49 protein-coding genes (1 of these 49 cut by a window edge) are annotated in these 57169 nt (G+C 65.6%); 23 read left to right on the plus strand and 26 right to left on the minus strand.

Going from position 1 to position 57169, the window contains the following annotated elements; translation table 11 throughout:
• Together C4S73_RS20920 and C4S73_RS20925 are read right to left on the minus strand one after the other, a co-directional pair.
• Positions 1-877, minus strand: an 877-nt coding sequence (locus C4S73_RS20920) for an acyl-CoA dehydrogenase family protein (RefSeq protein ID WP_103874478.1), incomplete at its 3' end; no start/stop codon positions are given.
• 30 nt (positions 878-907) lie between these two features.
• On the minus strand, positions 908-2053 hold the full coding sequence (locus tag C4S73_RS20925) for a CaiB/BaiF CoA transferase family protein (protein ID WP_103874648.1): 1146 nt from the start codon (positions 2051-2053) through the stop codon (positions 908-910).
• A 126-nt stretch (positions 2054-2179) separates the two neighbouring features.
• Between C4S73_RS20925 and C4S73_RS20930 the strand changes: the two genes are divergently transcribed.
• The 7 genes from C4S73_RS20930 (at position 2180) to C4S73_RS20960 (ending at position 9266) form a co-directional block, all read left to right on the plus strand.
• On the plus strand, positions 2180-3595 hold the full coding sequence (locus C4S73_RS20930; protein ID WP_244595707.1) for an ABC transporter substrate-binding protein: 1416 nt from the start codon (positions 2180-2182) through the stop codon (positions 3593-3595).
• A gap of 201 nt (positions 3596-3796) precedes the next feature.
• Positions 3797-4702, plus strand: a complete 906-nt coding sequence (locus C4S73_RS20935; protein WP_103874479.1) for a branched-chain amino acid ABC transporter permease — start codon at positions 3797-3799, stop codon at positions 4700-4702.
• On the plus strand, positions 4702-5673 hold the full coding sequence (locus tag C4S73_RS20940) for a branched-chain amino acid ABC transporter permease (RefSeq protein ID WP_103874480.1): 972 nt from the start codon (positions 4702-4704) through the stop codon (positions 5671-5673). The genes C4S73_RS20935 and C4S73_RS20940 overlap by 1 nt, the downstream gene beginning before the upstream one ends.
• Positions 5670-6419, plus strand: a complete 750-nt coding sequence (locus C4S73_RS20945) for an ABC transporter ATP-binding protein (RefSeq protein WP_103874481.1) — start codon at positions 5670-5672, stop codon at positions 6417-6419. The genes C4S73_RS20940 and C4S73_RS20945 overlap by 4 nt, the downstream gene beginning before the upstream one ends.
• 2 nt (positions 6420-6421) lie before the next feature.
• Positions 6422-7123, plus strand: a complete 702-nt coding sequence (locus C4S73_RS20950; protein WP_103874482.1) for an ABC transporter ATP-binding protein — start codon at positions 6422-6424, stop codon at positions 7121-7123.
• Positions 7124-7138: 15 nt separating this feature from the next.
• The gene (locus C4S73_RS20955) at positions 7139-8572 is read left to right on the plus strand and encodes an aldehyde dehydrogenase family protein (protein ID WP_103874483.1); all 1434 of its coding nucleotides are present in this window, start codon (positions 7139-7141) and stop codon (positions 8570-8572) included.
• The gene (locus tag C4S73_RS20960; protein WP_103874484.1) at positions 8565-9266 is read left to right on the plus strand and encodes a class I SAM-dependent methyltransferase; all 702 of its coding nucleotides are present in this window, start codon (positions 8565-8567) and stop codon (positions 9264-9266) included. The genes C4S73_RS20955 and C4S73_RS20960 overlap by 8 nt, the downstream gene beginning before the upstream one ends.
• 160 nt (positions 9267-9426) lie before the next feature.
• Here the strand turns inward: C4S73_RS20960 and C4S73_RS20965 are convergent, their stop codons facing one another.
• A complete protein-coding gene (locus C4S73_RS20965) occupies positions 9427-10551 on the minus strand; it encodes a zinc-dependent alcohol dehydrogenase family protein (protein WP_200828067.1) in 1125 nt (374 codons plus the stop codon).
• 213 nt (positions 10552-10764) lie between these two features.
• Positions 10765-11727 carry a LysR family transcriptional regulator gene (locus C4S73_RS20970; protein WP_103874486.1) on the minus strand — a complete coding sequence of 321 codons (963 nt, stop codon included), beginning with the start codon at positions 11725-11727 and terminating at the stop codon, positions 10765-10767.
• Positions 11728-11982: 255 nt separating this feature from the next.
• On the opposite strand from C4S73_RS20970, the gene C4S73_RS20975 reads away from it, so the two are divergent.
• Positions 11983-12978, plus strand: coding sequence for an MBL fold metallo-hydrolase (locus C4S73_RS20975; protein ID WP_103874487.1), 996 nt, complete (start codon positions 11983-11985; stop codon positions 12976-12978).
• A gap of 99 nt (positions 12979-13077) precedes the next feature.
• On the opposite strand, the gene C4S73_RS20980 is transcribed toward C4S73_RS20975, so the two are convergent.
• From C4S73_RS20980 to C4S73_RS21025, 10 genes are all read right to left on the minus strand, one after another.
• Entirely contained in the window at positions 13078-14949 is a 1872-nt protein-coding gene (locus C4S73_RS20980; RefSeq protein ID WP_103874488.1) for a bifunctional sugar phosphate isomerase/epimerase/4-hydroxyphenylpyruvate dioxygenase family protein, read from the minus strand.
• Positions 14946-16007: a Gfo/Idh/MocA family protein gene (locus C4S73_RS20985; protein ID WP_103874489.1), complete on the minus strand. Its 1062-nt coding sequence runs from the start codon at positions 16005-16007 to the stop codon at positions 14946-14948. The genes C4S73_RS20980 and C4S73_RS20985 overlap by 4 nt, the downstream gene beginning before the upstream one ends.
• Before the next feature lie 211 nt (positions 16008-16218).
• Positions 16219-16956 carry an ABC transporter ATP-binding protein gene (locus C4S73_RS20990; RefSeq protein ID WP_103874490.1) on the minus strand — a complete coding sequence of 246 codons (738 nt, stop codon included), beginning with the start codon at positions 16954-16956 and terminating at the stop codon, positions 16219-16221.
• An 11-nt stretch (positions 16957-16967) separates the two neighbouring features.
• Positions 16968-17714, minus strand: a complete 747-nt coding sequence (locus tag C4S73_RS20995; RefSeq protein ID WP_103874491.1) for an ABC transporter ATP-binding protein — start codon at positions 17712-17714, stop codon at positions 16968-16970.
• The gene (locus C4S73_RS21000) at positions 17714-18754 is read right to left on the minus strand and encodes a branched-chain amino acid ABC transporter permease (protein WP_103874492.1); all 1041 of its coding nucleotides are present in this window, start codon (positions 18752-18754) and stop codon (positions 17714-17716) included. The genes C4S73_RS20995 and C4S73_RS21000 overlap by 1 nt, the downstream gene beginning before the upstream one ends.
• On the minus strand, positions 18751-19629 hold the full coding sequence (locus tag C4S73_RS21005) for a branched-chain amino acid ABC transporter permease (protein WP_103874493.1): 879 nt from the start codon (positions 19627-19629) through the stop codon (positions 18751-18753). Before C4S73_RS21005 ends, C4S73_RS21000 begins: the two co-directional genes overlap by 4 nt.
• 180 nt (positions 19630-19809) lie before the next feature.
• Positions 19810-20946, minus strand: a complete 1137-nt coding sequence (locus tag C4S73_RS21010; RefSeq protein ID WP_103874651.1) for an ABC transporter substrate-binding protein — start codon at positions 20944-20946, stop codon at positions 19810-19812.
• 65 nt (positions 20947-21011) lie between these two features.
• On the minus strand, positions 21012-21389 hold the full coding sequence (locus C4S73_RS21015) for a Rossmann-fold NAD(P)-binding domain-containing protein (protein WP_146071456.1): 378 nt from the start codon (positions 21387-21389) through the stop codon (positions 21012-21014).
• Positions 21390-21448: 59 nt separating this feature from the next.
• On the minus strand, positions 21449-22381 hold the full coding sequence (locus tag C4S73_RS21020) for a LysR family transcriptional regulator (protein ID WP_103874495.1): 933 nt from the start codon (positions 22379-22381) through the stop codon (positions 21449-21451).
• A 138-nt stretch (positions 22382-22519) separates the two neighbouring features.
• On the minus strand, positions 22520-23017 hold the full coding sequence (locus C4S73_RS21025) for a DUF4142 domain-containing protein (RefSeq protein WP_103874496.1): 498 nt from the start codon (positions 23015-23017) through the stop codon (positions 22520-22522).
• 275 nt (positions 23018-23292) lie between these two features.
• On the opposite strand from C4S73_RS21025, the gene C4S73_RS21030 reads away from it, so the two are divergent.
• Entirely contained in the window at positions 23293-24210 is a 918-nt protein-coding gene (locus C4S73_RS21030; protein ID WP_103874497.1) for a dihydrodipicolinate synthase family protein, read from the plus strand.
• 147 nt (positions 24211-24357) lie between these two features.
• On the opposite strand, the gene C4S73_RS21035 is transcribed toward C4S73_RS21030, so the two are convergent.
• Entirely contained in the window at positions 24358-24711 is a 354-nt protein-coding gene (locus C4S73_RS21035; protein WP_103874498.1) for a VOC family protein, read from the minus strand.
• Positions 24712-24933: 222 nt separating this feature from the next.
• Here C4S73_RS21035 and C4S73_RS21040 point away from each other — a divergent pair, with 222 nt between their 5' ends.
• From C4S73_RS21040 to C4S73_RS28765, 6 genes are all read left to right on the plus strand, one after another.
• On the plus strand, positions 24934-25689 hold the full coding sequence (locus C4S73_RS21040) for a hypothetical protein (RefSeq protein ID WP_103874499.1): 756 nt from the start codon (positions 24934-24936) through the stop codon (positions 25687-25689).
• 177 nt (positions 25690-25866) lie between these two features.
• Complete coding sequence (locus C4S73_RS21045; RefSeq protein WP_244595708.1) at positions 25867-27816, plus strand: autotransporter assembly complex protein TamA; 1950 nt, start codon at positions 25867-25869, stop codon at positions 27814-27816.
• Positions 27817-27830: 14 nt separating this feature from the next.
• Positions 27831-32162 carry a translocation/assembly module TamB domain-containing protein gene (locus C4S73_RS21050; protein WP_160115866.1) on the plus strand — a complete coding sequence of 1444 codons (4332 nt, stop codon included), beginning with the start codon at positions 27831-27833 and terminating at the stop codon, positions 32160-32162.
• A gap of 418 nt (positions 32163-32580) precedes the next feature.
• On the plus strand, positions 32581-33966 hold the full coding sequence (locus C4S73_RS21055; RefSeq protein WP_103874501.1) for a porin: 1386 nt from the start codon (positions 32581-32583) through the stop codon (positions 33964-33966).
• Between the two features lie 310 nt (positions 33967-34276).
• Positions 34277-36637 carry an OmpA family protein gene (locus tag C4S73_RS21060; protein ID WP_103874502.1) on the plus strand — a complete coding sequence of 787 codons (2361 nt, stop codon included), beginning with the start codon at positions 34277-34279 and terminating at the stop codon, positions 36635-36637.
• An 11-nt stretch (positions 36638-36648) separates the two neighbouring features.
• The gene (locus C4S73_RS28765; protein ID WP_244595709.1) at positions 36649-37707 is read left to right on the plus strand and encodes a hypothetical protein; all 1059 of its coding nucleotides are present in this window, start codon (positions 36649-36651) and stop codon (positions 37705-37707) included.
• 235 nt (positions 37708-37942) lie between these two features.
• Here the strand turns inward: C4S73_RS28765 and C4S73_RS21070 are convergent, their stop codons facing one another.
• Entirely contained in the window at positions 37943-38836 is an 894-nt protein-coding gene (locus tag C4S73_RS21070) for an alpha/beta fold hydrolase (RefSeq protein WP_103874503.1), read from the minus strand.
• A 164-nt stretch (positions 38837-39000) separates the two neighbouring features.
• Here C4S73_RS21070 and C4S73_RS21075 point away from each other — a divergent pair, with 164 nt between their 5' ends.
• Complete coding sequence (locus C4S73_RS21075) at positions 39001-39717, plus strand: SAM-dependent methyltransferase (protein WP_103874655.1); 717 nt, start codon at positions 39001-39003, stop codon at positions 39715-39717.
• Here the strand turns inward: C4S73_RS21075 and C4S73_RS21080 are convergent.
• Entirely contained in the window at positions 39679-41835 is a 2157-nt protein-coding gene (locus tag C4S73_RS21080; RefSeq protein WP_103874504.1) for a lytic transglycosylase domain-containing protein, read from the minus strand. The genes C4S73_RS21075 and C4S73_RS21080 overlap by 39 nt on opposite strands.
• Before the next feature lie 169 nt (positions 41836-42004).
• Between C4S73_RS21080 and dapA the strand changes: the two genes are divergently transcribed.
• Genes dapA through smpB form a run of 3 tightly spaced genes read left to right on the plus strand, consistent with a single transcriptional unit; the run spans position 42005 to position 44074 of the window.
• On the plus strand, positions 42005-42898 hold the full coding sequence (gene dapA, locus C4S73_RS21085; protein ID WP_103874505.1) for a 4-hydroxy-tetrahydrodipicolinate synthase: 894 nt from the start codon (positions 42005-42007) through the stop codon (positions 42896-42898).
• Positions 42899-42953: 55 nt separating this feature from the next.
• Positions 42954-43601 (plus strand): FMN-binding negative transcriptional regulator, encoded by a 648-nt coding sequence (locus C4S73_RS21090; protein ID WP_103874506.1) that lies wholly within the window; start codon positions 42954-42956, stop codon positions 43599-43601.
• The gene (gene smpB, locus C4S73_RS21095; protein ID WP_103874507.1) at positions 43598-44074 is read left to right on the plus strand and encodes an SsrA-binding protein SmpB; all 477 of its coding nucleotides are present in this window, start codon (positions 43598-43600) and stop codon (positions 44072-44074) included. Before C4S73_RS21090 ends, smpB begins: the two co-directional genes overlap by 4 nt.
• A gap of 4 nt (positions 44075-44078) precedes the next feature.
• Here smpB and C4S73_RS21100 read toward each other — a convergent pair whose 3' ends face one another.
• The 5 genes from C4S73_RS21100 to lepB form a co-directional block, all read right to left on the minus strand.
• The gene (locus C4S73_RS21100) at positions 44079-44711 is read right to left on the minus strand and encodes a LabA-like NYN domain-containing protein (protein WP_103874508.1); all 633 of its coding nucleotides are present in this window, start codon (positions 44709-44711) and stop codon (positions 44079-44081) included.
• Between the two features lie 141 nt (positions 44712-44852).
• Positions 44853-45437 carry an orotate phosphoribosyltransferase gene (pyrE, locus tag C4S73_RS21105; RefSeq protein ID WP_103874509.1) on the minus strand — a complete coding sequence of 195 codons (585 nt, stop codon included), beginning with the start codon at positions 45435-45437 and terminating at the stop codon, positions 44853-44855.
• A 118-nt stretch (positions 45438-45555) separates the two neighbouring features.
• Positions 45556-46485 (minus strand): GTPase Era, encoded by a 930-nt coding sequence (gene era / locus C4S73_RS21110; RefSeq protein WP_103874510.1) that lies wholly within the window; start codon positions 46483-46485, stop codon positions 45556-45558.
• Positions 46478-47209 carry a ribonuclease III gene (gene rnc / locus C4S73_RS21115; protein ID WP_244595710.1) on the minus strand — a complete coding sequence of 244 codons (732 nt, stop codon included), beginning with the start codon at positions 47207-47209 and terminating at the stop codon, positions 46478-46480. The genes era and rnc overlap by 8 nt, the downstream gene beginning before the upstream one ends.
• Positions 47206-47973, minus strand: coding sequence for a signal peptidase I (gene lepB / locus C4S73_RS21120; RefSeq protein WP_200828068.1), 768 nt, complete (start codon positions 47971-47973; stop codon positions 47206-47208). Before lepB ends, rnc begins: the two co-directional genes overlap by 4 nt.
• A 233-nt stretch (positions 47974-48206) precedes the next feature.
• Here lepB and aqpZ point away from each other — a divergent pair, with 233 nt between their 5' ends.
• A complete protein-coding gene (gene aqpZ, locus C4S73_RS21125; RefSeq protein ID WP_103874513.1) occupies positions 48207-48932 on the plus strand; it encodes an aquaporin Z in 726 nt (241 codons plus the stop codon).
• A gap of 36 nt (positions 48933-48968) precedes the next feature.
• Here the strand turns inward: aqpZ and C4S73_RS21130 are convergent, their stop codons facing one another.
• The 4 genes from C4S73_RS21130 to C4S73_RS21145 all read right to left on the minus strand — a co-directional run bounded on the left by C4S73_RS21130 (position 48969) and on the right by C4S73_RS21145 (position 52649).
• On the minus strand, positions 48969-50033 hold the full coding sequence (locus tag C4S73_RS21130) for a DUF2332 domain-containing protein (RefSeq protein WP_244595711.1): 1065 nt from the start codon (positions 50031-50033) through the stop codon (positions 48969-48971).
• Positions 50034-50048: 15 nt separating this feature from the next.
• The gene (gene acpS / locus C4S73_RS21135; protein ID WP_103874514.1) at positions 50049-50450 is read right to left on the minus strand and encodes a holo-ACP synthase; all 402 of its coding nucleotides are present in this window, start codon (positions 50448-50450) and stop codon (positions 50049-50051) included.
• A 48-nt stretch (positions 50451-50498) separates the two neighbouring features.
• Positions 50499-51776 (minus strand): 3-phosphoshikimate 1-carboxyvinyltransferase, encoded by a 1278-nt coding sequence (locus C4S73_RS21140; RefSeq protein WP_103874515.1) that lies wholly within the window; start codon positions 51774-51776, stop codon positions 50499-50501.
• A 123-nt stretch (positions 51777-51899) separates the two neighbouring features.
• Entirely contained in the window at positions 51900-52649 is a 750-nt protein-coding gene (locus C4S73_RS21145; RefSeq protein ID WP_103874516.1) for a pyridoxine 5'-phosphate synthase, read from the minus strand.
• 240 nt (positions 52650-52889) lie between these two features.
• On the opposite strand from C4S73_RS21145, the gene C4S73_RS21150 reads away from it, so the two are divergent.
• From C4S73_RS21150 to C4S73_RS21160, 3 genes are all read left to right on the plus strand, one after another.
• On the plus strand, positions 52890-54599 hold the full coding sequence (locus tag C4S73_RS21150; RefSeq protein ID WP_103874517.1) for an ATP-binding protein: 1710 nt from the start codon (positions 52890-52892) through the stop codon (positions 54597-54599).
• A 102-nt stretch (positions 54600-54701) separates the two neighbouring features.
• The gene (gene rpoZ, locus C4S73_RS21155) at positions 54702-55094 is read left to right on the plus strand and encodes a DNA-directed RNA polymerase subunit omega (protein ID WP_103874518.1); all 393 of its coding nucleotides are present in this window, start codon (positions 54702-54704) and stop codon (positions 55092-55094) included.
• A gap of 149 nt (positions 55095-55243) precedes the next feature.
• Positions 55244-57169 carry the 5' portion of a RelA/SpoT family protein gene (locus C4S73_RS21160; protein ID WP_103874658.1) on the plus strand. Its footprint extends 291 nt past the window's final position, so the window shows 1926 of its 2217 coding nt (coding positions 1-1926); it begins with the start codon at positions 55244-55246; its stop codon lies beyond the right edge, outside the window.

Here is a 57169-nt window from a genome sequence, read left to right on the forward strand (position 1 = left end):
GCATATTGGCGTAGGCCCTGGCGATCGGGAACTGGATGCCCTGGTTCTGGCCGATCGGCCGGCCGAAGACCTGGCGTTCCCTGGCATAGGCCGAGGCCTTCTCGACGAACCATTTGGCATCGCCCACGCATTCCGACGCGATCAGGATGCGCTCGGCATTCATGCCCGAGAGGATGTAGCGAAAGCCCTTGCCCTCCTCGCCGACGAGATTGGCGGCGGGTACGCGGACATTGTCGAAGAACACCTCGGTGGTGGCGTGGTTCATCATCGTGCGGATCGGCCGGATCGTCAGGCCGGCTTTCAGGGCCTCGCGCATGTCGAGGATGAAGACCGACAGCCCCTCCGTGCGCTTGGCGACCTCCTCGCGCGGCGTGGTGCGGGCCAGCAGCAGCATCAGGTCGGACTGCGCCGCCCGGCTGGTCCAGATCTTCTGGCCGTTGACGATGTAATGATCGCCCTCGCGCCGGGCGGTCGTGCGCAGGCTTGTCGTGTCGGTCCCGCTCGTCGGCTCGGTGACGCCGAAGGCCTGCAGCCGCAACTCGCCCGAAGCGATCTTGGGCAGATAGGCCTGCTTCTGCTCGGCCGAGCCATGCCGCAGCAGCGTGCCCATGATGTACATCTGGGCATGGCAGGCCGCACCATTGCAGCCCTGGCGCTGGATTTCCTCCATGATCACGCTCGCAGCCGATAGCGGCAGGCCGGCCCCGCCATACTCCTCCGGGATCAGCGCCGAGAGAAAGCCGCTTTGCGTGAGAGCATCGACGAACGCGCTCGGGTAAGCCATCTCGCGGTCGAGCCTGCGCCAGTATTCGCCCGGAAAGCCGGCGCAGAGCCTGGCGACGGCGTCGCGGATGTCGGCGTGGTCGTTGTCCTGCATCGTGCTCGTCTTCTGCTGACCTCTGGATATTCAGGCCGAGCGTGTGGCTGCCAAGGGCGCGAATTCGGCACGCAGCGCCGCCTCATGCTCGCCCAGCCCCGGCACGCGGCGCATCGTGGCGCGCTTGCCGTCGACGATGGCAGGTGGCGCCAGGACCTCGATTGTGCCGGCCGGCGTTTCGACCGGGAGAGTGGTTGCGGCCGGGTGACTGATCAGGTCGCCGACGCTGGAGACGGCGCCATAGGCGATGGCGGCCTTGTCCAGCGCGGATGTCAAATGGGTGAAGCTGCGCGAGATCAGGATGGCCTGGATCGCTTCGTCCAGGGCCTTGCGATCCCGGACGCGCAGCACATTGGTGGCAAAGCGGGGAGCATTGGCGAGTGCCTCGCTTGAGAGGACGTCGCGCGCCAGGATCTGCCATTCGCGCTCGCTCTGAACGGCGAGCAGGACATTGCCGTCAGCAAGCTGGAAGACGCCGTAGGGGGCAATCGAAGGGTGGGCGAGGCCGAGCCGGGGCGGTTCGATGCCGCCATAGCGCCGCGTCAAATAGGGCACGTTCATCAGTTCCGCGATGGTGTCGAAGAGCGAGAGCGCGATATGCGAGCCCTCGCCGGTGCGGGCGCGCCGCAGCAGCGCCTCGAGGATCGCCGCATAGGCCGCCTGGCCGGTCGAGATATCGGCGATCGACACGCCGATCCGCGTCGGGCCCGAGCTTTCATTGCCGGTGATCGACGACAACCCGGCTTCCGCCTGCACCAGCAGGTCATAGGCCTTGCGGGTGTAGTGCGGCGTGCCCGGCGCATAGCCGGAGACGTCACAGGTGATCAGTCTCGGATGGCGCTTGCGCAGGTCGGCACTGCCGATGCCGAGGCGGCCGGTCGCGCCGGGCGCGAGGTTCTGGATGAAGATATCGGCCTGGCCGAGCATCGCCTCGACCATGGCGAGGTCGCCCGGCTGCTTCAGATCGACCCGGCAGGATTCCTTGCCGCGGTTGATCCAGACGAAATAGGAGGACAGGCCATTGGCATAATCGTCATAGCCCCGCGAGAAATCGCCTTCCGCCCGCTCGAGCTTGATGACGCGCGCACCGGCATCGGCGAGCCGACAGGTCGCGATCGGAACGGCGACGGCCTGTTCCAGTGCAACCACCACTATGCCTTCGAGAGCGTCCGCCATCATTGCGCCGAGTCATTGTTCCCAGAGCGCCGAAAGCGAACGTTTGAGCGGTTCAAGTCAAATAATGTTTTGCGATGGGCTCCATAGCCAAAACCGCGCTGGCGCCGGGCTCTATAGATTATCGCTATGGCGTTCATCGTTTTATCCTACTTGTGGCCCTTCAACGCCCATGCACCCCTTCTGCCCAGGCAGCGCGCCGCCAAGAGCGTGCTCCACGAGGATTTCAGGGAGAGCATCATGGTCAGGATGAAGATTGCCGCCGCAGCCTTCGCGGCAGGCACCTTGCTGGCGCTGCCAGCGGGCGCGCAGGAGAAGCCGAAGGAGCTGGTGGTCGGCGTCGCGACCTTCCTGTCGGGGCCGGCCTCCGTCTTCGGCGTGCCCGGCAAAAACGCGGCCGACCTGTTCTTCGACGAGATCAACGCCAAGGGCGGCATTCTCGGCGTGCCGGTGAAGCCGGTTTATGTCGATGAGGGCGCAGGCACGAACCAGCTGATCTCGGAATACCGCCGCGTCGTGCAGGATCAGGGCGCCCAGGTCATGCTGGGCGCGATCTCGTCTGGTTCCTGCAACGCGCTGGCCCCCGTCGCCGAGGACCTCAAGGTCGTCAATGTGATGTGGGATTGCGGCACGCAGACCATCTTCGAGGAGGGCAAGTGGAAATACTCGGTGCGTACCGGCGGCCATGCCGGTTCGGAGATGATGGCGACGCTGCTCTACCTCATGAAGGTCAAGCCGGACTTCAAGACGGTCGCGGTGGTCAACCAGGACTATGCCTGGGGCCGTGAATCCTGGGCCTTGCTGTCTGCCGGCCTCAAGGCGCTGAAGCCCGACGTCAAGATCGTCGCGGAGCTGTTCCCGAAATTCGGAGCGCCTGATTTCTCGACCGAGATCACCCGGCTTTCGGCGCTGCGCCCCGACGTCGTGATCTCGACCTCATGGGGCGGCGATCTCGACACCTTCGTCCAGCAGGCGGCGGCGCGCGGCCTGCTGAAGCAGTCGACCTTCGTGCTGCCTTTGGCGGAAAGCTCGTTGGAACGTCTCGGCGCGGTTCTGCCGGAGGGCGTCATCGTCGGCTCGCGCGGCGACCACTATTTCCTGCACCCGAAATACAAGAACTCGGCCGAAATGCAGGCCTTCGTGAAAGCCTACAAGGCCAAGACCGGCGTCTATCCGATCTATCCGACCTTCCACATGAATCAGGCCGTGACCGGGCTGGTAAAGGCCTATGAGAAGGCCGGCGCCGCGGCTGGCGGCAAATGGCCGAGCAAGGAGCAGGTCATCGCTGCTTTCGAGGGGCTCGAATTCAAGTCGCTGACCGGCACCATCACGATCCGCTCCGACCATCAGGGGCTGGAAGACCAGATGCTGGGCACGACCAAGCGCGTTCCCGAATATCCCTTCGCGGTCTACGACAAGATGGCGCTCTATCCCGGCAAGCTGGTGACGACGCCGCTCGGCGAGAAGTCGCTCGACTGGTTCGCCAAGGTGAAGCCCGAACTCGGCAGCGACAAGTCGATCGAGACCTTCGACTACACGAAGTGACCAAACCCGCGTCGGCCGAAGGGCCATCGTAAGGCGTCATTCTCGGGCTTGACCCGAGAATCTCATGACCAGCTTGCTGGTTCCCGAGATGGTCGGGGCAAGCCCGACCATGACGCTGCCTTCGATGGATCCCGGATCTCCGCTTCGCTGCGTCCGGGATGACGTCGAGAGGCTGAAACGGCAAAACGAAACGACCCCGCAATGCCTCCTGAAATGATCCTTCTCGCCGCGCTCGACGGCCTCGCCTACGGCTCGCTGATCTTCCTGGTCGCGGTCGGGCTGTCGCTGATCTTCGGCGTCCTCGGCGTGCTCAACATCGCCCATGGCTCGTTCTATGCGATTGGCGCCTATGTCGCGGCCAGTGCCGTGCTGGCTGCGGCGGGGATGGGCCTGCCGACCTGGCTCGCCTTCCCCCTGTTCCTGATCTCGGCGATTCTCGTTGGCGTCGTCGTCGGGGGAACGGTGGAGGCGCTGCTGCTGCGGCGGGTCTATCGCAAGGAGGAGGTGCTGCAGCTCCTCGTGACCTTCGCGGTCTTCATGATCCTGGAGGATGCGCAGAAGGTGATTTTCGGCACGCAGCCGCTTTTCGCCAATGCGCCGATGAACTGGCTCGGCACGATCGAGGTCTTCGGCATCTTCTATACGAACTACCAGCTCGTCCTGATCCCGCTGGTGGCTCTCGCTGTGCTCGTCGGCCTGCGGACCTTCCTGCGCCGCACCAGCTTCGGACGTGCCATCGTCGCGGTGACGCAGGATCGCGAGGCCGCGATGGCGATGGGCATCGACGCGACGCGCGTCTACCTCATCACCTTCATCATCGGCGCGAGCCTCGCCGCGCTCGGTGGCGCGCTCTCCTCTTCAACGACATCGCTGACGCCCGGCATCGGTTCAGGGATGATCGTGCTCTCTTTCGCCGTCGCGGCGACCGCAGGCCTCGGGCGCATCGAGGGCGCGGCGGTTGCGGCCCTGATGATCGGGCTGGGCCGCTCGGCAGCCGTCTATTTCGCGCCGGAGTTCGATGTGCTGATCCCCTATCTCATCATGGTCGTGGTGCTGCTGATCAAGCCCGAGGGCCTCTTCACCACGCTGCAGACGAGGAAGGTCTGATGTCGCGCCAGATTGTCATCGGCGCGGGGCTGCTCATCGCGCTCGTCGTCTTCCCGCTGCTGTCGCCCTGGTCGACCGTCATCCTCACCGTCGCACTTTGCGAGGGGCTGGCGGCGCTCGGCATCCTCGTCCTGCTCAGGGCAGGGCAGGTCTCCTTCGGCCATGGGCTCTACTTCGCCTTCTCGGCTTACGTCGTGGCCTTCATGGCAACCGCGCGCTTCGGCCATGAGGTGCTGCTGCTGGTGCCCATCGCCACCGCCGCCTCGGGGCTGCTTGCGGCGCTGATCGGCCTGTTCATCGTGCGCTACCGGGCGATCTTCTTCGGCATGCTGAACCTCGCCATCTCGATGGTGTTCTTCTCGCTGCTGGAGAAGCTGTTCTCGATCACCGGCGGCGCCGACGGCAAGCGCGTGCCGCGCCCGACGCTCGCCGGCATGACGCTGGAACGCGAAAGCTTCGAGTTCTGGATGTTCTACATCACGCTGGCGCTCTGCGTCGTCGCGGCGCTCTTCGTGGCGCGCTACCTGCTCTCGCCCGGCGGCAAGGCTCTCGAAGCCATCAAGTCGAACGAGACGAGGCTGGAATATCTCGGCGTCTCCAGCCGCAAGGTCCTGTTCGGCGCCTATCTGCTGTCGGGCCTGCTCGCGGGACTTGGCGGCGCGATCATCGCGCTGGTCTCGGGCCATGTCACGCCGGAGTTGGCCTATTGGGTGCGCTCGGGCGAATTCGTCTTCATCGCCATCCTGGGCGGGGCGGGGGGCGTCGCCGGCCCCTTCCTGGGCGCGCTGATGTTCCAGATCATCCGGGGCTATGCAGCGGTCTACGCGCCCGAGACCTGGCATGCGGTGCTTGGCGTCATGCTGCTGATCATCATCTTCTTCGCGCCGACCGGGCTTTACGGGTTGATCGCCGGCAAAAAGCGGGCAGCTAAGCCGCCGGCCGCAGTCGAGCGCGCGGGGGCGGGCCAATGACCGACCTCATCCTGGAAGCCCGGGAGCTCGAACTGCGCTTCGGCGGCGTGCAGGCCGCCAATGGCGCGAGCCTTCAGGTCCGGGCGAACGAGCGCATCGCCATCATCGGGCCCAACGGCGCCGGCAAGACCACCTTCATCAATCTCTGCACCGGCTACATCAAGCCGCAATCGGGCCGGGTGATCTTTGCAGGCCAGGACGTCACGGCGCTCAGCCCGCGCGCGATCACGCGGCTCGGCATCGGCCGGTCCTTCCAGATCCCACAGCTCTTCATCGAGAACACGGTGATCGAGAACCTGCTGCTGGCGCTGAGCGCCCGCGAAGGCACTTGGTCGCCCTTCCTGAAGCTGACGAAACATCCCAAGGTCGACGAGATGTGGGTGCTGCTCGAAATTGTCGGGCTGAAGGACACCGGCCATCGCATCGTCCGGGAATTGCCGGAGGGCATGCGCAAGCTGATCGATATCGCCGTCGCACTCGCGCTCGAACCCAGGCTGATCTTCATGGACGAGCCGACCAGCGGCGTCTCCAGCCATGAGAAGTTCCAGGTCATGGATACGCTGACCCGCGCGCTCGACGCGCGCGCCACCACCGCGATCTTCGTCGAGCACGACATGGATGTGGTCGCCCGCTACGCCAGCCGCGTCGCCGTCTGGTCGGGCGGCAGGATCGCATTGGAAGGTTCGCCCGACGAGATCCTGAACCATCCGGAAGTCCGCGAGACCGTGATCGGGGCGGGGGTCTGATCATGCTGGAGATCAAGGGATTATCCGCGGAGATCGAAGGCGTGCAGGTGCTGCGCAAGGTCGATATGTCGCTCGGCGAAGGCGCGACGGTCGCGCTGATCGGGCGCAATGGGGCAGGGAAGACGAGCCTGTTGCGCGCGATCATGGGCTTCATGAAGGTGACCGGTGGGACCATCGGTTTCGACGGCAGGCCCATCCTCGACGTGAAGCCGCATGAGCGCCCGCGACTGGGCATCGGCTACGCGCCGGAGGACCGCCGTCTGTTCTCGTCCTTCACCATCGAGGAGAACATCCGCCTGCCCGCCGAGGTGATGAAGGTGCCCGGCCCTGAAATCGCGCGGCGGCTGGCGGATATCTACCAGGTGCTGCCGGAACTCGCCGATCTGCGCCATCGCGCCGCCGCCGGCCTGTCGGGTGGGCAGGGCAAGATGGCGGCGCTGGCGCGAGCGCTGATGGTCGGCACGCGCATCATCCTGCTCGACGAGCCGTTCCAGGGTCTTGCGCCGGTGCTGGCCAATCGCTACGCCGCTGCCCTGCGCGCTTTGCGGGACAGTCATCCCGACATCGCCTTGCTTATCACCGAATCCAACCCCAGCCTGCTGAGGAATTTTGCCGAGCGCAGCTATGCAATCGAGCGGGGCGAGGTCACCGAAATATCGGGTGGACTCGCGGCGACCTCGCTCGCAGCGGCCGATCGGCACTGACATCTGGAGAAAGCCATGACTCAACACTTCATCAACGGCCGCCATGTCGCTGGCCGGACAGGCGAAACCATGGCCGTGCTCGCGCCGGCGACGGGCGAGGAATTCACCCGCATCGCCTGCGGCACAGCCGAGGATATCCACGATGCGGTGAAGGCGGCCCGCGCCGCCTATGAGGGCGCCTGGGGCAAGCTCACGGCTGCCGAGCGCGGGCGGCTGATCGCGAAACTCGGCCTCAAGGTCCTCGACAATTTCGACGAGCTGGCGCGCACGGAAGCGCAGGACACCGGCAAGCCGATGGCGCAGGCCCGCGCCGATATCGAGGCGACCGCCCGCTATTTCGAGTTCTATGGCGGCGCGGCCGACAAGGTGCACGGCCACATCATCCCGTTCCTGAACGGTTACAGTGTCAATGTCATCCACGAGCCCCATGGCGTCACCGGGCATATCCTGCCCTGGAACTATCCGGCGCAGATGTTTGGCCGCTCGCTCACGGCCGCGCTCGCGATGGGCAATGCGGTGGTCCTGAAGCCCGCTGAGGAAGCCTGCCAGACGGCGCTGCGGCTCGCGGTCCTGGCCTCCGAGGTCGGCTTCCCCGATGGCGCCATCAACATCGTCACCGGGCGCGGGCATGAGGCAGGGGCTGCGCTCTCCGCCCATACCGGCATCGACTTCATGTCCTTCACCGGCTCGCCGGAGGTCGGCAAGATGGTACAGCACGCCTGCGCCGAGCATCTGATCCCCTGCACGCTCGAACTCGGTGGCAAGTCGCCCCAGATCGTCTTCGACGACGCCGATTTCGACGCCGCCGTGCCGATCGTCTGCAAGGCCATCGTCCAGAATACCGGGCAGACCTGCTCGGCCGGCAGCCGCGTGCTCGTGCAGAAGAATGTCTACGACGAGTTCATCGGCGCCGTCGCCAAGGAGTTCGTCAAGCTGCGGGCCGGCACGCCGGAGATGGATCTCGATTGCGGCCCGGTGATCAACGCCAAGCAGCGCGGCCGCGTGCAGAGCTTCATCGACCAGGCGCGCGAGGCCGGCATTCCCGTGCTCGCCGAGGGCGAGATCGCGCAGGGCGTGCCCAATGGCGGCTTCTACGTCACGCCGACACTGTTCGGCTCCGTGCCGCGCGGCAACCGGCTGGAGCAGGAAGAGGTCTTCGGGCCAGTGCTCGCAGCCTTCCCCTTCGAGGATGAGGCCGACGCGATCAAGCTCGCCAACTCCACGGATTACGGGCTGGTCGCGGCGGTCTGGACCGGCAATGGCGGGCGCCAGCAGCGCGTCGCCAAGAAGGTCCGCGCCGGCCAGGTCTTCATCAACGGCTATGGCGCGGGCGGTGGCATCGAGCTGCCTTTTGGGGGCACCGGCAAGAGCGGCCATGGTCGCGAGAAGGGTTTCGCCGCGCTTGAGGAGTTCGCGGTCACCAAGACCATCGTGCACAAGCATGGCTGACGCCGTGGCCCGGCCGACCGGCGACACGCTGGGCGAGATCGAGGCGATCCTGTCTCCACTTCAGGGTCGCCGCATTCTCGATATCGGCTGCGGCCCCGGTTATCTCGTGAAGGCGCTGGCGGCGCGTGGCGCCGTGGCCGCCGGCATCGATCCCGACGAGGCGGCGCTGGCCAAGGCGCGCCTCGCTTCGCCCTCCGCCGACATCCGTTTGGGACCGGCCGAGGCGCTGCCTTTCGGGGATGGCGCATTCGAGGCGGCCATCTTCCTGAACAGCCTGCATCACGTGCCGGTGGCGAGCATGACGGCGGCTTTGGCGGAGGCCGTCCGCGTCGTAGGTCCAGGCGGAACGGTCATCGTGGTCGAGCCGCTGGCCGAGGGCAATTTCTTCGCCGCGCTCGTGCCCGTCGAGGACGAGACCGAGATCCGCCATGCCGCCCAGGCCGCGATCGGCCAGGCACTGGCGGCTGGAGCGCTCCTGCTCGTGCGCGAGGTCGAGTACGATCGCGCCGAGACCTATCCCGATCTGGAGGCTTTCCTCGCCCGCATCGTTGCGGCCGATCCGGAGCGGCGTCCGCGCCTGGCGCAGGCTCGCCCGGAGGTGGAGCGGCGCCTGAATGCCCTCGCCGAGCACACGGCGCAGGGCTTTCTGCTGCGTCAGCCGCTCCGGCTCCACCACATGAAGGCGCCGGGGTAAAGCATGCTGATTGCGTTCGGAAACACTGGGTCGTCCCGGGCTTGACCCGGGATCCATCGAAAGGCACCGGAGCCCGACGATGGATCCCGGATCTCCGCTTCGCTGCGTCCGGGATGACGTGTGTTTCCCGGCTTGCGTCGCGCCTCTCAGAACGAAGCTTTCACATCACGATCACATGCCGGATCGTCCGCCCCTCGTTCAAGGCATCGAAGCCCTCATTGATGCCGTCGAGGTCGCTCGTGCTGGTCAGGAGCTTGTCGACCGGGAGCTTGCCGCGCTGATAGAGGTCGATGAAGCGGGGAATGTCGCGCATCGGGATACAGGAGCCGACATAGGAGCCCTTCAGCGTCCGTTCCTCGCCGACGAGCCGCACGGGTGAAAGCGCCAGCGTGTGGGTCGGGTTGGCGAGCCCGGCGGTCGTCGTCGTGCCGCCACGCCGCGTGATCTGATAGGCGAGGTCGAGCGCCTTGACCGAGCCCGCCATCTCCAGCCCGTGGTCGACGCCGCCCTTGGTTGCGGCACGGATCGCTTCGACGACGCCGGGATCGCCAGCATTGAAGGTGTCGGTCGCGCCGAGATCACGCGCGATCGCGAGTTTCTCCTCCGAGAGATCAACGGCGATGACGCGCGAGGCGCCACAGGCGGCCGCGCCCATCAGCGCGCTCAGGCCGACGCCGCCCAGGCCTACGACAGCCACGGTCTCACCGGCGCGGACCTTGGCCGTATTCACCGCGGCTCCGACGCCGGTCAGCACCGCGCAGCCGAACAGCGCCGCGATCTCATGGGGCAGATCGGCTTCGATCTTCACCAGCGAGTGCCGCGAGATCACCGCATATTCGGCAAAGGCGGAGACGCCGACATGGTGATGCACCGGCTTGCCATGGGCAGAGAGCCTGCGCCCGCCGCCGATGAGTTCGCCGACGCCATTGGCGGCATTGCCGGGCTCGCACAGCGCCGGCCGTCCCTCGCTGCAGGGCGAACAATGGCCGCAGGACGGCACGAAGACCATGATGACCCGGTCGCCCTCCCTGAGGTCGTGCACGCCGGGGCCGGCTTCCACGACCTCGCCGGCTGCCTCATGTCCCAGCACCATCGGCACGGGCCGGGGCCGGTTGCCGTCGATCACCGACAGGTCCGAATGGCACAAGCCCGCAGCGCGCACCTTGACCAGCACCTCGCCGGGACCGGGCGGTGCGAGGTCGACCTCCTCGATCGAGAGCGGCCGGCTCTTGGCATAGGGCGCGGAGACGGGGCTGGCATTCAGGACGGCGGCGCGGATTTTCACGGGCGTTTCCTCGGGGGGCGGACGTCTTCTTGTCTGTCCACCCTCAGCCCTCATCCTGAGGAGCCGCGGTCGCGGCGTCTCGAAGGAGGTTCCAAAGCGCGCTGGAACCTCCTTCGAGACGCAAGGCCTACGGCTTGCTCCTCAGGATGAGGGCTGAGGATGAATGTCGGAGGTTCAGTCGCGGAGTTGATCCTGTCAAAGACGAAAACGCGATCAGCCGTATAAAGCCGGGTGATCGCCATCTTCACCCAGCGTCGCGGTCCAGGTCTCGTCGGCGACGAGACCGCGAAGGATGTCCCAGGAGAGCTGGCCGATCGCGCGCACGGCGGCGGGCATCGGGCGCTCGGTCGAGTAGGCCAGATAGACCTTGCGGTAGAGCGTCGGCTTCTCGATCGGCCATGTCCGGAACACGCCGGCCTTCTCCTGGGCCCGCACCGCCATGCGCGGCAGGATGCCATAGCCCAGCCCGCGCTCCGCAAGGCGCTTGATCTGGGTGTAGGATTCGATCTCGATTGCCGGCTGGATCGTGGCCCGCACGCTCGCGGCCGCGGCGTCGATCTGGTCGCGCAGGCCGTGCCCGATGCCGGGCAGGATCAGCTCGACGGCGGCGGCTTCCGCCAATGTTACGGCGCTGCCCGGGGGAGTCTTGATCGCGCTCAGGGACGGTGGTCCGAACAGGCAGAGTTCCTCGGTCAGGATGTGATGGACGCCGAGCCCTTTGGGGTCGGCGCTGGAATAGATCACCGCGAGATCGACCTCGCCGCGCCGCAGCCAGTCGAGCACGAAGCCGCTCATCGCCTCGGCGATGCGGATGCGCACGGCCGGGTAGCGCTCGCGGGCCGCCTCGATCAGCGGCACGCTGAACTGCTCGCTCACGGTTCCCGGCAGGCCGATGCGGACCTCCCCGCCGGGCGCAGCGCTCGCCCCGCGCACGCTGTCGCGCAGCTCGGCAAAGTCGGCGAGGATGGCGCGTGCACGTTCCAGCAACCGCTCGCCGGCTTCTGTCGGCAGCACGCCGCGTGTGCCGCGATGCAGGAGAGCGACGCCGAGCTCATCCTCCATATGGCGCAGGTGCTGGCTCAGCGCCGGCTGCGCGACGCGCAGCTTGGTGGCGGCCTTCGAGAATGAGCCCTGTTCGACAATGGCCGTGAAATAGCGAAGCTGACGCAGATCCATCGTTGTTTGTGTCTCTGATCAGCTGCCGAAGTCCATTGGCTGTTGGTAGCGTCCTGTGCGCGCCATAGCCAGTATGCGCCGCCAGCTTTCGCTTATGCGCCTTAGAGCGAAGCGTTATTGGCCGTTCCCCTGAAGGCCGGTGCATCCTCCTCCGCGAGGCGGGAGGCTGGTGCATCGTCAGGCGAGCATCGCTCACTGCGCCCAACCACAGGAAACCGGCGAAACGGCCGGATGGATTCAATCAGGAGGAACGCCATGTCCAATGATCTGATTCTGCCGAATACAAGTCGTCGTGGTTTTCTGGGCGGCGCGGCCGCGCTCGCCGCAGGAAGCGCTCTGCCCCTGGGCGGCCATGCCCTTGCGAAGGCTCCGCTCACAAACACGCAGTCGCCCTATTTCTACCGTTTCGCCCTGGGGACGGCCGAGGTCACGGTCGTCTCGGATGGCCCGTTGCCGCTTGGCGACCCCGGCACGAACTTCGTCGGCGTGCCCAAGGAGACGGTCTACGGCATGCTGGAGACAAATTTCCTGCCCAAGGACAATGTCGTCCTCGAACAGAACATACCCGTCGTGAATTTCGGCGACCGGTTGGTGATGTTCGACACCGGCATGGGTTTTTCGAAAGCGTTCGGGCCGACCACGGGCCGCCTGCAGAAGAGCCTCGAGGAGGCCGGCATCAAGCCTGGCGATGTCGACGCCATCGTCTGCAGCCACGCCCATATCGACCATATCGGCGGCATCTGCACGGCCGAGGGCAAGCCGCTATTTCCCAATGCGCAGATCTATATCAGCCAGATCGACTTCGATTTCTGGACCGACGAAAGCAAGTTGAACTCACCGCTAAAGGCCTTCGTCGAACACGCTCGCGCCAATCTGCTGCCGGTGCGGGAGCGCATCGTCTTCTTCAAGGATCAGCAGGAGTTCCTGCCGGGTGTGCAGGCGCTGGCGGCGCCCGGCCACACCGCCGGCCATCACATCTTCCAGGTCGCTTCGGCTGGAAAATCCTTCGCTTTCCTCGGCGACCTTACCCACCACGCCATCCTGTTGACGGAAAATCCGCGCCTGGAATTCGCTTATGACAGCGATCCCAAGCAGGCCGTGCAATCGCGGCTCAAGCTGCTCGGCATGCTCTCGGAGAGCAAGACGCCAGTGATGTCCTATCATTTCGCCTGGCCGGGCTTCGGCAACCTGGCCAAGGCCGGCGACGGGTTCCGATACTATCCGGCGCCGATGCAGATGCTGCGGGGATAGGGACGGAATCGGGCCGTCAGCTCGGGCTCGACCCGAGCATCTCCACAAAGGAGTTTCTCGGGTCGACGCTTCGCTTCGCCCGAGAATGACGCGTGTGGGTCAGTCCCTGAGCGGGCGCGGCATCGTCACCGGCCGCGCCTCGCGCGCCTGCGCCGCCAGACGGACGGAGGCGTTCACCGCTCCAAAGCCGACATAGCCACCGCGCCGCTCGACGATCTCGAAGAAGAAGCGCTGGGCGAAAACGTGGGTGTAGACCTGCAGGAATTCGGCATCGCCGTCGCGGTCATAGAGGATGTGATGCTCGCGCAGCGCGTCGATATAGTCCGGGTCCAGCCCGTGCCGCGCTTCCAGATCCTCGTAATAGTTCTCGGGAATGTCGAGGAAGGAGAGCCCGGCCGCACGCATGGCCTTGACCGCGGCGAAGATGTCGGGCGCGGCGAAGGCGATATGCTGCACGCCCGAGCCGAAATGCTCTGACACGAAGCGCGAGGACAACGTGCGCGTCGCCTGCGAGCCGTTCAGCACGAAGCGTAGCGCGCCGTCGGGACTGACGATCGGACGGCTCTCGACAAGTCCGGCCGGGTCGGCGATGGCAAGCTGCGGCACGCGCTCGAGCGCGAACAGGGAGGTATAGAACAGCAGCCAGGACAGCATCTCCTCATAGTCCATCGACTGCGAGATATGGTCGACGCTGTCGAGCAGGGCAGGCGCGGAGGAGGTGGGTGCTTCCGGGTTGAAATCGGCCTCCCAGATATGGGCGAGACTGCCTTTGGGTTCCGTGAAGTAGATCAGCGAGCCGCCGACGCCACGAATGGCGGGGATTTCCATTTCACCAGGGCCAACCGGCTGCTCGAACGGCGCGATCTTCAGCGCCCGTGCCCGCGCCATCGTCTGCGCGACGTCGGCGACCCGCAGCGTGATCGCGCAGACGCCGGGGCCGTGCATGATCGCATGCGATTGGGCAAAGCCGTCCTTCTCGGTGTTGAGCACGAGATTGATGCCGCCCTGCGACCAGCGCGTCACTGATTTGCTGCGATGCGTTCCCGTCCGACGGAAGCCCAGCGCCGAGAACAGGGTGGCGAGATCGTGGGCGGTATCCTCGTCCAGTGCGAATTCGATGAATTCGACCCCGAGGATATCGGCACGCGGCGGCAGATGCGGCTTCGTCTGGTCTGCGAGCTGAATCAGCGAGCGCATGCCGTCGGTCGCCAGCCGGCGCGCGGAGCCTGCCCGGAACTGGTCGTTGAAGATCTCATGCGACAGCGGCCCGGAATAGCCTGTCTGCTCCACGGCCTTGACGAAATCGGCGACGGCAAGGTCGCCCTGGCCCGGGAAACAGCGGAAATGCCGGCTCCAGCTCAGCACATCCATATCGAGTTTCGGCGCATCCGCGAGCTGGACCAGAAAGATCCGGTCGCCGGGAATCGAGGCGATCGGCTCCAGCGGCGAGTGACGCGCCAGCGTATGGAAGGAGTCGAGGATCAGGCCGATGCGCTCATGCCCCGCCCGCCGTACGATCTCCCAGGCGTCGCGATAATCGTTGACATGCCGGCCCCAGGCCAGCGCCTCGAAACCGACACGCACATCGTATTTGGCGGCGAGCGCGCCCAGTTCCCGGAAGTCCGCGGCAGCCCGGTCGATACCACCCAGCGATTGCGGCGAAACGTTCGAGCAGATCAGCATCAGCTCGGCGCCGAGTTCGTTCATGATCGCGAATTTGCGCTCGGCCCGCGCGAAGGTGCGCGCGCGCAGCGGCTCCGGCATGCCCTCGAAATCGCGGAAGGGCTGGAAGGCGCAGATCGTCAACCCGAGATCGGTGATCATCTTGCCGACATCGCGCGGGCTGCCGTCGAAGGTCAGGAAATCGTTCTCGAAAACCTCGACGGCGTCGTAGCCGGCGGCTGCGATCGCCTGCAGCTTTTCGGCCAGATCGCCGCTGAGGGAGACGGTTGCAATCGAGGTCGCGTTCATGCCGCCTGAGCCTTTGCCTGATGTTTCACGGTCGCCAACCCGCCATGCCGCGCAGCCTCGCCGACAGCCTCGACCACCGCAAGCGTGCGGGCGGCATCGGCTGCGTCGGTGATCGGCTGCTCCTGCCCGCGAATGACAGCGCAGAAATGGCGCAGTTGCTCCGCCAGCGGCTCGACAGGCGCAACCGCAAGGCTCTCCTGCAGCAGCGGCTCCCACCAGCCCTGCCGGCCCTCATAGCGCCAGAGATCGAGCTTCGGCAGGGATAGCGAGCCCTCGCTGCCGGCGATCAGGTAGCAATGACCATCGCGCTGCGGATAGGCTTTGTTCTCGCCGGAGCTGAGTTCCCAGCTCCAGGGCGCGGGCGTCACATCCGAGACGGTCGCTGTGCCCAGAGCGCCATTGGCGAAGCGGAAGGTCAGGGCGGCCGTATCCTCGACCGAGAAGCCGCGCGTCGCGTTCGAGGTCATGGCCTGCACGGCGTCGATCTCGCCGCAGATGAATCTGAGATTGTCGATGTCGTGGATCAGGTTGATCAGCACGGGGCCGCCGCCAGCCTCGCGCCGCCAGGCGACATCGAAATAATCGTCCGGCTTGCGGATCAGGAAGAGCGAGTTGACGGCGACGAGCCGCCCGATGCCGCCCTCCCGCACGATCCGGCGCGCCGCCTTGACGATCGGGTTGTGGCGGCGGTGATGGCCGGCGAGCACGGCAACGCCGGTGCGCGCCTGCGCCTCGACCAGACGCTGCGCGGCGGCGACAGTCTCGGCCAGCGGCTTCTCGACCAGAACCGGCACGCCGGCTTCGAGACAGTCGATCGAGCCTGGCACATGCAGTGCATTGGGCGTGGCGATGATCGCGCCGTCGGGCTTCATCGCTTCAAGCATTTCGCGCTGCGACGGAAACCAGGGCAGGTCGCGTTCGGCCGCAAGCGCCTTGGCGGCGTCGGTCGGGTCGCAGATCGCAGCGCAATCGCATTCCGACGAAGCGATGAGGCGCTCCAGATGGGCGCGTCCGATGAGGCCGGCGCCGACGAGTGCTATTTTGAGGGGAGCAGTCACAGTCCAGAACTCCGGTTGAAGCCGCGACCGGCCCCCTCTCCCCTCGCGGGAGAGGGTTGGGGTGAGGGGGCGCGCGACATTGACGGGGAGGCATTCGAAATCGCGCTAAACGGAAACGTCGAGCGCCCCCTCATCCGTCTCGGCTTCGCCGATCCACCTTCTCCCGCGAGGGGAGAAGGAAGGCCCGGTCGTCGCGCCAGACCCCCGACCATCACGCCGCCTCCGTCATCGCGCCACCGAGGAAAAGCTGGCCGACGCGCGGGTCGGCCAGGATTTCGGCGGCCGGGCCCTGCATGCGGGTCTGGCCGAGTTCGAGCACGAGGCCTTCATCCGAGATTTCCAGCGCCGAGCGCGCATTCTGCTCGACCATCAGGATGGTGACGCCGCGCGAGCGCAGGTCCATCAGAATGCCGAAGGTCTCCTGCACCATCATCGGCGAAAGCCCGATCGAGGGCTCGTCGATCAGGACGAGCTTGGGGTCGAGCAGCAGCCCGCGCACGATCTCGAGCTGCTTCTGTTCACCGCCGGACAGGGTCGAAGCCTGCTGGTCGGCCTTGCGGCGCAGCGCCGGAAAGCGGTCTAGCGCCGCTTCCAGGCGCTTGGGCATGTCGGTGATCTCGGAGCCGGCAGCGACGGCGCCCAGCTCGATATTGTGGCGCACCGAGAGCTCCGGAAAGATGTTGCGCCCCTGCGGCACATAGCAGATGCCGGCCTCCAGCAGCTTGCGCTGGGTCCAGTTGGTGATGTCGGTGCCGTTGAGGCGGATATGGCCCTCGCGCACTTTCAGAAGGCCGAATATCGCCTTGAAAACAGTCGATTTTCCCGCGCCGTTGGGTCCGATCACGGTGGTGATGGCGGCGCGCCGCACCTTGAACGTCGTGCCGTTCAGGATGGTCATGGCGCCGTAGCCGCCGACCACGCCGTCGAGTTCGAGGATGGGGGTGCTCATGGCGTCGCTCCTCAATGCCCCAGATAGGCTTCGATGACGGCGGGATTGGCCCGGACCTGCGCCGGCGTGCCCTCCGCCAGCACCTTGCCCTCGGCCAGCACGATCACGCGCGAGCACAGCGACATCACGAAATCCATGTTGTGCTCGATCACAACGAAGGTCGCGCCCTGCTCGGCGTTGATCGCGCGAAGCCGCTCCTTCAGATCGCCGAGCATGGTCAGGTTGACGCCGCCGGCCGGCTCGTCGAGCAGCACGAGGCGCGGGCCGGCCATGAAGGCCATGGCGGCGTCGAGCAGCTTCTGCTGGCCATAGGACAACCCGCCCGCCTTGGCGTCGATTAGATGGCCGAGCTTGAAGAAGCCGATCATCCTGTCGGCCTTTTCCGACAGGCCCGCATCGCGAGCCCCGAAAAGCCTCGACAGCATCGAGCCCTCATGCTCCTGGCCGGCCAGGATCAGGTTCTCCCGGACCGAGAGCTCCGGAAACACCTGCAGTAGCTGGAAAGTGCGGCTGACGCCGAGCCGGTTGAGGTCGGAGGGGCGCTTGTTGGTGACGTCTTTCCCGTCGAGCCTGACCGAACCCTCGGTCGGCTCCAATTGGCCGAGGATGCAGTTGAACAGGGTCGACTTGCCGCAGCCATTGGGGCCGATGATGCCGAGTATCTCGCCCTCTTTCACCGAGAAGGAGACACCGTTCACCGCCTTGATGCCGCCGAAGGCCTTGTGGAGGTTGGTGACTTCCAGGACGTTGTTACCCATCAGAACGTCCCTTTCCTGCCGCCAGAGTTCTTGCCGCCGGAGTTCTTGCCGGTCAGCCTGGCCCAGCCGCGCTCGAACAGCCCGCTCACACCTTGCGGACAGGCGATCAACAGCAGCATGACGATCGAGGCGAAGATGATCAGGTAGAGCGAGCCGGCAAAACGCAGCCATTCCGGCAGCACGACACCGAGCAGCGCGCCGATGAAGGGGCCGAGCAGATAGCCCGAGCCGCCCGCCACCACCATCAGCAGCAGGAAGAAGCTCTGCGACAGCGAGAAGGGCGAGGGGTCAATGAACTCCACTAGCGGAGCGTAGAGCGCGCCGGCGAAACCCGCATAGGCCGAGCCGATGGCGAAGGCGAGCAGCGTGTAGGTGCGCGTATCGACACCCAGGCTCGCGGCCCGGATCGGGTTCTCGCGCAACGCCATGAAGGCGCGCCCCCAGGGGCTGCGGATCATCCACCACAGCGCGACCGCCAGAATGAAGGTGATCACGACCACGAAACGGTGGAATTCGAGTGCGCCGAACAGCTTGATCCCGAAGAACTCGGGCCGGTTGATGTTCGAGATGCCGAAGACGCCACCGGTCAGCCATTGCTCGTTGCGCAGGACCAGCCAGATCAGCGTCGAAAAGGCGAGCGTCACGAAGGCTAGGTAGTGCGCCTTGACGCGCAGCGCCGGGAAGCCGAGCACGATGCCGACCGCGAAGGTCAGGACACCCGACAGCGCGAAGGCCGCATACCAGCTCACGCCGAATTTCGCCGTCAGGATCGCGGTCGTATAGGCGCCCAGCCCCATGAAGGCGGCCTGCGCCAGCGATTTCAGCCCGGCATAGCCAAGCGTCAGGTTAAGTCCCATCACGGCGATGCTCATGACGAGCCAGAGCGAGAGGACATAGGTGCCGTAGCGGCCCATGCCGACGGGTGCGAACCAGAGGATCGCGGCGCCCGCCACCAGCGTGAGCAGGATGCCGTCGATGGAAGCGGGGAGGGCGAGGCGGCTGCGCTGCGGCAGGCTTTCCTGGCTTGCGGGCGCGGTCATACGCGGCGCTCCTCTTTGCGGCCCATCAAGCCCTCGGGCTTGAGCAGGATGATGACGACGAGCAGGATCAGCGGCACGGCCAGCCGATATTGCGTCGAGATGTAGGCGGCGGCCATGCTGTCGACGATGCCGACGATCAGCCCGCCGACGAGCGCCCCGCGCACCTGGTTGAAGCCGCCGACGATCGCCGCGATGAAGGCGAACAGGCCGATGACCTCGCCATTGGAAAATTTCGCCAGATAGATCGGCGAAATCAGCACCGAGGCGACGACGGCGAGCGCCGCGTTGATGACGAAGGTCAGCAGCACCATGCGCTCGACGGGAATGCCGAGAATCCGCGCGACTGTCGGGTTCTGAGCGGTTGCCTGCATCTGCCGGCCGAGCTTTGTGCCGCCCACGAACCATTGCAGCAGCCCGATCACCGCGAAGGCGCAGGCGATGATCGCCAGATGCTGCAGCGAGATCGAGGCGCCGAAGACCGAGATCGTCTGCGTCGGCACGAAGGACGGGAAATTCTGGGCTTCGGCCGAGAAGCCGTCCTTGGCGCCTTCCTTCATGATGATGGACAGCGCCATGGTGGCGATCGCCAGCGGCAGCACGCCATGCTTGATCATCGGATCGACGACCGTGAGCTTGAAGCCGACGCCGAAGATCAGGATGAAGGCTGCGATGCCGACGAGCGCCCCCAGCCAGATCGGCGCACCCAGCAGCTTGATCGCAAGCAGGACGAGCACGGCGGGCAGCATGACGAACTCGCCCTGGGCGAAGTTGATCGTCTGCGAGGTCTGCCAGACCAGCGTGAAGCCGATGGCCGCGAGCGCGTAGATCGCGCCCGTGGCGATGCCGGCGATGAGATAGGCGGTGAATTCGGCCATGGCTTTGTGCCTCGCGATGGGGCGTCATGGTCGGGCTTGGCCCGACCATCTCTCGGTAAGGGGCGAAGCGCGCCCTCCGTCATTGCGAGGAGCGAAGCGAGGAAGCAATCCAGTGGACGTGGAGCAACTGGCCCTGGATTGCTTCGCTACGCTCGCAATGACGGGAGCTCGTTCCGGTCCTTACGGCTTGATCTTCGGCAGCGTCGCCGTGATCACCTGCTTGCCGTCGATCACCTCCGCCAGGAAGCTCTCGCGGTCGAGATCGCCGTTCTGTTCGATCGTGGTCTCCATCAGGATTCCCGGCTCGTCGGAGGGCTTGATCGTCGCGCCGCGCAGCGTGTCGGCAAGGCCCTTCTTGTCGAATTTCTTCTGCTTCTCGGTCGCCCATTTCACCATATGGACGGCCATGTAGCCCTTCAGCCCGTTATGGTCCGAGTTGAAGCCGTACTTGGTCTGGTACTTCTTGCCGAAGTCCTGGAAGGCCGGGATCGGCGCATCGATCGACAGGCCGACATGGCCCTTGACGCCGTTGGCTGCGTCGCCGGCAAGTTCGATCACCTTGGCGCCGAGGAGGGTCGTCTCGCCGATCATCGGCTTGGTGATGCCCTGCTGCTTGGCTGCGCGCAGGAAGCGGGCGCTCTCTTCCTCGTTGAGATAGACGAAGACAGCATCGACATTCGCATTCTTGACCTTGATCGCATCGGCGGCGAAATCGGCCTGGCCCTGCTCGGTCGCGAGGTCGACGGCGACCTTGATGCCTGCTTTTTCGAGTTCGGGCAGGATCGCGTCGCGCCCGCCCTTGCCGAAGTCGTTATTGACCCAGACCACGGCGATCGAACCGGCTTTGACCGTCTCCTTCAGGTATTTCGCGATCTTGGGCATCGCCGCCGTCTGGCTGAGCGAGGTGCGGAAGATGTAGGGGTTGCCCTGCTTGGTGAAGCCGGCCGCCTCGCCGGCGACGATCTGGGCGATCTCGGCGCGCTGCGAGATCTGCATCGAGGCCGAGATCGGTCCGGAGAACACCGGGCCCAACACCGCATAGGCGCCTTCGTCGATGGCTCGCTGCACCGCGGCGCGCGTATTGCCGGGGTTCGTCTGCGTGTCGTAATGCACGATTTCGATCTGCTTGCCGAGAATGCCGCCCTTGGCGTTGATGTCGGCGACGGCGAGATCGACGCCGTTCTTGAAATTGGTGCCGGCAGTGGCGCCCGCGCCCGAAAGCTCGATCACGTCGACGAGTTTGACCTTGTCCTGCGACAGGGCGGGGCTGCCAAGGCCGGCGCTGAGCGCCGCTGCCATGATCCAATGCGATTTCATGTTCTTCGTCTCCTCCAATTCAATCGTTTCGTTTCTTGTCGCGCCCGGTTTGCCCGGGTCGTCGTTCAGGCGGCGCGGTTCGCAGGCTCCCCTGCCGCCATGAGCTGGTCGAAGGCTTGCGCCATCGCGGTTTCGGACGCGTCGATGCCGGTGAAGAGGCGGAACGCGTCGAGCGCCTGATGGATGGCGAGCTCGCGCCCGGCCGTCACCGTCGCGCCTGCTTCTTGCGCGGCTTTGAGCAGCGGTGTCCAGAGCCGATGACAGGCCGCGTCCGCCACCGCTTGAGACTTTCGGATAAGACCGGCGGGCACGGGCGTATCGCGGTTCGGCAGCACGCCGCTAGAGGCCCGCACATGGTCCGTCGCGTTGGCTACAGGAAAAGCCGGCATATCCGTCCCCAATTCGGCTCGCCCATCATCGAGGCGGGCGTTGCCGAACGTCACATAAGCCAATCCGCGATGATAACGCGATAACCAATCCGTCTGGATTACCTAACCTGATGTTATCTTTTTCGTTCGGGCACTGTCGTCGTCGCGACGCGCGGCGTCACCACCGCCTGCATCTCTTCGCGCAGTAGTTTGACGAAGGTCTCGGCATAGAGGGAGGGCGCTTTATCGTTCTTGATCGCGACATAGGTCTGGAACTGCGTCGGCTCGGTGATCGGGATCGCCGTAATGCCCTGCATCGATCCATGCGCGACGGTGAACTGGTCGATGATGGCGATGCCGAGCCCGGCGCGCACCAGCGAGCATACGGTGGTACCGAAACGCGCCTTGATGACGATGTCATAGGCCAGCCCCTGCTGGCTGAATATCTCCGCCATCACGCGGCCATAGGGGTCGTTTGGGTCGATGCCGATGAGCTTGTGGCGCACGATCTCGGCGGCCGATATCGTTTCGAGCTGCGCAAGCTCATGCCCGTCAGGCACGATGCAGAGCAACTCTCCCATCACGAGCGGCTCGAAGTCGATGCCCGGGTGGTCGAGCTTGTAGCTCATCGCCGCGATCTCGCCCTTGCCGAGCAGGAGGTAGTCGATCGCCTCCTCGATCTTGAGGATATTGATGTCGAGGCGCAGATCCGGATGCTTGCGCTTCAGCTTCTCGATCGCGCGGGGCACCATGACGTGGCAGATGCTCGGCACCGACCCCAGGCGCAACTCGATGCCGCCGCCGCGCTCGATCCGGGCCAGCGTGTAGTGGAGGTCGTCGACCTTCTTGTAGACGCCGTTGATCTGCTCGAAGATGTCGTTGGCCTCGGGCGTGGGAACGTAACGCCCATGCCGCCGCTCGAACAGTTTCAATCTCAGCGAACGTTCGGTGTGCTTCATCAGGCGGCTGATGCCGGGCGCGGAGACATTGAGGAGCTTTGCCGCGCCGCTGATCGTGCCGGTGATCATGATGGCGCGGATCACCTCGATCTGGCGCAGAGTGAGCATGGCCGGCGTGTCCCCTTGATTGTTTCGGGGCACGGGAGGCGAGGCGGGCCATGCTGTCAAGCGAGCCGCATGCAAGCCAGCAGACGCGGCGAATCCGAACGTCTTACGACCAGTATGTTCAACCCTTCTCGCTCTTGCTCAAGGCGGTGAGCGCAGTTCTTTCGCCTTGTCGTTGAGCCTCTCCAGGGTCGGCAGGCTTTTGGCCGCGAACGCCTTCAGCTCGGCATCGCTACCATTCTGCGCGTAACGCGAAACCAGCACGACCGCTTCTTCGTGAACGGTCCGCTGGGCCTTCACATAAGCCCTGTCAAAATCCTCGCCTTGCCTGTCGGACAGATCGCGCAGCATGTCGAGATATCGGGAGTCAGGCCGTTCCGGCAAGGCGATGTCGGAGCGCCGCGCCGTGATCTGCCGCAGCCCGCTGCCGGCGGTGGTGTGATCGTTGGCGAGCCGGTGCGCGAAACTCTTGATCTCGGGCGATGCCGTCTTGTGGAGCGCCAGCGTCGCTGACTCCACGCCGAACATGTTGGACAGGGCGGCCTGCGTTGCGAACTCCTGCGGCGGCAGCGATTCCTGCGCCGTCGTGGCGGTGGCCGACAGGGCGAAAGCCATGACGATCGGCAATAGAATTCTCATCCGGATTCCCTTCCCGCTGGTCTTCTGACGCCTCGGATGCGGCGCGCCACGCCAGAGTAGGAAACGGAAAAGGCGGCTCGATGTTCCTGCTATGGCAGGATCCACACGCCAGTCCGGAAAAACACCTGCACCACCAGGGTGGGTATACTGTATGCAGCGATCATGTAGAAACGACGCCTGGCGAGGACGGCAGGGATCCGCCCGCCAGTTCGAGCAAAGACCAGCCTGCGGGAAACGCCATGACCGAACCTCACGCCATGACTGAACCTCACGCCATGACTGAACCTTACAAGGGCATCCTGCCGATCGCGCCGACCATCTTCCACGAGAACGGCGATCTCGATCTCGACGGCAACCGCCGCGTGATGGACCTGATGGTCGACCAGGGTGTCGACGGCATCTGCATCCTCGCCAACTTCTCCGAACAGTTCCTGCTGACCGATGATGAGCGTGACCAGGTCATGCGGCTCTCGCTGGAGCAGGTCGCCGGGCGCGTGCCCGTCATCGTGACCTGTTCGCATTTCTCGACCCGCATCGCCGCCCAGCGCGCCAAGGCCGCGGCCGATGCCGGCGCCAAAATGCTGATGATGATGCCGCCCTATCATGGCGCGCTGCTCAAGGCCGACGAGCAAGGCATGATCGAGCATTTCAAACATGTCACGGAGGCCTGCGGCATCCCGGTCATCCTGCAGGACGCACCGCTGTCGGGCGTCACCATGACAGTGCCCTTCATGGTCCGGCTGGCGAAGGACGTTCCGCTCGTCCGCTATTTCAAGATCGAGGTGCCCGGCACCGCCAACAAGCTGCGCGCCCTGATCGAGGCCGGCGGAAGCGCCGTCGCAGGCCCCTTCGACGGTGAGGAGGCGATCACGCTGATGGCCGATCTCGATGCCGGCGCGACCGGCACGATGACCAGCGCGATGATCCCCGACCTGATCAAGCCGATCCTGACCGCGCATGCGGCTGGTGACCGGAAGACCGCGGCCGCGATCTACGCGCAGGTGCTGCCGATCATCAATTACGAGAACCGCCAATGCGGCTTGCGCTCGGCCAAGGCGGTGCTCAGGGAGGGCGGCGTCATCAGGAGCGAGGCCGTGCGCCATCCGCTGACGCCGCTGCATCCGGAAACCCGCAAGGGCCTGATCGAACTCGCGCGCGAACTGAACCCGCTGGCCCTGCGCTGGGGCAAGTGAGGCACTGAACAACCTCCCGTCATTGCGAGCTAGCGAAGCAATCCAGGGGGCGTAGAGCTCTGCCGTTCTGGATTGCTTCGCTTCGCTCGCAATGACGGGGTGGGTAGGGTCGCGGCCAGACGCTGATCCAGCCGAACCGATGGTTCTTCAGCCCTTCGACCACACCGCGAGCTCGTAACCGTCCGGGTCGGCGAAATGGAAACGCCGCCCGCCGGGGAAGTCGAAGACCGGCTTGACGATGCGGCCGCCGGCGGCCTCGATGCGGCCTTGCATCGCGGCCAGATCGTCTGCGTAGAGAATGACCAGCGGCCCGCCCGGATTGGGCGCTCCTTGCGTGGTGAAGCCGCCCTCCAGCCGGCCATCGGCGAAAGCGCAGTATTCGGGCCCGTAATCGGTCATCGTCCAGCCGAACGCCTGTTCGTAGAAGGCGCGTGCCCGGCCGAGATCGGCGACGTTGAACTCGATATAGTCGATGCGCCGGTCGTTTTCTGTTGCGGTCATGGTCGTGCTCCGGGCCTTGGTTCTATGAATGGGCAACATTCTCGCGCCGCTCGCCGCCGGCTGATGGCAGGAGGAGCGAGCGGCAGAGGTCACAGTCGGCCTGCACCTTGTTCGCCTCCTGCCTGCTGATATAGCAGCTTGGCAGGTGGCGAGCCTCCTGCGCACCATGGCGCCGGTCGGGCAGTACCGACCGAACCACGCAGCCAATAAGGGAAGAGACGCATGCCGACCACCAACGAGATCGTCCGCGACGCGCTGATCGCGGCCAGGCGCGACAGGTCGCTTGTCGAGACGGCGAGCCTGCCCGTGCCGACCTCGGTGGGCGAGGGGCTCGCGGTGCAGGCGGCGATTTCCGGACGGCTGGGCCTGTCCGAAGCGGGCTGGAAGGTCGCCATCGCCGAAGACGGCACGCCAGTCGCGGGGTTGATGCCGGGACCGTATCTCCAGCCCGGCGACGTCTATGAGGGCTCGATCGGTGCCGAATTGCGCGTCGAGATCGAGCTCGGCCTCAGGCTGGCGCGCGATGTGCCCTTCCGCCCCGCCCAGCCTTATTCGCGCGCCGAGCTTCTGTCCTATTGCGACAAGGCGTTTCTCGGCATCGAGATCGTCGAGGGTCGCCTCGCCAACTGGGCCGGGCAGGTCGCGTTCCCGCTCTGGCTTGCCGACGCGCTGGGCCATGGCGGATATTTTATCGGCCCCGATCTCGACATCAAGGTGCTCGACGACCTCACCGGGCTGGGCTGCTTCATCTCGCTCAACGGCGTCACGATCTATGACAAGCCGGCCGTGCACGGAAACGGCGACCCGATGGCGCCGTTCCTGGCCTGGGCCAATCGCAAGACCGATTTCATGACCGGCCTGCGTGCCGGCCAGGTCGTCACCACCGGCAGCCTGTGCGGCGGCGTGTTGTCTCCCGGAAAGGGCGAGATCGTCACGAAGCTGAGCCCGCTGGGAACAGTATCGCTGACGCTTCGTTAGCCAATAGTGCGTTGCGCCGCGAGTGGAGATCAGTCCATCATCGCGGCGCGATCATCTTCAGAACACAGTTCGACCTTATTTGTTGAGTGAAGCGTGGCGTTGCCTGGAGGAATGATGCGGTTGTGGCGGAGGGCGACCCGCGCTGTTGTAAGCGGAGGCAGTTACGCCGTCGTCGCGATGCTGAGCGTCCAGCCTTCGCCTGCGGAAGCCTTCGATTTTTCGTCTCTGGATATCTTCGGGCTGTTTGGCACCAAGGATCAGCCCCCGCCCGCCAACGCCACGACGCTGCCCTATAAGTTGGAGTTCGATCTCGGCGACGCCGCCGATGCGAAAGCGCTGACGCGGGCGCTGCAGGACGCTTCGCTGCTCTATCGCCTGCGTCAGGATGCGCCGCCCGATGGCGAGACGCTGGCGCGCCGGATGGCTGCCGATCTCAATCCTCTTGTCGATGCGCTCTGGTCGCAGGGCTATTTCAACGCGGAACTCGCCATCGCCGTCGATGGCGCGTCGCTGAAGGTCGGGGCCGAGCCGAACGCTACGCTGGTGCGTGCGCTCGAAGCTCATCGCAACCGCGATGCAGTCCCGATCACGGTTCGCGTCAAGCCGGGGCCGGTCTTCGGCTTCCGCAACATCGAGGTGGTCCAGCGCGACGAGTCAGGGCCGCCTGCGATCACCGATCCGGCCAAGGTTTCGCGGCTCAAACCCGGCGATGCGGCAACCTCGGCTGCCTTGCGTTCGGCGCAGGCCTCGCTTGTCGATTATCTGCGCAACCAGTCGCGCCCGCTCGCCAAGATCGTAGAGCTGCGTCCCGTCGTGGACCACGCCACCGGCATCATGGATGTCACCTATGTCGTCGATCCCGGCCCCATCGCCGGCTTCGGCGATGTCACGATCGGCCAGACCGTCGACGTGCCGCCTGCCGTGGTGCGCTCCTTCATCTATCTCGAACCGGGCGATCCCTATTCGCCCAAGGCGCTTGCCGACACTCGCAAGTCTGTCGCCACCATTCCCGCCATCGGCTCGGTGCGCATCCGCGAGGCCGACAAGCTCGACACTGCCGGCAATCTGCCGATCTTCGTCGACATCACCGAGCGGCCCAAGCGGCTGATCGGCTTCTCGGCGCGCTATTCGACGATCGACGGCCCGGCGGTGAAGACCTATTGGGAACACCGCAACCTGTTCGGCGGGGCCGAGCGCCTGCGCATCGAGGGAGACCTCTTCCTCGCACCGCGCATCGACGGCACCAAGATCCAGAAATTCGGCGATTTCGAGCAATCCGACATTGGCGGCCGCTTCGCCTTCAGTTTCCTGAAGCCGGCGCTGTATGGCAGCCGCTATGATTTCCTGCTCGACGGCATGGCGACGCGCGAGCGTGTCGGCACCAACCGCTATGGCGGCTACACCGCGCGCTACGCCAATGTCACCACCGCGATCCGCCGCCGCTTCAGCGATACCTTCTCGGTGCAGGCCGGGATCGAGGTCGAGCGCGGGCAAACCAGCGATGTGCTCGGGCAGATCGACTACACGCTGGTCGGCATCCCGCTCTCGGTGAAATACGATTCGACCGACAGCCTGCTCGACGCGACGCGCGGCATCCGCGCCATCGCCTCGGTCGCGCCCTATCCGACTTTCCTCGGCTCGACGGTCGGTGTCGTCCAAACCAAGGCCGCGCTGTCAGGCTATTACGCGCTCGACGACGACGCTCGCTATGTCCTCGCCGGCCGCATCGGATTGGGCTCGATCGCCGGGGCGGAACTGGCCGAGATTCCGGCGACGCGGCGCTTCTATGCCGGCGGTGGCGGCTCGGTGCGCGGCTATGCCTATCGCTCGCTGGCGCCGCTCGGCCCGCTCGGCCAGCTGACGGGCGGGCGCAGCCTGTTCGAGGCTTCGGTCGAGGCGCGCATCAAGATCACCGATACGATCGGCATCGTGCCGTTCGCCGATGCCGGTACGGCCTTTTCGTCGACCCTTCCCGATTTCAAGGAAAAGCTGCAATATTCGGCCGGCCTCGGCCTGCGCTACTACACCCCGATCGGACCGATCCGCGTCGATGTCGCAGCCCCGCTCAATCCGCGCAAGGGCGACAAGCCTTTTGCGCTTTATGTCAGCATCGGGCAGGCTTTCTGATGAAGCCGGACCTCATGAAACCAGAATTCTTCAAGCGCGGCCTGACCCTGCCGCGCTTTGCGCTGCTGGCCCTTTTCCTGGCGGTCGGGCTGGTGGTCTCCGCGCGCTTCGGTGGTTTCGCGCAGGACGCCCAGACCGATCGCGGCATCGTCGCCGACCTGATCTCGAAGGCGCTCTCGAGCGACACCAGCCAGGTCTCGATCGGGCAAGTCAACGGCGCGCTCTCCTCCGATGTCGAGATCCGCGACATCGTCCTCTCCGATCGGGACGGCCCCTGGCTCAGGCTCGACCGCGCTCGCCTGATCTGGACACGCAGCGCACTGCTGTTCCGCAGGCTGGAGGTCAACCGGCTCGAGATCGGCAAGCTCGAGATCATGCGCAAGCCGGCACCTCAACCCGGCGTCGCCGCCGCTAACGACCAGCCGATCCTGCCCGAACTGCCGCTCAAGCTCATCATCAGCGCCTTCCAGCTGAGCGAACTCGCGTTGGGCGAGCCGCTTCTCGGCGTGCCCGCCCGCCTGCGCGCGACCGGCTCCGCGACGCTCGGCGCGCCCTCAGAGGGGCTGGATCTCCGGCTGGAAGCACGCCGCCTCGATGCGCCCGGCGAATTCACGGTTCGCCTTGGCTTCGTGCCCCAGACCACGCGCCTCCAGGTGGCCGCCAAGGTCGACGAACCGCAGGGCGGCCTGATCGCGCATCTCGCCAATCTGCCGGACCAGCCGCCGGTCAAGCTGGATCTGAACGGGGATGGCCCGCTCGACGCCTTCCGGTCGAACCTGACCTTCACGGCCGGTCCGACCATCGGAGCTCAAGGGTCTGCCAATCTCGACCGTTCCGGAAATGCGCGGCAACTCGCACTGGCGCTGGATGCGCGCGTCGAAGGCCTGATGCCGGCCCCGCTTGCGCCCGTCTTCGCCGGCTCCACCAAACTTGATGGCGCGGTCGGCTTTCTCGACGATGGTGCTGTCGATATCCGCAATCTCGCTTTGGTCTCGGCGCTGGCGCGCCTCGGTATCCTCGGACGTTATGGTGCCGACAAGACCGTCGATGTCCGTGTCACCGCAGCCGCCCGGCCCAATGCCGAGGGCCGCACCGTGACCTCCGGCGCTGAGATCGCCCGGCTCGCTTTCGACGCCACGATCAAGGGGCCGGTCGCGGGCCCGACCGTCGTCGCAACGCTCGATCTGGGGGACGCAAAGCTTCCGGCAGGCCAGCTCGGCAAGCTCGCCGCGCGTTTTACCGCGACGCCGAACGGATCGATCGGAACCGCCGGCACCCGCATCGCGCTGGTCGCCGATGGCGAGGCATCCGGCATCGCGCTCACGGATGCGAAGCTTGCCCGCGCCGTCGGCGATCGCGTGACCTTCACCCTGCGTGGCACTGGCAATGACGACTCCACGGCGGATTTCGAGACGCTTCGGCTGGCGATGTCCGGCGTCGAACTCGATTACAAGGGCAAGTTGGGACAGGCCCGCGTTCTCGGGCAGCTGAAAGCCTTGCTGCCCGACCTTTCGCGCCTGAGCGGGCTCGCCGGGCGGCCACTGGCGGGCCGCGCCGATATTTCGGCCGAACTCGACGCGACGCCCCGCACCCACGCCTATGGCGCAACGCTGTCCGGCCAGGCCGATCAACTGGCCACCGGAGAAGCGGCCGTCGACCGGCTGCTTGCCGGCAATCTCACGCTTGCGGGCCAGGTCAGCGCTCTCGCAGGCGACATCACGGTCACCGGCTTGCGCCTTGCCGGCCAGCACGCTGCCTTCACCGCCGATGGCGGGCTCGGTCCCGAGCGTTCCGATCTGCGGCTTGCCCTCGCATTGCCCGATCTGAAGCGCGCCGACCCGCGCCTGTCCGGGCGGGGCGACGTCACGGCCCAGGTGACCGGGCCGCAGAGCAAGCTCGATGCGACCGCCCGCATTGCGGTGGCCAATGCCACTGCTTTGGGGCGCCCGATTCCCCGACTGGCTATCGACGCAGTGGTTCGCGACCTGCAGGGCGCACTCGATTCGCGCCTGACGCTCGCCGGCGAGATCGATGCCAAGCCCGCAACCGGCACGATACAGCTCGCGCGGCTGCCCGATGATGGCTGGAACCTGTCATCGCTCGCTCTTGCGATCGGTTCCGTCCGGCTGAATGGCGCGCTGACGGTCGATCCGGCGAGCCGCGCCGCTGGCCGCCTGACCCTTGCCGCCCGCAATCTCGACGATCTGTCACCGCTGGCATTGACCAAGCTCGGTGGCCAGCTCGACGCCGATATTGCGCTGGCGGTCGTGGATGGCCGGCAGAATGCCAACCTGACGGCGCGCGGAGCCCGTCTTGCCGGTCCTTCCGTCTCGATCGACCGGCTCGATGCCACGATCGGGGCAACGGACATCCGTGGCCGTCCGGCGCTGGATGCGGCGGTGGCCATCGATCGGGCAGTCGTCTCCGGCGAGGCCATCACCGCGATCCGCTTCGATTCGAAGGGCGCGCCTGATGCCAGCGCCTTCACGCTGAGCGCGGCAGCGCGCGGATTCTCGCTTGCGGGGGCGGGGAAGCTGGTTCCGGGCGATCCGCTGAAGCTGGAGATCGCTTCCTTCGATGCGCGCCGCGATGGCCGCAGGATCGCGCTCGCGAATCCGGCTTCGCTGAGCTTTCCGGCCTCCGGCGTCGAGATCGCCAATCTCGCGCTGGCGATCGATGCCGGCCGTGTGACGCTGGATGGACGCGCCGGCGAGACGCTGGACCTGCGCTTCACGGCCAGCGACGTGCCGCTCTCGGCCGCTCGCATCGCGGCGCCCAAGCTCGACCTTTCGGGCACGCTGAACGCACAGGCGCAGATCACCGGGAAGCCGGATGCGCTTAACGGCCCATGGAACGTTCGGATCGCACGGTTGACGACGCCCGAGACCCGACAGGCCGGCCTGCCGCCGATCGAGATCACCGGGGAGGGCGCGTTCAAGGGCAATCAGACGAGCGTCAACGCAACCGTGAACGCCGGGCGCAGCGCGAACCTGACATTGCGCGGAACCGCCCCGCTGAATGCCACCGGAGCGCTCGATCTCAGCGCTCAGGGCCGGCTCGATGCTGCTCTTGCCAATCCCATGATCGCCGCAAGCGGCCAGAGGCTGACAGGGGCGGTCGCACTCGACATGCGGGCGGGGGGCACAGCCTCCGCGCCTCGCTTGAGTGGCACCGCGAACTTCACCAATGGCAGCTTCACGGATGCGCTTCAGGGTATCCGGCTGACGGCTATCGAAGCCCGCCTGAACGCCAGTGGCGAGAACGTCACGATCGAGCGCGCCGCCGCGCAGACTGCAAATGGCGGCACGCTCTCCGCCAGCGGCCAGGTCAGGCTCGATCCGGCAGCCGGTTTCCCCGGTTCGGTCCGAATCCAGGGCAAGCGCGCGCAACTTGTGTCCAGCGGCCTGGTGACGGCGGTCGCCGATCTCGGGCTCGAACTCAGCGGGCCACTGGCACAGCGGCCGCGGATCGGCGGGCGGATCGATGTCGTCTCGCTCGATGTCGCGGTCCCCGACCGCCTGCCGGCTTCGCTGCGCCCCGTCGCCGGCATCAAGCATATCAAGCCCAAAGGCACGGCCGCGGCCCGCCTTGTCGCAGAGCGAAAAGCCCGGCCGCCCACGCGCGGCAACGCCCGGCCGGCCCCGGCGTTCGATGCGATGCTGGCGTTCACCGTCTCGGCTCCGAACCGCGTCTTCATCCGCGGACGGGGCATCGATGCCGAGCTCGGCGGGGAAATCAGGGTTGGCGGCACGCTGGCGTCCCCAGCCATCAATGGCGGCTTCGACCTGCGGCGCGGCCGGCTGACCGTGCTGAGCCAGCGCCTCGACTTCAGCAAGGGGCGGCTGACCTTCGCGGGCAGCACGATTCCGGAACTCGATTTCGTCGCCGAAACCCGCGCCTCGGACGTGACCGCCAGAATCATTGTCAGCGGCCCGGCCGACCAGCCGGCCTTTGCCTTCACCTCGCAGCCGGAGCTGCCGCAGGACGAAGTGCTCTCCCGCCTGCTCTTCGCCCGCGCTTCCGGCTCGCTTTCCCCGTTCCAGGCTCTCCAGCTGGCGCAGACCGCCGCGCAGTTTGCCGGTGGGGGCGGTGACGATTCGTTCGAGAAGCTGCGCAAATCGCTGGGCGTCGACAATCTCGACATCCAGGTCGGGGCAGGCGGTCCGACGGTCGGGGCATCGCGCTATATCGGCGACAATGTGTCCGTCGGCGTGAAAGTCGGTGCGAAGCCGGAAGACAGCGGCGTTTCGATCGGAATCGACGTGACGCGTCGGCTGAAACTCCAGGCCGAGACCGGGGCGGACGGGAGCGCCGCCGTCGGCGTCGGCGCCGAATGGGAATATTGAGCGTCGCTCCGATTGCCGGGCGATCGAGGAATCACCTGTCGGGAAAGCGGCCATAGAGAACCTCTGATCCGGAGCGATTCTGGTTTGGAAGGTTTACAAAACGTGGCCGCCGGGCGCGCAGGGTTAACGACCGGTAAATTTCGTGTCTCAAAGCGTGGCGCGCCTGCAACACCGAGGTCCAAAGCACCCCTCCAGACCCCTCGGCAGGCTGATCGCGGTTGATCGGCGATGCGGCTTTCGTATGGTGGATGGGCGTCGGGACAACCCCGGTCGCTGTTTTTCGTCTTCGCCTCTGAATGGTTCAGGGACGCGGGCGAAAGGCCGGGAAGAGGCAAGTTCGGCGGTTTTGGTCTCCTGGGACTGTCCGCCAAGAACATGTCAAAGCCCGAGGGTCTCGAAACTCTTTTGGAGGTTACCAATGAAGCTCGTAAAGAGCCTCCTCCTCGGTTCCGCCGCCGGCATCGCCGCGGTCGCCGGGGCTCACGCAGCTGACCTTCCCTCGCGGAAGTCGGCTCCCGTTGAATACGTTCGCGTCTGCTCCGCCTACGGCGCAGGCTTCTTCTACATCCCCGGCACCGACACCTGCCTCCGCGTTGGTGGTCGTGTCCGCGCTGAGTACGCTGTCGGCACCCGCTTCGGGGACTTCCAGGACTCGTACGGCACCCGCGCTCGTGGCCGTCTGAACATCGACGCCCGCACCGCCACCGCTTACGGCACCCTGCGTACGTTCTTCCGTTATGAGCTGACCAACAACTCCGGCATCTACAACGTCGGCGCCATCACGCCGTTCAACACCGGTATCGTTGTTCCCGGCACGACCCGCGCTTTCTCCAGCACCGGCTCCAGCCCGAACCTCGACCTGGCCTTCATCCAGTTCGGCCCGATCACCGCTGGTCGCGCTCAGTCGTTCTTCGATTTCTACGCGAACGACTACAACTTCGCTTCGACCCGTACCTCGGACACCCGTCTGAACCTGTTGGCCTACACCGCCACCTTCGGTTCGGGCTTCTCGGCCACGATCTCGGCCGAAGATCGCGTCTCGGGCACGAGCAACCGCGAACTGCCGGGCGTGACGTTCAACCCGAACACCGGTGCCTTCGGCGCCGCTGTCGTTCAGGGCCAGGACTTCCCGGATCTCGTCGGCTCGCTGCGTGTCGACCAGGGTTGGGGCTCCGCTCAGCTGTCCGGCGCTGTCGGCCAGCGTAAGTACGCTGTCGGTAACACGATCGTCGCCGGCCTTGCGCCTGTCGATGGTGACGAGATGGTCTGGGCGATCCAGGGCGGCGTCAAGATCAACCTGCCGATGCTCGCCGCTGGCGACAACCTGATCCTGCAGGCTGCCTATGCTGACGGCGCTCTCGGCTATCTCGGCTGGTACCCGGGCAGCTTCGGCGTCGGCCGTCTCGGCGCTCTGACCCTTGCCGATGCCTCGATCAACACCCTGACCGGCAGCGTCAACAACTCTTCCGGCTTCTCGCTGGTTGCAGCTCTGAAGCACTACTGGACCCCGCAGCTGCGCACCGAGATCACGGCTTCGTACTCGGAACTGAAGCTCAAGTACAACAACGCTGGCACCTTCGGCGCCTTCCCGCGTTCGCTTGATCCCAAGGAATACAACATCGCTGCCAACCTGATCTGGTCGCCCGTTTCGGGTCTGGATATCGGTGTTGAGGTTCTCTACACGCACCTCGACATCCGTAACCAGGTCGGCGTTGTCGACAACTTCAACAACCGCAGCACCATCCTCGGCATCAAGAACGACGACGCTCTTGCTGGCCGCTTCCGCATCCAGCGCGACTTCTGATCGGTTCTCCGATCCTAGTCGGGAGGCCCCGGGGAAACCCGGGGCCTTTTTTGTTTGTTTTCTGTGAGTTGAATGATGGAAGGTGCTTGACGATCCCAGACGATCCGGACTGACTTGATCCCGGCCTGGGTAGCGTCCGCGGAAGACGTGCCTTCAGGCTGGTGAGAGAGCATACTGCGCGCCGGTGAAGCTCGATGAAGCTGATTCTGGACATGCAGGAAGCCGCTCAACCTGTTGAGTAAACTGTCGTTCCTGCTCTTGCGTGGGCGCTAGGCGCCCCGGGAGCGGAACCGGGATCTGGGGTGCTGGAATGGCGCAGGCGGGGCGTTGGCTATGGGGTCTGGTGCCGCTGACATTGCTCTGGGGCGCCGGCAATATCTTTCTCGATGATGCGATAGAGAGCGATGTCGGCCGGCGCGCCGTTGCCGCCGCAACATCCGTCGCTGGCGAGGCTCCAGGCGCTCGCCCCGTCGTCGCGCTCGTTGAGGGCAGGGACGTCATCATCAGTGGCGAGGCGCTATCCGCCGATGGCGCTGCCAAGGCGATCGCGCAGCTCCGTTCGGAATTCGGCGTTCGTCGCGCTTTGGGCGGGCTGTCCCAGGTGGTCGCACAGCGGCCCTATTCCTGGTCCGCGAGCCGCGCGGGCAACACGGTGACATTGAACGGCTTCGTGCCGGACATGGCGACGGCGATGGCCAATGTCGCAGCGGCAGGGACGGCTCTGCCCGGTCTTCGCGTCGAGGATCGGCAAAGCCTGGCCTTCGGGGCGCCTGCCGGGTTCCAGCAGATGACGACTGCGATCCTGACCGAACTGCCGAAGCTGTCCGCCGGCAAGGTGGCGCTCGATGACACGCGGTTCTGCATCGAGGGCACGGCGCAAACACCTGACGGCTTCCTGGCCCTGCAGGCCTCTGCCGCTCGTCTCGCCCAGGGCGGTTTTCAGGCAGTCCCATGCGGGCTCGAACCGCCGGTCGTGACGCCCTACCGCTGGAGTGCCGAGCGTACGGCCGGCGATATTGTGAACGTAACGGGGTTCTATCCCTCCAGCGAGGCACGCCAGCAGATACTCACGCTGCTGCAGCGCAGCTTTCCCACGCCGATCCGCATCGACGATGCGATGAAACCGGCGCTCGGCGCGCCCAGCGCCTTTCTGGCCAAGGTCACCCGCGCGATTGGAGAACTCGCGCGGCTGAGCCAGGGCAAGGCGGAATTGACCGGAGACGTCTACGCCCTGTCGGGCGACGGCCCCCGGAACTATGAAGCCTGCCAGGCGCTTCGGTTGCAGATCGCGCAGCTGGATGGCCCCGATTCTGTGGCGCGGGCCACCATCATCTGCCCGCCGGCGCCTCCACCTCCGCCAGCGCCGATCTTGCCCGCCTTGCCGCCGCTACCCGAGGTTCCGCCGCTCGTCCTGCCCCCTGCGTCCGCCATTCCAGCCCCCGCCAGTCCGGCGAGCCAAGGTGCGCAATCGGATGGCTCGCAGTCGACGGCAGCCACTGCAGAGCCGGCGCCGCCACCGCCACCGCCCCCGAAGCCAGCTCCCGTGGTGCCCCAGCAGTGGAATGCCAAGGTCGCCAATGGGCAGCTCGCCATGAGCGGTCTTGTCCGCGACGAAGCGACCCGCAGCTCCCTTCTGGAGCAGGCGCGGCGATTATTCCCCGCCGGCGTGACGGCGGACGGTCTGACACTGGAGCCCAATCTTCGCAGCGGACCGGATTTCGGGGCGTCGACCAGCTTTGCGCTGGAAGCCCTGGCCAAGCTGAAATCGGGCTCTGTCTCGCTTGCAGACAAGGAGTTCGCGCTGTCCGGGGACGTGGCCGATGCCGGGGCATGGCGCGAGCTCGATGCGCTCCTGCATCAGCGACCTCTGCCCGCCGGGCTGGCGCTGCGCGCCGGAACGTCTTCGCCGGTTCTGCGTCCCTATGATCTGTCTCTGTCGGTCGACAAATCGGGCGTGAGTCTGGGCGGGCATCTTCCGGACACGCAGACGCGCGACGCTTTGCTGGCCCTCTTCGAGGCATCGCCTCTCGCCGGCAAGGTCAGCGACGGCACAGTCATCGTGCCCGGCGCTCCCGCTGGCTTTGCCGCCGCTGCACGAATGGCGGTGACCAATCTGTTGCGGCTCGACATGGGCTCTGCCTCCATCGTCGACGATCTCGTCACGCTTCGCGGCCTGACCTGTCGCGAACTGATCAAGAGCGAGGTCGAAACCAGCGCCGGCTCCGGCCTGCCTCCGGGCTTCAGGAGCGATGCCGTGATCGGCCTGCGCCAGACCGGCTGCGTCGTCGATCCTCCCGCGACCTGCCAGAACGACCTCGACGCGCTCACCAGGCGCAATACCGTTCTGTTCGGGCAGGGCGTCTCGGTGGTGAACCTCGATGCCACGACCGAGCGCGTGATCGGCGAGGCTTTCACCATCTTAAAGCAGTGCCCGGCCTCCCGCATCACCATCGAGGGGCACACCAATCGCGACGGGGAGTGGCGCGGCTTCGACAATTTCGATTTGTCCGAACGCCGGGCTCTGCGCGTGCGCGATGAACTGGTCCGGCGCGGCATCGATCCGGCGCAACTCGCGGTCAAGGGCTTCGGCACCGAGCGGCCGCTGGTGCCCCATGGCACGCCGGATTCCCGCGCGATGAACCGGCGCGTGCAGTTCACGGTCACGAAATAGAGGAGCCGGACATGCTTTATCTCGCCAGCCAGTTCCTCTGGTTTCTCGTCGCGGCCTTCGTGCTCGGCTTCGTCATGGGCTGGGTCAGTCATGAGGGCGGCAAGCATGAGGGCGGCAAGGCGCGCCTTTGGGGCGGCGTTACCGTTTGGGTCGCGGTGCTATGGGCCTGTGGAGCGGTGCTGACCTGGTTCCAGTTCCTGAACGGCGTCCCGGCGACCTGGGTCGAGACGGCGCTGCTCTTCGCAGCCGTCTATTTCGCGGGCTGCGTGCTGGCGAGCCTCATCTGTTCGGCACTTGCGCCCGCGTTCGAGCCCGCAACTGCAGAGGCTATTGCGAGCCCCATTCCGGTTGCGGCGCCCGTCCTCGCTACGGAGCAGCCGCTTGCCGCAACACCCCCGGCCGTCGAGGGCGAGGCCGATATTCCCGGGCAGCGCCCGGCCGGGCTTGCCGCTGCCCGGGACGGCAAGGCGGACGATCTCAAGCTTATCAAAGGGATCGGCCGGCAGAACGAGGGCCGCCTGCATGGGCTCGGTATCTGGCATTTCGAACAGGTTGCGGCCTGGACGCCGGAGAATGTCGAATGGGTCGGCAGCTACCTCGCATTTCCCGGCAGGATCGAACGCGAGGCCTGGATCGACCAGGCCAGGGCGCTCGCGGCCGGAACCGAGACCGAATTCGCCGCGCGGGCGAAGGCCGGGCTGGTTGCCTCTTCGCGGGATGACGGTTCGCTCGGACGGGGCAATGTCGCGACGCTGAGCGGCGACAGCTTCGAGGGTGAGCGTCCCAATAATACGCTCATCGAGGCGCGAGGCGGCAAGCCCGACGACCTGACCCTGATCAAAGGGGTTGGCCCCGCCATAGCAGGTGATCTCAATCGTCTGGGCATCTGGCATTTCACGCAGATCGCCACCCTGCGCGACACCGAAATCCGCTACATCTCGGCCTATGTCGGCTTTCCCGGCAGGGGTATTGCCGAGAACTGGCGGGAGGACGCCGATATCCTGGCAAATGGCGGCGAAACCGCGCACTCGCGTGCGGTGAAGGCGGGGCGCAAGAAACCGGGGAATTGACGGTGTAGCGATAGAGGCGGTTTAGGGCGTCCTGATCCCACACGGAACCGCGCCGTCATCCTGGACAAGAGGCGAAGCCGCGCAGGTCCGGGATCCATCGTAGGAAACAACGCTCTACGATGGATCCCGGGTCGACCTTCGGTCGCCCAGGATGACGGCGCGTTTTCGAGCTGTAGGTCTTTGATTTTGCACCGGCTTCTTCCGAAAACCGCGTTCCACTTTTCAGGCCGATGCTCTAAGCCGCGCGCCGCTCGGCTCGGCCTATGAGCTTCCCGATCCGGCGGATCATCTCCTTCGATCCCAGCAGCGGCGCATGGCCCTGACCCGGCGCCACGAATGTCTCGCAATCGGGGTGACGCGCGCCCATCTCCTGCAAGGTTTTCTCGGCCAGAAGATCGGAATTCTCGCCACGAATGGCGAGGATCGGCACGCCGTTCAGCGCCTCGAAATAGGGCCAGAGCACCGGCAGAGGCGCCTCCAGATCGAGCTCTTCCAGCACCTTCATCAGATTGGGGTCGTAATCCGTCCTGAAATGCCCGTCGCGGTCGGTCCAGGTTCGGCGCGCCATCATCTCCCATTCGGCATCGCCGAGCACCGGGAATTGCTGGTCTGAGAGACGCTTCAGGATCTCGGCACCCTCACTATAGCTGCGCGGCAACGGCAGCTTGCCGACATAGCCCCGGATGCGCAGCAGGCCGCGCGCATCGATCACCGGGCCTACATCGTTCATCACCACGCCCTTGATCGTGGCAGGCTGCGCGGCGGCCAGCGCCATGGTCAGCAGGCCGCCCCGCGAGGTGCCGACGAAGACCGCCTCCGCAATGCCGGTGGCGACGAGCACCTGCATGACATCGTCGAGCTCGACGCGGATATCGTAATTCTTCCAGTCCTTGTCGTAGCCGGACAGGCCGCGCCCACGATAATCCAGCGCCAGCACGCGCCGCGGCTTGGTTTCGTCACGCGACAGAGCCAGCGCCAGTTCGTGGAAATCGGCAGTCGTGCGGGCAAAACCCGGCAGGCACACTATGGGCAAGGCCTGGGAGGCGAGGGGGCCGTAGTCGCGGACGTGAAGTTTCAGCCCATCCCGCGCACTGATGAAGAGCGGTGTGAAATCGGTCTCGGTCGTCATGCGCTCTCTCGGCAGGCCCGCTGGTCGAGCCACCTAACCACGAATTCGACCCCGCTCAAAAGCCTGACAGCCCCGCACGATCCGGTCTTGCGTCGCGATCCTGATGGCGCGATGCCAAATGTGATTTCATGGCCCAGCCGGACAAGACCCAGCCGGACAAGACAATGAATGCACCAGCACCTGAATCGACCCGGAAGTTCGATCCCGGTCGCGCTGCCGAGTATCAGACCCAAAGCCGCATCGCCTTGGCCGGCTACGATGCCTGCCACGAGCTCAGCGCCTGCATGCTCGCGGCGACGTTGGGCGCCGGGCGCGCGGCCAGATTGCTGATCGTCGGCGCGGGCGGCGGAGCGCAGGAGATCGTCTGCGCAGGCGCGCTGGAGCCGGGATGGCGCTTTACAGCGGTCGATCCATCCCAGCCCATGCTCGACCTCGCGTTGGCGAGGCTGCGCGAGCACGGTCTGCTCGAGCGGACAGATGTGCATCTCGGCTATGTCGAGGATTTGCCGCCAGACGGGCGCTTCGACGCGGCCACCTTGATCGGCGTTCTCCATCATTTGCCCGGCGACGCCGCCAAGCGCGATATCCTCGACGCCGTGGCTGCGCGGCTGAAGCCAGGTGCGCCCCTGATCCTCGCGGGCAATCGCCACGCCTATGCAAGCCAGCCGCTTCTGCTGGCGGCCTGGGGCGAGCGCTGGCGCATGCATGGCGCTTCCGCCGATGAGGTACAGGCCAAGCTCGGCAAAATCCTCCAGGGAGCCGACCCGCCGCGCTCCGAAGCCGAAGTTGCCGATCTGCTGGACGAAGCAGGGTTCGACACGCCGAACTGGTTCTTCTCAAGCCTATTCTGGGGCGCCTGTCTCGCGCGCAAGCGACATTAGCGGCCATGCAGGCCCGTCCAGCCGGCCGCCGCGTTTCAGATCCTGGTCGATCAGATAGGCGGTGCGCTGGTCGAGGCGCTGCCGGTAGACCTGCAGGTTCTCCATGACCCGCTGAACATAGTTGCGCGTCTCGTAGAACGGGATGCGCTCGACCCAGTCTACGGCGTCGATCTCCGGCCTTCGTGGATCGCCATAGGCCGCGATCCATTTCTTCACATTGCCCGAGCCGGCATTATAGGCGGCGAAGGTGAGGATATAGGAGCCGCGCCAGTCCTTGAGCAGGTCATTGAGGTGGGCTGCGCCCATCTGGGCGGAATAGAGCGCGTCATAGCCGAGGCGAGGCAAGTCGAAGGGCAGGTTGGCGCGCCTTGCCGTTTCGCGAGCCGTCGCCGGCATCATCTGCATCAGCCCGCGTGCGCCGGCATGAGATTCCGCAGTCGGGTCGAAGGCGCTCTCCTGGCGCGCGATGGCATGGACGATGGCGCGTTCCATAGGGTCGCCCAGCACCGGGAACTCCGGCACGCCGGAGGTCGGAAAGGCCGCCATATCCAGCGGGAAGCCGCGTTGCAGCGCAGCTTTTCCGACAGCGAGCAAGGCGCGCGTGTCGCCCTCGCGCTGGGCGATGCCTGCGACGGCCTCCAGCGCGGGTGTCGTATGCAGTCGCTGGGCGAGGTCTCCCAGCATGGTCGCGGCAAGGGTTCGCTCGCCGATCTTGTAGAGCAGCAGCGCGCCCCGATGGCCGGGAAGCGTGTCGAGGGCGGCGGAGGCGGTGCGCCGCAGCGGCAGATCTGGGAGCCCCAGACGCGCCCGCGCGAGCTGGCCGTAATAGGCGATCGGGTGCTGGGCGGCGCGTTCATAGGCCGTCTTGGCGTCGTCCGCCTTGCCCAGCGCCTCGAAGGCGCGGCCCTGCCAATAGCCGGCGCGCGAAACCGAGATCGGCGTCTCCGCCTGCCTCAGCGCCTCGGTGAAATGCTTGAGCGCCGTCTCGGCGTCATTGCGGAAGCGCAGCGCGATGAAGCCGGCATGCCATTCGGCGTCGATGCGCTCCGCCGGGCTCTCGGCGCCATGTCCGGCCGCGACCTCATAGGCTTTCGCAGCATCGCCGTCGTCGAGCAGCTTGCGGGCGATCAGCCGCCGCTCGACCCACCATTCATCGCCATCGCCAAGCAGCGTCGGGTCGCGGGGCACGTTGACGAGTGCCTTGGCAGCATCCGCCGGCTTGTTGGCGCGCCTGGCCTGCTGTGCGAGCAGAAAGGAAAAGGAGATGTCGGTTTTCAGCGAGGCCGGCACCGCAGCGATCAGGGAGGGCGCAATCGGCTGCTTGGCCGTGGCGCTGGCAAGCCGGGCCTTGGCGAGGACGACATAATCGGCAGAGACACGCGCTGCATTGCGCAGCGCCGGCGCTGCCTTCTCGCGGAAGAGGTAACGCTCGGTGCGCAGGCGATGATCGGCCTGGGTCAGCACGTCGCCGAACGCAGCCAGCACGATCTTCTCCAAGGGCTCGCCGAGATGGTCCTGACGCCAGCTCTGGCGGATCAGCGCCGCCGCATCCTCGGCCTTGCCGTCGGCCTTGAGGGCGAGCGCGAATGCAACGCGCCCCGCCGGGCTGACGGGACGCTGCCCATAGAAGAAGGCGCGGATCATCTCCGGGCTCTTCTTCTCCGCGATCAGGGCCTCCTCGGCGCGCCGACGGAACAATTGCGTCGCCGGATAGTTCGGATAATTGCGCAGGAAGGCGTCGAGCCGCGAAAACCCGATGTTGTTCGCGGAGCGGATCGCGACCCATTCCAGCAGGGCGCGCGCGGTGCGGTCTCGGATCGCGCTGGCAATCGCGTCGCCGTCTACGAGCGCGCCGCGCTTATACGCGGCGACGGCTGTCTTGATCACGTCCGGATCGGCGGTTTCGCCGGGGCGGATGTGTTCGGCTGGAAGGATCTGGTCGGTCGAAAAGGGCGGCAAGGCCGCGGTTGTCTGGACATCGACAGCGGGAGAAGCGATCGCGGGACGAGGCTGCTGCAGCGGATGATCGCCGTCATTGGATGCCCGAATGCTTGTCGCCACCAGAAATGCGGGAACTGCGAGATAGACCAGCCGTTTTCCGGCGATAGGCAAGGCCATGGGCAACTCCACGGTCGGATGCGCAATGAGTGATGGTCGACCAAGCAGGTTGATGAAGGCTTAACTATGAACGCACGCTTTTTGATGGGTTGCCGGCTTTGCCTGCGGCGGGCGAGGGGGTATGTGTGACGGCCCGTAATTTGGACCTCTGCGTCAGGACGCCGCGCTCATGACCAAGCACACAGCCTTCACCGGTTCGCTTCCCGCGCTGGTGACGCCGTTCAAAGGCGGCAAGATCGACGAGGAAGCCTTGCGCGCGCTGGTCGAATGGCAGATCGAGAGCGGCAGCTCCGGCCTCGTTCCCGTCGGCACCACCGGCGAGAGCCCCACATTGAGCCATGACGAGCATAAGCGCGTCGTCGAGATCGTGGTCGCACAGGCCAGGCGCCGCGTTCCGGTGATCGCAGGCGCCGGCTCGAACAACACGTCCGAGGCGATCGATCTCGCTGTTCACGCCGAGAAGGCAGGTGCGGACGCCGTTCTCGTGGTGACGCCCTATTACAACAAGCCGACGCAGGAGGGCATGTACCAGCACTTCAAGGCGGTGAACGACGCCATCGGTATTCCGATCATCATCTACAATATCCCGCCTCGCTCGGTGGTGGACATGTCGGTCGAGACCATGGCGCGCCTGTATGAGCTCACGAACATCGCCGGCGTGAAGGACGCGACGGCCAATCTCGCCCGTGTCTCGCAGCAGCGTCACGCCATGGGCGCGGATTTCATTCAGCTTTCGGGCGAGGACATGACGGCGCTGGCCTATATGGCGGCCGGCGGCCATGGCTGCATCTCGGTCGTGGCCAATATCGCGCCGCGGCTCTGCGCCGATCTGATGGTTGCGACGGCGAAGGGCGACTATGCCGGCGCGCTGAAGGTGCAGGACCGGCTCGTGCCGCTGCACGACGCCGTCTTCAAGGAGCCGGGACTGGCGGGCGCCAAGCATGGCCTGGCGCTGCTGGGCCGCATCGAGGAAGAGGTGCGCCTGCCGTTGTTGCCGGTCACGCCGGCGACGGGCAAGGTCATTCGCGAGGCGATGGTGTTCGCCGGGCTGTTGAATGCCTAAATAGGGAAGGTCGCGTTCGTCCGGTCATCCCGGCGAATGTCCGGGGAGCTGCAGGATGTATGAGCCGAGCCATTTCAAGGTTGAAGACCGCGACGCGCTTTTCGCCGTCATGCGCGAGCATCCGCTCGCGACGCTGGTCACTGTCGGCGAGAGCGGCTTGATCGCCAATCCGGTGCCCTTCGTCGTTCATGCCGATGAAGGCGCCCAGGGCGTGCTTCGGGCCCATCTGGCCCGGCCGAACCCACAATGGAAAGCGATCGCGGCCGGCGCCGAGACGCTGGTGATTTTCACCGGCGTCGAACGCTATGTGACGCCGGCCTGGTACGCGACCAAGCAGGAGACCGGAAAGGTCGTGCCGACTTGGAACTACGTCACGGTTCAGGTGCGTGGACCGGCGCGCGCAATCGAAGATCCGGTGTGGCTGCGGGCGCAATTGGAATCCCTGACCCGCCAGCAGGAGGCGCCGCGCGCCGAGCCCTGGTCGGTTTCGGATGCGCCCGAACCCTTCGTTGCGGCGCAGGCGCGCGGTATCGTCGGCATCGAGATCGAAATCACCTCGCTGATCGGCAAGTTCAAGCTGAGCCAGAACCGTCAGGAGGCCGACAAGCTCGGCGTTCTCAACGGCTTGGCCACCGATCCCGAATCGGAATCTCAGGCGATGGCGTCGCTCGTGAAAACCTATGCATTGGGCGGGAACGCATGAGCAAGCTGGACACCGAGCGCTTCAAGCTGGCGGCCGACAACCGCAAGGCGCGTTACAATTACGAGATCACCGAGACGCTGGAAGCCGGTATCGCGCTGCAGGGCACCGAGATCAAATCGTTGCGTGGCGGCAGGGCGACGATCGGCGAAAGCTATGCCGGACCGATGGGCACCGAGCTCTTTTTGTTCAATGCCCATATCCCGGAATATCTTGAGGCGAACCGCTTCAACCACAACGTCAAGCGGCCGCGCAAGCTGCTGCTGCACCGCCGCCAGATCAACAAGCTGATGGGGGCGATTCAGCGCGATGGCTACACGGTCATTCCGCTGAAGGTCTATTTCAACGATAAGGGCCGCGCGAAGGTCGAGCTTGGTCTGGGGCGCGGCAAGAAATTGCACGACAAGCGCGAGACCGAGAAGAACCGCGACTGGAACCGCGACAAGGCGCGGATCATGAAGGCGGGTGGCGCCTGACGTTTCAGGTTTCGATGGGCTCGTCGCCCTGGCGGATGCCGTAGCGTCGCTCCAGCCCCGGATGAGCGGGCGTGGCCGGGGCCCCCGAAGCGGGGCGACCGCCAGCGCGTTCGGCCGGATCGCGCCCGACCTTCTGCATCAGCTGTGCGAGTTCGACGAATTCGTCGCATTGGCGGCGTAGCTCGTCGGAGACCATTGGCGGGTTCGTCGAGATCGTCGAGACGACGGAGACCTTCACGCCCTTGCGCTGCACGGCCTCGACCAGCGGCCTGAAATCGCCGTCGCCGGAGAACAGATAAATCTGGTCGAGATGCGGCGCGAGTTCGAGCATCTCGATCGCAAGCTCGATATCCATGTTGCCCTTGACGCGCCGGCGGCCGGCCGCGTCGGTGAACTCCTTCGCCGCCTTGGTGATGACGCGATAGCCATTATAGTCCAGCCAGTCGACCAGCGGGCGGATCGAGGAATACTCTTCGCTCTCGACAAGCGTCGTGAAGTAGAAAGCCCGGATCAGGTTTCCCCGACCCTGGAATTCCTTGAGCAAACGGCGATAGTCCATGTCGAAGCCGAGCTGCTTCGAGGTGGCGTAAAGGTTGGCGCCATCGATAAAAAGCGCGACGCGCGGATCGCCGACCATTGCTATTTCTCCAGGAAGAATCGTGTCGAATGGTCTAAATCGGAAAAAATCACGTTCTAACAATGTCGAAGCGCGAATAAACTGTTGATGACCTTGCCTTCAAGTTGTGGCCTCTCGCCGCAGCCGGCGAATAATTCCGCATCAGGCCGCCAGGCCACGGCTGCCCGGCTTTACGGCCGGGATCGCGGCCAACTCGGGTGGCAGGGCATCGGCAGGGTAGGCCGGAATGTCGAGCCGTATTAGGCTGACGAGCGGCACCCCGAGATCGACACGCCCCGCCGAACGGTCGACGAGACAGGCTGCGCCCAGCATTATACCGGGTTCCCCGGCAATCGACGCCAGGCATTCGCGCGAGGATAGCCCGGTCGTGACGATATCCTCGACCATGACCACGCGCGCGCCCTTGGGGATGGCAAAGCCACGCCGCAGCCGGAACTGCCCGTCCTCGCGCTCGACGAAGATGGCCTTGGCCTTGAGATGACGGGCGGTCTCGTAGCCCGGCACGATGCCGCCGACCGCAGGCGAGACGACATAATCGACCGTGCCGAAGGCGGCCTCGATCTTCTCCGCGAGAGCCTTGCAGAGCCGTTCCGTCCGCACCGGGTCCTGGAAGATGAACATCTTCTGCAGGAAGATCGGGCTGCGCAGCCCCGAAGACAGGATGAAGTGTCCTTCGAGCAGCGCGCCGGCATCACGGAATTCGGCCAGAACGTCGTCGTCGGTCATGGTGCGCGTGCCTTGTAGAACAGGAAATGTTCACGCGTCTTTGCGTCGAAACACGGCCCGATGCAAGATATCGGCCTGCCTAGCATGTGGATTGGCTCTGGCGGCGCGCCCCGTCAACCTAACCTTTTGGGAATTCCAGGCCCATTTCGCGGTACCGCTCCGGGTCGTCGCTCCAGTTTTCGCGAACCTTCACGAACAGGAAGAGATGGACCTTGGCTTCGGCCGCCTCTGCGATTTCGATGCGCGCCTTCTGGCCGATCGACTTGATGGTCTGGCCGCCTTCGCCGAGCACGATCTTCCGCTGCCCCTCGCGCTCGACATAGATCGTCTGCTCGATCCTGACCGAGCCGTCCGGACGCTGCTGCCAGCTCTCGGTCTCGACGGTCGAGCGGTAGGGCAGTTCGTCGTGCAGCCGCTCGAAGATCTTCTCGCGTGTGATCTCGGCGGCGAGGAAGCGCAGCGGCGCATCCGAGATCTGGTCTTCGGGGTAAAGCCAGGGCCCGAGCGGGAGGCGGGTCTCCAGCCAGGTCAGGATGTCCTTGACGCCGTAGCCCGTCAGGGCCGCGATCATGAAGGTTGCTTCGAACTTACCGAGCTCGTTCACCTTGGTGGTGATCTCGAGCAGCTTTTCCTTCGCGACGATGTCGATCTTGTTGAGGATCAGGAATTTCGGCTGCTTCAGCTCGGCGAGCTTCTCCAGCAGCCGGGTATTCTCCTCATTGTCGAAGCGCTCGACATCGATCAGGACGCCGATCAGGTCGGCATCGGTCGCGCCGCCCCAGGCGCTCGTCACCATGGCGCGGTCGAGCCGGCGCTTGGGCGCGAAAATGCCGGGCGTGTCGACGAAGATCACCTGCGCCGCGCCAGACAGCGCAATGCCGCGCACCTGCGTACGCGTCGTCTGCACCTTGCGCGAGACGATGGAGACCTTGGCGCCGACGAGCTGGTTCAGCAGCGTCGACTTGCCGGCATTGGGGGCGCCGATCAGCGCTACGAAGCCGCAGCGTGTGGGCCGAGTCTCCTGGGGGGATTGTCCCGCCTCAGCCATTGTCGCTCTCCATTGTTTCGCTCCACAGGCCTTCGCGCCGCAGAAAGGCTTCCGCGGCGGCCTGCTCGGCCAGTCGCTTCGAGGGGCCTTGGGCCTCCGCGTCGACGAGTCCGTTGATGCGCGCCGCGACCCGGAAGAGCGGCGCATGGTCCGGCCCAGAGCGGCCGCGTTCGGTATAGGTAGGCGTCGGGTAGCCTTGGCCCTGCGCCCATTCCTGCAGCGCCGTCTTGGCGTCGCGCAGCGGGCGGACCGGTTTCAGCAGCCGCTCGCCGAAGGCGCGCTCGATCAGGCCGCGCGCCGCCTCATAGCCGCCGTCGATGAAGACCGCGCCGATGATCGCTTCGCAGGCATCGGCGAGGATCGCCTTGTTCTTGCGCGCGCCGCCGAGGATTTCCCCGTCGCCGAAACGCATGAACTGGCCGAGATCCCAGGCCAGCGCCACCTCGGCGCAGGTTTCCTTGCGCACGAGATCGGCGAGCCGGCGCGACATGTCGCCCTCTGCGGCTTCCGGATAGCGCCGGAACAGCATGTCGGCGATGCCGAGGCCCAGCACGCGGTCGCCGAGGAACTCCAGCCTCTGGTAGCTTTGCAGCCTTGGACCCTCGGCGCTCATATGGGTGAGCGCGGTCGCGAGCAGGCCGCGATCTGCGAAGCTGTGGCCGAGTGTTGCCTCCAGCCGGGAGGGATCTGGCGTCTTGCGCCCGGTTTCGCCCGCTTTACTCACTTGATCGCGCTGAACAAACGGCTCCAGCGAACCGTCGAGGGCCATTCCCAGATCCGCCAGGCGGACGCGCCGTCCTCGATCGAGAAGAAGATGATCTCGGCGCGGCCGACGAAATTCTCGAAGGGCACGTAGCCGACGCTGCGGTCGCGCGAATCGAGCGAGTTGTCGCGATTGTCGCCCATCATGAAGAAATGCCCGGCGGGCACGAGGAACACTGCGGTGTTGTCGAAGGTGCCGGTGTCGCCCTCGCGCTCGATGATCTCGTGGCTGACGCCGTTGGGCAGGGTTTCGCGATAGCGGATGACCGAGGCGTTGCGGCCCCAATTGTCGGTGGTGACGTAGTCGGCGATGCGCTCGCGCTTCACCGGCACATTGTTGATGTGCAGGATGCCGTCGATCATCTGGATGCGATCGCCGGGCAGGCCGATCACGCGCTTGATGTAATCGGTCGAATTGTCCGAGGGGAGCTTGAACACGGCGATGTCGCCACGCTTCGGCTCCGCCGCCCAGACACGGCCCGAGAACAGCGGCGGGCTGAACGGGATCGAGTGCTTGGAATAGCCATAGGTGTATTTCGACACGAACAGATAGTCGCCGATCAGCAGCGTCGGTATCAGCGAGCCGGACGGGATGTTGAAGGGCTGGAACAGCAGCGTCCTGATCACCAGCGCGATCAGCAGCGCCTGCACGACGACCTTGATCGTCTCCAGAATGCCGCCTTCTTCCTTGGCCGTCTTGTTCTTGATGTCGGCGTCGTTGGCCACTCGGGGCGCTCCTGGTTCGTCTTGCAAGGCGCGGTCTAGCGGAATGTTGCGCTGCGGACAACGCGCAAGCACGGTCTCGTTACGGGCGTCTCATACATGACGGCAACATGGCGGAAGTGGCGGGCAACGGCGCGATCGGTAGTAAATGGTCCGCGAATAGGGGAAAACCCTGCGTTGACGTCTTCCGTTTTCGGGAACAAGCATAGTTTTCTATTGTGGCTAGGGGAATCAACATGAGCTCAAAGAAATATGCCGCCGAAGCGATCGGCACGTTCTGGCTTACCTTCGCGGGCTGCGGTAGCGCCGTCATCGCGGCCGGCATTCCCGATATCGGCATCGGCCTTCTCGGCGTCTCGCTCGCATTCGGCCTGTCGGTGGTGACCATGGCCTATGCGATCGGCCACATCTCGGGCTGTCATCTCAATCCAGCCGTGACAGTCGGGCTTGCTGCCGGCGGCCGTTTCCCTGGCAATCAGGTCGTGCCCTACATCGTTGCGCAGGTGGTTGGCGCCGTGCTGGGCGCGGCGGTTCTCTATCTCATCGCCAGCGGCGCTCCCGGCTTCGATCTCGCCAAGGGCTTCGCCTCGAACGGCTATGGCGATCACTCCCCGGCCAAGTATTCGCTCTTCGCAGGCTTCCTGGTGGAAGTCGTGATGACGATGATCTTCCTCTTCATCATCATGGGCGCGACCCACGGCAAGGCGCCAGCCGGCTTTGCGCCGCTCGCGATCGGCCTCGGCCTTTGCCTGATCCATCTCGTCAGCATTCCCGTCACCAACACCTCGGTAAACCCGGCGCGCAGCACGGGGCCGGCGCTGTTCGTCGGTGGCTGGGCCATCCAGCAGCTCTGGCTGTTCTGGGTCGCGCCGCTGATCGGCGGTGCGTTGGGCGGTATCGTCTATCGCTGGCTGAGCGACGAGCCCCACGGCGAGGTCACTGGAACGACGTCCTCCAAATAGTATCGGCTTAAGCTGAAAGAGGTGGAGCGGTGCGAATCAGCGCCATTCCACCCAACGACCATGAAAATCGGCACGAGCGATCTCGCGCTCCTGCCCATCCGGCCAAAGGGTCAGCGTCACGGCGGCGCTGGCCTTTTGCATGTCGGCCTCCATGCGCAGCCAGGCGAAGGGGCGCTCGATTGTCGCCTCCGCGCCGGCTCGGGCGATGGCGGCCGCGATGCGCCCCTGGATCGTGCCGGGCAGGTATTGCCACATGATCGTATGCATCAGCACGCGCGCCCGTCCGCTAGGCGCATTCTGCGACAGCTGCGCCTCGACCCAGTCGGCTGCATCCGCCCGCTCCACGCGCCATGGCATGGCGGCGGCCGCGTCGAACGCCGCTCCCGTCGCGGTGAGACGATCGGCCTGATCGGGCCAGATATAGGACATCACCCGGCTGCGGTCGGCCGGGTTGGCCGGATCCAGCGGGTTCAGGTCGCAAGCGCGCCGCGTCGCTATCGTGAGGGAGGCGTCGAGCGGCGGCAGGGCGCTGCCGCGCCACTCGCTGCGCACCGTGACCGGCGCTGTTGAGGCGCCCCAGCTCGCGCCGCCCAGTTCGTAGCCATAGCCGTCGAAGCCGAGATTGAGGCCGGCGCTCGCGCCGATCTCGAGAAGATCGAGCGCCATGCCCGTCTCCCGCGCGATGATGAGCGCGCCGCCGAGGAGCACGGCGCAGCGCTTGACCTCGTTGGTCTGTGGCGCGCTGTCGAGATAGGCAGTCAGGAACGCGTCGTGCTCGCGCAATGCGGCGACGAGACCGCTCCAGAGCAGCTCGGCGTCCGCCCTGGCGGGCGGATAGAGCGCCTGCAGGGCCGGCGCACGCCCCGAACGCGCCAATGCGTTGAAGGCACCGGCCGCGCGCAAGGCGAGCGCGTCGGCGCGCGGGTTGCCCGGCCAGTCGAGCACGCGTCGGCCGAAGGCGCTGTCGCGGTCGAGCCGCGCTGCCATCAACTCGCAGAAAGAGGCGGTGAAGGGCGAGCCCAGGCTTCGACAGGCTTCGGCCTGGCCGACGAAATTGTCGCGAGCGGCCGCTTCGGCCGACATATCGATCGGGCGCGCCATCTCGGGTCGCTCCATTCAGCTGGTCGGGCGCGCCTCGATCACGACGAACGCCTGCGCCAGCGGCGGGTCGTCGGTCAGCGATACATGAACGAAGGCCTCATGGCCCGGCGGCGTCATCGCTTTCAGCCGTTCGGCCGCCCCGCCGGTCAGGCGCATGGTCGGCTGGCCGCCGGGCAGATTGACGACCTCCATGTCCCGCCAGAACACGCCGGCACGCAGGCCCGTGCCGAGCGCCTTGGAACAGGCCTCCTTCGCAGCGAAGCGGCGTGCATATGAAGCCGCTCTCGTGGAGCGCCGGTCGGATTTGGCCCGTTCGCCTTCGGTGAAGACGCGATGGGTGAAGCGTTCGCCGAACCGCGCCAGCGATTTCTCGATGCGGGTGATGTCGCAGAGGTCGGAGCCGATGCCGAGGATCATGGCTCCGATCTAGAGCATGAAGCCCGACCGTGGAAGGTGGTTTCGGAGCTACGCCTGCTCGGGAACGTCACCCTCGAGCGCGACGCCGAGCGAACCGAGTGCCCACCAGTAGCCGGGATAGGTCTTGGCGACGCAGTCTGACTCCAGAATGGTGATGCCATGCACCTTCAATCCGGCCAGCGCGAAGCTCATCGCCATGCGATGGTCGGCACGGGTGTCGATCGAGGCCGGCAGGGTCCGGCCGGCAAGTGAAGGATCGGAGGCGACCAGCAGATCGTCGCCCTCTTCGCGGCCGAGGCCGGGCGAAATCTCGGACAGGCCGACCGCGAGCGCCGCTACCCGGTCGCATTCCTTGACACGAAGATTGGCGATGCCGGTGAAACGTACCGGCGTCTCGTTGAAAGCGGCGAGCACCGCCAGCGTCGGCACGGCATCCTGCATCTGCGAGCCGTCGATGACCGCGGGGAGGTGAGGGAAGCTCGCGATGAGCTCGTAGGCGCGCGCATCCGGTTGCGTGAACGCCGTCGCAGGCACGCCGAGATCGATCGCGCCGCCGGTCAGCACCTCCGCCGCCCAGAGATAGGTTGCGGCCGACGCATCGGGCTCGATCGCGAAATCCACCGCCCGGTAGCCGGTCGGCGCAACGCGCCAGCTCGACGCGCTCTGCTCGACCCGGGCGCCGAAGGCGGCCATCGCGGCCAGCGTCAACTCGATATAGCCGCGCGCGCCGATATCGTCGCCGGCCAGCACGATATCGACGGGCCCCGAGCCGCAGGCGGCCATCATCAGAAGCGCCGAAACATATTGGCTGGAAAGCCCGCCATCGATCTCGACGCGCCCGGCCGCAAAGCCGCCCGTGCCGCGAATCGTGACAGGCGGACAGCCCGTCTCCGAGCTGGCGTCGATCCCCAGCGAACGCAAAGCCGTCAGGAGCGGGCCGATCGGCCGCTTGCGCATATGCGCGTCGCCGTCAATCACGACCTGCCCGTCGACCAGCGCAGCCGCCGCCGTCAGAAAGCGGGTCGCCGTGCCGGCATTGCCGAGGAAGAGCGGTGCGGCAGGCGCCCGCAACCGGCCGTCCCCAGTCACGATGAAGCTGGTCTCGTCAGGCTCGGCGATGGTGACGCCCATCGCGCGCAAGGCTTCGGCCATATAGCGGGTGTCGTCGCTCTTGAGCGCGCCGGTGAGATGGCTCGTGCCCTTGGCCAAAGCGGCCAGCAGCAGGACCCGGTTGGTGATCGACTTCGAGCCGGGAGGGGCGACCCGGCCGCGTAGCGGATGAGTCGGCGGAATGACCGTGATGGCCTGCCTGTCGCGATCGTTCATGGCTTTCCGCCTCTCAGGTCATTGGAAGGATAACGCACCGGCCCATGGCGGCGCGTAGGCCTTTGATTCGCATCGGCTTCTTCCGAAAACCGCAATCCACTTTTCGGGCCGATGCTCTCAGGATCAGATCGCGGCGCGGCCGTCGTCCATCGCCAATCGCATCCTGCGGATCGCGGTGTCCAGGCCGACGAAGATTGCCTCTCCCATCAGAAAATGGCCGATATTGAACTCGACGAAATCAGAAACGCGCGCCAGCTGCCGCGCCGTCTCGTAGTCGAGCCCGTGCCCGGCATGGACTTCCAGCCCAAGCGAGGCGGCGTAGGCTGCACCTTCGGCAAGGCGCTGAAATTCGGACGCCGCCTTATCGGTTTCCCCGGCGACGACCGCATGGCACCAGCTGCCGGTGTGCAGTTCGACGACGGGCGCGCCGAGTTTTACGGCCATCGCGATGGGCGCGCGGTCCGGTTCGATGAAGAGCGAGACGCGGCAGCCTGCCGCCTTCAGCCGCTCGATCCGTGGCGCGAGCATGGCCTGCTGGCCGACAACGTCGAGCCCGCCTTCGGTTGTGCGCTCCTCGCGCTTCTCCGGAACGAGGCAGGCGGCATGCGGCTTGAGGCGCTCGGCGAGCGCCAGCATCTCGTCGGTCGTGGCCATCTCGAAATTGAGCGGCTTTGTCAGTTCCGTCGCCAGCCGCTCCACATCGGCGTCGCGGATGTGGCGGCGGTCTTCGCGCAGATGCGCGGTGATGCCGTCGGCTCCGGCCGCGATCGCGAGATGGGCGGCGCGAACAGGATCGGGCAGGGCGCCACCGCGTGCATTCCGCAAGGTCGCGACGTGATCGATATTTATGCCCAGGCGCAGCCGGCTCGTCATCGATGCAATTCCCCCGAATTCGGAAGCCGTGCATAGCCCCGCGATCGTGCGGGCTCAAGGCAAGGAATGTGATCCTCCTCCCCACGATTACTGATCAATTCGCCACAAGCTGGCCGCGTCGTCTTGCCGATTTGGTAACCGCGTCGTCAGCGGCCGGACGTGCGGGGCGCCACGATAGGCAATCGTAAAGGCCTCCGCGCTAGCGTTTTGGATCGTGATCGCGAGATTTGGTGAGGCGCAATGCAGCTTGCGGTGAAGACGGGAGCATTCGAAGCCGATGCCGCGCCGGACCGGCGTGAGGCCGGCCAGCAGCCCGACCGGGCTTTGGGACGTGTCGTCTCGTGCCAGGGCTCGCGCGCCACGATCCTGGGCGCCGTGTCCGGAAACGGTCTGATCGGGCCGGATTCCTGGACCATCGGCCGCATGATCTCGATCAATCTCGGGAACAGCCGCATCGTCGGTCTGGTCTACGAGCTCCGCTCCGTCAGGCCGGCCTGGGAAGAGGCGGGAGACAATGCGATTCAGATCGAGGTCGAACTGCTCGGCGAGGTGATCGACAGCTCGGACGGCTCGGCGCGCTTCCAGAGCGGCATATCGAGCTATCCGCCGATCGGCGCGATCGCCCATCGTATCCGCGCCGGCGACCTCGCGCTGGTGCATGATCTCGGCTCCCGCGTCGGGGTGGCCATCGGTGCCCTGACGCAGGATTCCGCGATTCCCGCGACGGTTTGCGTCGAGGACATGCTGTCGCGCCATTTCGCGCTGCTCGGCACGACCGGCGTCGGCAAGTCGAGCGCGGTAGCCCTGCTGCTGCGCAGGTCGGTCGCGGTGCGGCCGCGCCTGCGCGTGCTGATTCTCGATCCTCACAATGAGTACGCCAACGCCTTTCCCGATCTGGCCCTGACGATCGATGGCGATGCGCTCGATCTGCCGTTCTGGATGTTCAAGATCGAAGAACTCAGCGACGTCGTTTTCCGCGGCCGCCCGGCGATGGAGGAGGAGGGCGACATCCTGCGCGAGGTCGTCGCCTCCGCACGCGGCCGCTATCGGCTGCCTGCTGTACATGATCTGGCGCGGGATCTCGGTTCGACGCTGCTCAAGCGCCCGCTCGACTTCGCCGGATCTCGCAGCGCGCCGGAAGCAACGAGCAGCGCGATCGACCCTTCGACGCCCTACCGGATGAAGGACGCCTTCGCGATCATCGACGAACTGATCGGGCTGCACGAAATCCGCTGGCCGCGCGCCTCGCTACGCTCGCTCAAGGTCCGGCTGGAGGCGCTCTATAACGACCCGCGCTATCGCTTCATGTTCGCTCGCGCCAACATGTATGAGACCATCGCGCCGATCGTCGGGCATGTCTTCCGCGTGCCGCATCATGGCCGGCCGATCACGGCGTTTCAGCTCGGCGGCCTGCCGGCCGATGTCGTCAATGCCGTCGCATCGGTTCTGTCGCGGCTCGCTTTCGATGTCGCGGTCGCCAGCCAGGGCGCCTATGAAGTCCTGGTGCTGTGCGAGGAGGCGCATCGCTATGTGCCGTCCGACCCCGCGCTCGGCTTCGCACCGACCCGTCAGGCCATCGCGCGCATCGCCAAGGAGGGCCGCAAATACGGCGCCTATCTCGGCGTGGTGACGCAGCGGCCGGGCGAACTGGACCCGACGATCTTGTCGCAATGCTCGACGATCTTCGCAATGCGGCTGTCGAACGAGCGCGACCAGCAGATCATCCGCTCGGCCATAGCCGATGCCTCTGCGAGCACGATCAACTTCCTGTCCTCGATCGGCAACCGCGAGGCGATCGTTTTCGGCGAGGGCGTCGCCACGACGATGCGGATGCGCTTTGCCCAGCTCCAGCCGCACGAGCTGCCGTCGATGGCGACGGTGCGCACTGCCGATGGCGCAGGGCGCGGCGAACTCGGTCTCGATGAGATGATCAGGCGCATGCGCAGCTGACGAGCTGGCGCGCGGCCAGCAAAATCTTGCATCCTGTCGGCTTTGGCTGTAAGGCCGGGCAACACAACTTCCCTGCATCGCTGAGATCAGAAGGAGCCGCCCATGGCTCGCGTTACCGTTGAAGATTGCATCGACAAGGTCGACAACCGCTTCGAGCTGGTGCTCCTCGCCAGCCATCGCGCGCGGATGATCCAGTCCGGCTCGTCGATTCTGGTTCCCCGCGACAACGACAAGAACCCTGTCGTCGCCCTGCGCGAGATCGCCGACGAGAAGCTGAAGCCGGAGGATCTGAAGGAAGACCTGATCCACTCGCTGCAGAAGCATGTCGAGGTCGACGAGCCCGAGGCCGAGACCGTGCCGCTGCTCACCACCTCCGTTCCGAATTCGGCGACCCCGGATTCCGAGGTCCAGTTCGACCGCATGAGCGAAGACGATCTGCTGCGCGGCCTCGACGGTCTGGTGCCGCCGACCGAGAGCGCCGACGACGAAGACTGAACGAAACCGTTCACCAGACTTCGCTAAAGCCCGGCACTGCCGGGCTTTTTCATGCCCGCCTTGTGAGATTGCTCCTTGCCGCCCGAACCGCCCAAGCCGATATTCGATCATTGCAATCTTAGGCAGGCGTTACAGGGGCCCGCATGGGCATGATGCGGCAATATGAGCTCGTTGACCGGGTCAGGAGCTACAATCCGAATACCGACGAGGACCTGCTCAACCGGGCCTATGTCTATGCCATGCGCGCGCACGGCACGCAGAAACGCGCCTCCGGCGACCCCTTCTTCGCCCATCCGCTCGAAGTTGCAGCCCTCCTCACCGATCTGAAGCTCGATGACGCGACTATCGTCGCTGCCGTGCTGCATGACACCGTCGAGGATACCGCTGCCACGCTCGAAGAGATCGAGAGCATGTTCGGGCCCGATATCCGCCGGCTGGTGGACGGGCTCACCAAGATCAAGAAGCTCGATCTCGTCTCCAAGAAAGCCGCGCAGGGCGAGAATTTCCGCAAGCTGCTGCTAGCGATCGTCGACGATGTCCGCGTGCTCCTGGTCAAGCTCGCCGACCGCCTGCACAACATGCGCACCCTGCATTTCGTCGCGCCTGAGAAGCGCCTGCGCATCGCCGAGGAAACCGCCGAGATCTATGCGCCGCTCGCCGGCCGCATGGGCATGCAGGAGCTGCGCGAGGAGCTTGAGGAACTGGCATTCCGCCATATCAAGCCCGAGGCGCACGCCACGGTCACAAAGCGGCTGGAAGAGGTGACCGAGCGCGAGGGCAAGGTCATCAGCGCGATCGAGAAGGACCTGAAGGACAAGCTCGCCGCGCGCGGGATCCAGGCTCAGGTGCTGGGGCGGCGCAAGCGCCCCTATTCGATCTGGAAGAAGATGGAGCGCAAATCGGTCTCCTTCGAGCAGCTCTCCGACATTTTCGGCTTCCGCGTCATCGTGGATTCGCCGGAGGACTGCTATCGCGTGCTCGGCATCGTGCACATGACCTGGCCGATGGTGCCGGGCCGCTACAAGGACTACATCTCCACGCCCAAGCAGAACGACTACCGCTCGATCCACACCACTGTGGTCGGTCCCGGCCATAGCCGCGTCGAATTGCAGATCCGCACCGACACGATGGACCGCATCGCCGAATACGGCATTGCCGCCCATGCCCACTACAAGGACGGCCGTGCCGCCGAGCTGACCCAGTTCGCCGATGAAAGCCGGGCCTATCAGTGGCTGAGGCGCACGGTCGACCTGCTGGCCGAGGGCGACAGCCCGGAGGAGTTCCTCGAGCACACCAAGCTCGAACTCTTCCACGATCAGGTCTTCTGCTTCACGCCGAAGGGCCGGCTGATCGCGCTGCCGCGCGGCGCGACCCCGATCGACTTTGCCTATGCCGTTCATACTGATGTCGGCAACAGCGCCGTCGGCGCCAAGATCAACGGCCGCATCGCACCATTGCTGACCGAGTTGCAGAATGGCGACGAGGTCGAGATCACCCGTGCCGAGGGCCAGGCCCCACCGGCCGCCTGGGAATCGCTCGTCGTCACCGGAAAGGCCCGCGCCGCTATCCGCCGCGCCACGCGTACGGCCGTGCGCCGCCAATATGCCGGGCTTGGCCGCCAGATCCTGGAGCGCGCCTTCAGCCGGGCGGAGCGCCCCTTCTCCGATGACAAGCTCAAGGCGGCTCTGAAGCGCCTGGCCCGCACCGCCGTCGATGACGTGCTGGCAGCCGTCGGTCGTGGCGAGATGTATTCCGGCGACGTCGTGAAGGCCGTCTATCCCGATCTGGAGCCGGAGAAGCGCGGCCCGCCCGAGCCCAAGGCTGGAGCGGGCACTGGCAATGGCAAGGGCTGGTTCGAGCTTCGCAAGGGCGACAACCTCAAATTCAAGCTCCCCGGCGAGACACCCGGCGAAGACGCGATTCCGATCCGCGGCCTGGGCGGGGATCTGCCCGTGCGCTTTGCGCCCGATGGCGGAGCGGTGCCGGGAGACCGCATCGTCGGCATCCTGACGCCGGGCGAGGGCGTCACGATCTATCCGATCCAGTCGACCGCACTGGCCGCCTTCGACAACGAG

Origin of the sequence: Allobosea lathyri (genome assembly GCF_900108245.1) — a bacterium.
GTDB classification, from domain to species: domain Bacteria; phylum Pseudomonadota; class Alphaproteobacteria; order Rhizobiales; family Beijerinckiaceae; genus Allobosea; species Allobosea lathyri.

What these genes read in the sequence shown, in the direction of transcription:
- C4S73_RS20925 (WP_103874648.1), bottom strand. Translation starts at nt 2,053, where the DNA reads ATGGCGGACGCTCTCGAAGGCATAGTGGTGGTTGCACTGGAACAGGCC.
- C4S73_RS20930 (WP_244595707.1), top strand. Translation starts at nt 2,180, where the DNA reads ATGGCGTTCATCGTTTTATCCTACTTGTGGCCCTTCAACGCCCATGCA.
- C4S73_RS20935 (WP_103874479.1), top strand. Translation starts at nt 3,797, where the DNA reads ATGCCTCCTGAAATGATCCTTCTCGCCGCGCTCGACGGCCTCGCCTAC.
- C4S73_RS20940 (WP_103874480.1), top strand. Translation starts at nt 4,702, where the DNA reads ATGTCGCGCCAGATTGTCATCGGCGCGGGGCTGCTCATCGCGCTCGTC.
- C4S73_RS20945 (WP_103874481.1), top strand. Translation starts at nt 5,670, where the DNA reads ATGACCGACCTCATCCTGGAAGCCCGGGAGCTCGAACTGCGCTTCGGC.
- C4S73_RS20950 (WP_103874482.1), top strand. Translation starts at nt 6,422, where the DNA reads ATGCTGGAGATCAAGGGATTATCCGCGGAGATCGAAGGCGTGCAGGTG.
- C4S73_RS20955 (WP_103874483.1), top strand. Translation starts at nt 7,139, where the DNA reads ATGACTCAACACTTCATCAACGGCCGCCATGTCGCTGGCCGGACAGGC.
- C4S73_RS20960 (WP_103874484.1), top strand. Translation starts at nt 8,565, where the DNA reads ATGGCTGACGCCGTGGCCCGGCCGACCGGCGACACGCTGGGCGAGATC.
- C4S73_RS20970 (WP_103874486.1), bottom strand. Translation starts at nt 11,727, where the DNA reads ATGGATCTGCGTCAGCTTCGCTATTTCACGGCCATTGTCGAACAGGGC.
- C4S73_RS20975 (WP_103874487.1), top strand. Translation starts at nt 11,983, where the DNA reads ATGTCCAATGATCTGATTCTGCCGAATACAAGTCGTCGTGGTTTTCTG.
- C4S73_RS20980 (WP_103874488.1), bottom strand. Translation starts at nt 14,949, where the DNA reads ATGAACGCGACCTCGATTGCAACCGTCTCCCTCAGCGGCGATCTGGCC.
- C4S73_RS20990 (WP_103874490.1), bottom strand. Translation starts at nt 16,956, where the DNA reads ATGAGCACCCCCATCCTCGAACTCGACGGCGTGGTCGGCGGCTACGGC.
- C4S73_RS20995 (WP_103874491.1), bottom strand. Translation starts at nt 17,714, where the DNA reads ATGGGTAACAACGTCCTGGAAGTCACCAACCTCCACAAGGCCTTCGGC.
- C4S73_RS21000 (WP_103874492.1), bottom strand. Translation starts at nt 18,754, where the DNA reads ATGACCGCGCCCGCAAGCCAGGAAAGCCTGCCGCAGCGCAGCCGCCTC.
- C4S73_RS21005 (WP_103874493.1), bottom strand. Translation starts at nt 19,629, where the DNA reads ATGGCCGAATTCACCGCCTATCTCATCGCCGGCATCGCCACGGGCGCG.
- C4S73_RS21010 (WP_103874651.1), bottom strand. Translation starts at nt 20,946, where the DNA reads ATGAAATCGCATTGGATCATGGCAGCGGCGCTCAGCGCCGGCCTTGGC.
- C4S73_RS21020 (WP_103874495.1), bottom strand. Translation starts at nt 22,381, where the DNA reads ATGCTCACTCTGCGCCAGATCGAGGTGATCCGCGCCATCATGATCACC.
- C4S73_RS21025 (WP_103874496.1), bottom strand. Translation starts at nt 23,017, where the DNA reads ATGAGAATTCTATTGCCGATCGTCATGGCTTTCGCCCTGTCGGCCACC.
- C4S73_RS21030 (WP_103874497.1), top strand. Translation starts at nt 23,293, where the DNA reads ATGACTGAACCTTACAAGGGCATCCTGCCGATCGCGCCGACCATCTTC.
- C4S73_RS21035 (WP_103874498.1), bottom strand. Translation starts at nt 24,711, where the DNA reads ATGACCGCAACAGAAAACGACCGGCGCATCGACTATATCGAGTTCAAC.
- C4S73_RS21040 (WP_103874499.1), top strand. Translation starts at nt 24,934, where the DNA reads ATGCCGACCACCAACGAGATCGTCCGCGACGCGCTGATCGCGGCCAGG.
- C4S73_RS21045 (WP_244595708.1), top strand. Translation starts at nt 25,867, where the DNA reads ATGCTGAGCGTCCAGCCTTCGCCTGCGGAAGCCTTCGATTTTTCGTCT.
- C4S73_RS21050 (WP_160115866.1), top strand. Translation starts at nt 27,831, where the DNA reads ATGAAACCAGAATTCTTCAAGCGCGGCCTGACCCTGCCGCGCTTTGCG.
- C4S73_RS21055 (WP_103874501.1), top strand. Translation starts at nt 32,581, where the DNA reads ATGAAGCTCGTAAAGAGCCTCCTCCTCGGTTCCGCCGCCGGCATCGCC.
- C4S73_RS21060 (WP_103874502.1), top strand. Translation starts at nt 34,277, where the DNA reads ATGGCGCAGGCGGGGCGTTGGCTATGGGGTCTGGTGCCGCTGACATTG.
- C4S73_RS28765 (WP_244595709.1), top strand. Translation starts at nt 36,649, where the DNA reads ATGCTTTATCTCGCCAGCCAGTTCCTCTGGTTTCTCGTCGCGGCCTTC.
- C4S73_RS21070 (WP_103874503.1), bottom strand. Translation starts at nt 38,836, where the DNA reads ATGACGACCGAGACCGATTTCACACCGCTCTTCATCAGTGCGCGGGAT.
- C4S73_RS21075 (WP_103874655.1), top strand. Translation starts at nt 39,001, where the DNA reads ATGAATGCACCAGCACCTGAATCGACCCGGAAGTTCGATCCCGGTCGC.
- C4S73_RS21080 (WP_103874504.1), bottom strand. Translation starts at nt 41,835, where the DNA reads ATGGCCTTGCCTATCGCCGGAAAACGGCTGGTCTATCTCGCAGTTCCC.
- dapA (WP_103874505.1), top strand. Translation starts at nt 42,005, where the DNA reads ATGACCAAGCACACAGCCTTCACCGGTTCGCTTCCCGCGCTGGTGACG.
- C4S73_RS21090 (WP_103874506.1), top strand. Translation starts at nt 42,954, where the DNA reads ATGTATGAGCCGAGCCATTTCAAGGTTGAAGACCGCGACGCGCTTTTC.
- smpB (WP_103874507.1), top strand. Translation starts at nt 43,598, where the DNA reads ATGAGCAAGCTGGACACCGAGCGCTTCAAGCTGGCGGCCGACAACCGC.
- C4S73_RS21100 (WP_103874508.1), bottom strand. Translation starts at nt 44,711, where the DNA reads ATGGTCGGCGATCCGCGCGTCGCGCTTTTTATCGATGGCGCCAACCTT.
- pyrE (WP_103874509.1), bottom strand. Translation starts at nt 45,437, where the DNA reads ATGACCGACGACGACGTTCTGGCCGAATTCCGTGATGCCGGCGCGCTG.
- era (WP_103874510.1), bottom strand. Translation starts at nt 46,485, where the DNA reads ATGGCTGAGGCGGGACAATCCCCCCAGGAGACTCGGCCCACACGCTGC.
- aqpZ (WP_103874513.1), top strand. Translation starts at nt 48,207, where the DNA reads ATGAGCTCAAAGAAATATGCCGCCGAAGCGATCGGCACGTTCTGGCTT.
- C4S73_RS21130 (WP_244595711.1), bottom strand. Translation starts at nt 50,033, where the DNA reads ATGGCGCGCCCGATCGATATGTCGGCCGAAGCGGCCGCTCGCGACAAT.
- acpS (WP_103874514.1), bottom strand. Translation starts at nt 50,450, where the DNA reads ATGATCCTCGGCATCGGCTCCGACCTCTGCGACATCACCCGCATCGAG.
- C4S73_RS21140 (WP_103874515.1), bottom strand. Translation starts at nt 51,776, where the DNA reads ATGAACGATCGCGACAGGCAGGCCATCACGGTCATTCCGCCGACTCAT.
- C4S73_RS21145 (WP_103874516.1), bottom strand. Translation starts at nt 52,649, where the DNA reads ATGACGAGCCGGCTGCGCCTGGGCATAAATATCGATCACGTCGCGACC.
- C4S73_RS21150 (WP_103874517.1), top strand. Translation starts at nt 52,890, where the DNA reads ATGCAGCTTGCGGTGAAGACGGGAGCATTCGAAGCCGATGCCGCGCCG.
- rpoZ (WP_103874518.1), top strand. Translation starts at nt 54,702, where the DNA reads ATGGCTCGCGTTACCGTTGAAGATTGCATCGACAAGGTCGACAACCGC.